Source organism: Luteimonas changyuni (genome assembly GCF_039548395.1).
Taxonomy (GTDB): domain Bacteria; phylum Pseudomonadota; class Gammaproteobacteria; order Xanthomonadales; family Xanthomonadaceae; genus Luteimonas.
On the sequence record NZ_JBCLUZ010000015.1, the window covers coordinates 1 to 57,671 of the forward strand.

General features: G+C 69.0%; 45 protein-coding genes and 2 pseudogenes (1 of these 47 running past the window's edge). 34 read left to right on the forward strand and 13 right to left on the reverse strand.

What is annotated here, in order from left to right:
* The 8 genes from WCD84_RS07515 to WCD84_RS07550 form a co-directional block, all read left to right on the forward strand.
* Positions 1-599: GmrSD restriction endonuclease domain-containing protein (locus tag WCD84_RS07515; RefSeq protein ID WP_343280946.1), on the forward strand; the 599-nt coding region annotated here is incomplete at its 5' end.
* A 341-nt stretch (positions 600-940) separates the two neighbouring features.
* The gene (locus tag WCD84_RS07520) at positions 941-1,897 is read left to right on the forward strand and encodes a DUF932 domain-containing protein (protein ID WP_343280947.1); all 957 of its coding nucleotides are present in this window, start codon (positions 941-943) and stop codon (positions 1,895-1,897) included.
* A gap of 3 nt (positions 1,898-1,900) precedes the next feature.
* Positions 1,901-2,218, forward strand: coding sequence for a hypothetical protein (locus WCD84_RS07525; protein ID WP_343280948.1), 318 nt, complete (start codon positions 1,901-1,903; stop codon positions 2,216-2,218).
* A gap of 76 nt (positions 2,219-2,294) precedes the next feature.
* Positions 2,295-3,281 (forward strand): YqaJ viral recombinase family nuclease, encoded by a 987-nt coding sequence (locus tag WCD84_RS07530; RefSeq protein WP_343280949.1) that lies wholly within the window; start codon positions 2,295-2,297, stop codon positions 3,279-3,281.
* Positions 3,275-4,168 (forward strand): recombination directionality factor, encoded by an 894-nt coding sequence (locus WCD84_RS07535; protein WP_343280950.1) that lies wholly within the window; start codon positions 3,275-3,277, stop codon positions 4,166-4,168. Before WCD84_RS07530 ends, WCD84_RS07535 begins: the two co-directional genes overlap by 7 nt.
* Positions 4,169-4,457: 289 nt before the next feature.
* Positions 4,458-4,958, forward strand: a complete 501-nt coding sequence (gene radC / locus WCD84_RS07540) for a RadC family protein (protein ID WP_343280951.1) — start codon at positions 4,458-4,460, stop codon at positions 4,956-4,958.
* A gap of 303 nt (positions 4,959-5,261) precedes the next feature.
* A complete protein-coding gene (locus WCD84_RS07545) occupies positions 5,262-5,504 on the forward strand; it encodes a helix-turn-helix transcriptional regulator (RefSeq protein WP_343280952.1) in 243 nt (80 codons plus the stop codon).
* A gap of 353 nt (positions 5,505-5,857) precedes the next feature.
* Positions 5,858-6,928 (forward strand): YagK/YfjJ domain-containing protein, encoded by a 1,071-nt coding sequence (locus WCD84_RS07550; RefSeq protein WP_343280953.1) that lies wholly within the window; start codon positions 5,858-5,860, stop codon positions 6,926-6,928.
* Here WCD84_RS07550 and WCD84_RS07555 read toward each other — a convergent pair.
* Together WCD84_RS07555 and arsH are read right to left on the reverse strand one after the other, a co-directional pair.
* The gene (locus WCD84_RS07555) at positions 6,866-7,447 is read right to left on the reverse strand and encodes a hypothetical protein (RefSeq protein WP_343280954.1); all 582 of its coding nucleotides are present in this window, start codon (positions 7,445-7,447) and stop codon (positions 6,866-6,868) included. The two genes, WCD84_RS07550 and WCD84_RS07555, sit on opposite strands and share 63 nt — an antisense overlap.
* 303 nt (positions 7,448-7,750) lie before the next feature.
* Positions 7,751-8,587 carry an arsenical resistance protein ArsH gene (gene arsH / locus WCD84_RS07560; protein WP_343280955.1) on the reverse strand — a complete coding sequence of 279 codons (837 nt, stop codon included), beginning with the start codon at positions 8,585-8,587 and terminating at the stop codon, positions 7,751-7,753.
* Between the two features lie 17 nt (positions 8,588-8,604).
* Here arsH and WCD84_RS07565 point away from each other — a divergent pair, with 17 nt between their 5' ends.
* From WCD84_RS07565 to WCD84_RS07590, 6 genes are read left to right on the forward strand one after another with little or no spacing between them, the layout of a single operon-like run.
* The gene (locus tag WCD84_RS07565; RefSeq protein ID WP_343280956.1) at positions 8,605-8,955 is read left to right on the forward strand and encodes an ArsR/SmtB family transcription factor; all 351 of its coding nucleotides are present in this window, start codon (positions 8,605-8,607) and stop codon (positions 8,953-8,955) included.
* A 3-nt stretch (positions 8,956-8,958) separates the two neighbouring features.
* Positions 8,959-10,245, forward strand: coding sequence for an arsenic transporter (locus WCD84_RS07570; RefSeq protein WP_343280957.1), 1,287 nt, complete (start codon positions 8,959-8,961; stop codon positions 10,243-10,245).
* 59 nt (positions 10,246-10,304) lie between these two features.
* Entirely contained in the window at positions 10,305-10,796 is a 492-nt protein-coding gene (locus WCD84_RS07575; protein ID WP_343280958.1) for an arsenate reductase ArsC, read from the forward strand.
* Positions 10,793-11,800: an ArsJ-associated glyceraldehyde-3-phosphate dehydrogenase gene (locus tag WCD84_RS07580; protein WP_343280959.1), complete on the forward strand. Its 1,008-nt coding sequence runs from the start codon at positions 10,793-10,795 to the stop codon at positions 11,798-11,800. The genes WCD84_RS07575 and WCD84_RS07580 overlap by 4 nt, the downstream gene beginning before the upstream one ends.
* A 3-nt stretch (positions 11,801-11,803) precedes the next feature.
* Entirely contained in the window at positions 11,804-13,030 is a 1,227-nt protein-coding gene (gene arsJ / locus WCD84_RS07585) for an organoarsenical effux MFS transporter ArsJ (RefSeq protein WP_343280960.1), read from the forward strand.
* Positions 13,027-14,124: an ArsO family NAD(P)H-dependent flavin-containing monooxygenase gene (locus WCD84_RS07590; protein ID WP_343280961.1), complete on the forward strand. Its 1,098-nt coding sequence runs from the start codon at positions 13,027-13,029 to the stop codon at positions 14,122-14,124. The genes arsJ and WCD84_RS07590 overlap by 4 nt, the downstream gene beginning before the upstream one ends.
* On the opposite strand, the gene WCD84_RS07595 is transcribed toward WCD84_RS07590, so the two are convergent.
* Positions 14,116-15,000, reverse strand: coding sequence for a universal stress protein (locus WCD84_RS07595; RefSeq protein WP_343280962.1), 885 nt, complete (start codon positions 14,998-15,000; stop codon positions 14,116-14,118). The two genes, WCD84_RS07590 and WCD84_RS07595, sit on opposite strands and share 9 nt — an antisense overlap.
* Before the next feature lie 9 nt (positions 15,001-15,009).
* Positions 15,010-16,491, reverse strand: a complete 1,482-nt coding sequence (locus WCD84_RS07600; protein ID WP_343281001.1) for a SulP family inorganic anion transporter — start codon at positions 16,489-16,491, stop codon at positions 15,010-15,012.
* A 795-nt stretch (positions 16,492-17,286) separates the two neighbouring features.
* On the opposite strand from WCD84_RS07600, the gene WCD84_RS07605 reads away from it, so the two are divergent.
* Positions 17,287-18,443, forward strand: a protein-coding gene (locus WCD84_RS07605) for an IS3 family transposase (RefSeq protein ID WP_343280963.1) whose coding sequence is annotated in 2 segments (ribosomal slippage) — positions 17,287-17,527 and positions 17,527-18,443 — 1,158 coding nt in all. Because the reading frame shifts where the segments join, the coding sequence is not laid out codon by codon here.
* Positions 18,444-18,469: 26 nt separating this feature from the next.
* Positions 18,470-19,897 (forward strand): hypothetical protein, encoded by a 1,428-nt coding sequence (locus tag WCD84_RS07610; RefSeq protein WP_343280964.1) that lies wholly within the window; start codon positions 18,470-18,472, stop codon positions 19,895-19,897.
* A 127-nt stretch (positions 19,898-20,024) separates the two neighbouring features.
* On the opposite strand, the gene recQ is transcribed toward WCD84_RS07610, so the two are convergent.
* A complete protein-coding gene (gene recQ / locus WCD84_RS07615; protein ID WP_343280965.1) occupies positions 20,025-21,860 on the reverse strand; it encodes a DNA helicase RecQ in 1,836 nt (611 codons plus the stop codon).
* Positions 21,861-21,966: 106 nt separating this feature from the next.
* Positions 21,967-22,536, reverse strand: coding sequence for a Dps family protein (locus tag WCD84_RS07620; protein ID WP_343279854.1), 570 nt, complete (start codon positions 22,534-22,536; stop codon positions 21,967-21,969).
* 90 nt (positions 22,537-22,626) lie between these two features.
* Here WCD84_RS07620 and hrpA point away from each other — a divergent pair, with 90 nt between their 5' ends.
* The gene (gene hrpA, locus WCD84_RS07625) at positions 22,627-26,901 is read left to right on the forward strand and encodes an ATP-dependent RNA helicase HrpA (protein ID WP_343280966.1); all 4,275 of its coding nucleotides are present in this window, start codon (positions 22,627-22,629) and stop codon (positions 26,899-26,901) included.
* Here hrpA and WCD84_RS07630 read toward each other — a convergent pair.
* A complete protein-coding gene (locus WCD84_RS07630) occupies positions 26,894-27,373 on the reverse strand; it encodes a hypothetical protein (RefSeq protein WP_343255452.1) in 480 nt (159 codons plus the stop codon). The genes hrpA and WCD84_RS07630 overlap by 8 nt on opposite strands.
* A 119-nt stretch (positions 27,374-27,492) precedes the next feature.
* On the opposite strand from WCD84_RS07630, the gene WCD84_RS07635 reads away from it, so the two are divergent.
* Positions 27,493-29,610, forward strand: a complete 2,118-nt coding sequence (locus tag WCD84_RS07635; RefSeq protein ID WP_343281002.1) for a RelA/SpoT family protein — start codon at positions 27,493-27,495, stop codon at positions 29,608-29,610.
* A gap of 39 nt (positions 29,611-29,649) precedes the next feature.
* Positions 29,650-30,906 (forward strand): hypothetical protein, encoded by a 1,257-nt coding sequence (locus WCD84_RS07640; protein ID WP_343280967.1) that lies wholly within the window; start codon positions 29,650-29,652, stop codon positions 30,904-30,906.
* A 9-nt stretch (positions 30,907-30,915) separates the two neighbouring features.
* On the opposite strand, the gene WCD84_RS07645 is transcribed toward WCD84_RS07640, so the two are convergent.
* Positions 30,916-33,009 (reverse strand): glycosyltransferase, encoded by a 2,094-nt coding sequence (locus tag WCD84_RS07645; RefSeq protein ID WP_343280968.1) that lies wholly within the window; start codon positions 33,007-33,009, stop codon positions 30,916-30,918.
* Between the two features lie 144 nt (positions 33,010-33,153).
* Between WCD84_RS07645 and mrcB the strand changes: the two genes are divergently transcribed.
* From mrcB to tsaB, 4 genes are all read left to right on the forward strand, one after another.
* Positions 33,154-35,535: a penicillin-binding protein 1B gene (gene mrcB / locus WCD84_RS07650; protein ID WP_343280969.1), complete on the forward strand. Its 2,382-nt coding sequence runs from the start codon at positions 33,154-33,156 to the stop codon at positions 35,533-35,535.
* Positions 35,536-35,597: 62 nt separating this feature from the next.
* Positions 35,598-36,146: a hypothetical protein gene (locus WCD84_RS07655; RefSeq protein ID WP_343280970.1), complete on the forward strand. Its 549-nt coding sequence runs from the start codon at positions 35,598-35,600 to the stop codon at positions 36,144-36,146.
* Positions 36,147-36,236: 90 nt separating this feature from the next.
* On the forward strand, positions 36,237-38,432 hold the full coding sequence (locus WCD84_RS07660) for an ATP-dependent DNA helicase (RefSeq protein ID WP_343280971.1): 2,196 nt from the start codon (positions 36,237-36,239) through the stop codon (positions 38,430-38,432).
* A gap of 214 nt (positions 38,433-38,646) precedes the next feature.
* A complete protein-coding gene (gene tsaB, locus WCD84_RS07665) occupies positions 38,647-39,438 on the forward strand; it encodes a tRNA (adenosine(37)-N6)-threonylcarbamoyltransferase complex dimerization subunit type 1 TsaB (RefSeq protein ID WP_343280972.1) in 792 nt (263 codons plus the stop codon).
* 4 nt (positions 39,439-39,442) lie between these two features.
* On the opposite strand, the gene WCD84_RS07670 is transcribed toward tsaB, so the two are convergent.
* Both WCD84_RS07670 and gshB read right to left on the reverse strand, forming a co-directional pair.
* Positions 39,443-40,315 carry an energy transducer TonB gene (locus tag WCD84_RS07670; protein ID WP_343280973.1) on the reverse strand — a complete coding sequence of 291 codons (873 nt, stop codon included), beginning with the start codon at positions 40,313-40,315 and terminating at the stop codon, positions 39,443-39,445.
* Positions 40,316-40,340: 25 nt separating this feature from the next.
* On the reverse strand, positions 40,341-41,300 hold the full coding sequence (gene gshB, locus WCD84_RS07675; protein ID WP_343255460.1) for a glutathione synthase: 960 nt from the start codon (positions 41,298-41,300) through the stop codon (positions 40,341-40,343).
* A gap of 179 nt (positions 41,301-41,479) precedes the next feature.
* Between gshB and pilG the strand changes: the two genes are divergently transcribed.
* The 5 genes and pseudogenes from pilG to WCD84_RS14350 all read left to right on the forward strand — a co-directional run.
* Positions 41,480-41,881 (forward strand): twitching motility response regulator PilG, encoded by a 402-nt coding sequence (pilG, locus tag WCD84_RS07680; protein WP_343255461.1) that lies wholly within the window; start codon positions 41,480-41,482, stop codon positions 41,879-41,881.
* Between the two features lie 19 nt (positions 41,882-41,900).
* Positions 41,901-42,266 carry a response regulator transcription factor gene (locus WCD84_RS07685; RefSeq protein WP_343255462.1) on the forward strand — a complete coding sequence of 122 codons (366 nt, stop codon included), beginning with the start codon at positions 41,901-41,903 and terminating at the stop codon, positions 42,264-42,266.
* A gap of 1 nt (position 42,267) precedes the next feature.
* The gene (locus WCD84_RS07690; RefSeq protein ID WP_343280974.1) at positions 42,268-42,855 is read left to right on the forward strand and encodes a chemotaxis protein CheW; all 588 of its coding nucleotides are present in this window, start codon (positions 42,268-42,270) and stop codon (positions 42,853-42,855) included.
* A gap of 29 nt (positions 42,856-42,884) precedes the next feature.
* Positions 42,885-44,906 (forward strand): methyl-accepting chemotaxis protein, encoded by a 2,022-nt coding sequence (locus WCD84_RS07695; protein WP_343280975.1) that lies wholly within the window; start codon positions 42,885-42,887, stop codon positions 44,904-44,906.
* 11 nt (positions 44,907-44,917) lie between these two features.
* A pseudogene (locus WCD84_RS14350) lies at positions 44,918-47,110 on the forward strand (Hpt domain-containing protein); the annotation flags it as partial.
* A gap of 832 nt (positions 47,111-47,942) precedes the next feature.
* On the opposite strand, the gene WCD84_RS14355 reads toward WCD84_RS14350, so the two are convergent.
* Positions 47,943-48,836 (reverse strand): pentapeptide repeat-containing protein, encoded by an 894-nt coding sequence (locus WCD84_RS14355; RefSeq protein ID WP_449280084.1) that lies wholly within the window; start codon positions 48,834-48,836, stop codon positions 47,943-47,945.
* 155 nt (positions 48,837-48,991) lie between these two features.
* Here WCD84_RS14355 and WCD84_RS14360 point away from each other — a divergent pair.
* The 3 genes and pseudogenes from WCD84_RS14360 to WCD84_RS07710 form a co-directional block, all read left to right on the forward strand.
* Positions 48,992-51,274, forward strand: a pseudogene (locus WCD84_RS14360) (response regulator); the annotation flags it as partial.
* Positions 51,267-52,724, forward strand: a complete 1,458-nt coding sequence (locus tag WCD84_RS07705; protein ID WP_343280977.1) for a chemotaxis protein CheB — start codon at positions 51,267-51,269, stop codon at positions 52,722-52,724. The pseudogene WCD84_RS14360 and the gene WCD84_RS07705, both read left to right, overlap by 8 nt.
* 13 nt (positions 52,725-52,737) lie before the next feature.
* Positions 52,738-53,226, forward strand: coding sequence for a chemotaxis protein CheW (locus WCD84_RS07710; RefSeq protein WP_343280978.1), 489 nt, complete (start codon positions 52,738-52,740; stop codon positions 53,224-53,226).
* A gap of 20 nt (positions 53,227-53,246) precedes the next feature.
* On the opposite strand, the gene WCD84_RS07715 is transcribed toward WCD84_RS07710, so the two are convergent.
* Complete coding sequence (locus WCD84_RS07715) at positions 53,247-53,984, reverse strand: 16S rRNA (uracil(1498)-N(3))-methyltransferase (RefSeq protein WP_343280979.1); 738 nt, start codon at positions 53,982-53,984, stop codon at positions 53,247-53,249.
* A gap of 85 nt (positions 53,985-54,069) precedes the next feature.
* Positions 54,070-55,476, reverse strand: a complete 1,407-nt coding sequence (bioA, locus tag WCD84_RS07720; protein WP_343280980.1) for an adenosylmethionine--8-amino-7-oxononanoate transaminase — start codon at positions 55,474-55,476, stop codon at positions 54,070-54,072.
* 38 nt (positions 55,477-55,514) lie between these two features.
* Here bioA and nudE point away from each other — a divergent pair, with 38 nt between their 5' ends.
* The 3 genes in view from nudE to mazG are tightly spaced (at most 41 nt apart) and all read left to right on the forward strand, a layout consistent with a single transcriptional unit that may run on beyond the window.
* Entirely contained in the window at positions 55,515-56,069 is a 555-nt protein-coding gene (nudE, locus tag WCD84_RS07725) for an ADP compounds hydrolase NudE (protein WP_343280981.1), read from the forward strand.
* Positions 56,056-56,892, forward strand: a complete 837-nt coding sequence (gene cysQ, locus WCD84_RS07730) for a 3'(2'),5'-bisphosphate nucleotidase CysQ (RefSeq protein ID WP_343280982.1) — start codon at positions 56,056-56,058, stop codon at positions 56,890-56,892. The genes nudE and cysQ overlap by 14 nt, the downstream gene beginning before the upstream one ends.
* Before the next feature lie 41 nt (positions 56,893-56,933).
* Positions 56,934-57,671, forward strand: partial view of a nucleoside triphosphate pyrophosphohydrolase gene (gene mazG, locus WCD84_RS07735; RefSeq protein ID WP_343255472.1) — the 5' portion only. 93 nt of this gene lie beyond the right edge of the window; the window shows 738 of its 831 coding nt (coding positions 1-738); it begins with the start codon at positions 56,934-56,936; the stop codon falls past the right edge of the window.

Consider the following 57,671-nt stretch of genomic DNA (forward strand, 5'->3'; position numbering starts at 1 on the left):
ATATCCGCGGTAAGAGTTTGGCCGGACTTGAGAGCTACGTTCGCACGGCGTGGCCGACGTATGTGGCCGTGATTCCAAACCTCGAGGCCATGAGCTATCAAAAGAGCGATAGATCGAACTTGCTCTACATCCTTGCAAGGATCAGTTGTTTTCTAGAGGACTCCTTCGCAGCGACGAGTAGGGTTGGATTCGAAACCTACTGGCGCAGAGACAAGGGTGGAAAGACATTTGATATTGAGCATTTGTTGATGAAGAAGTTTGAGATTACGAAGTTGCCAGCAACTCACGGATTCGTCGACGAGCGTGAATACCTGGAAATGAGGAACAAGATCGGCGCGCTGGCGCTGCTTCCCCGTTCTAGGAACCGGTCTCTTCAAGACACCTCATACCGAGAAAAGTTGTCTTCGTATGCCACGGAAGGTGCGATTACGCAGACACTCGATAGCGGGATTTATAAGAGCAACCCGAATGTTGCCTCTTTCTTGGCGAGCGCCCCCACCGTTAAATTGGCACCCGTTCCGGATTTCGCGAAGGCTGATATTGCGGCAAGAGCAGCGGTTTACGTAGAGCTGAGCAAGCTGATTTGGCAATCACCCTGATGCACATCCGGCTGACATTGCCGCCGGGGTGACCCAGGAGCAGCCTGGATGCGATACAAGCAGGTTTCAAACACATATCACCTGAGTGAGGCAGGCAGGATGTTTGCCTCACGGATGGGTGCGCCGGGTCGTCGTGCCATTGAAATGGGCAAATCATGTTCCCTCAGAAGGTGGAAATCCTGACCTGCGTACTGATGGTCACCGCTGCGCTGCTGGTGAGCTTCGCGAAATGCGCTGGTTGCGTTTCCAAGCCCCTCTAGCTTTCCAATCATGGCCATCACACAAGGCCCGGCAACCGCCGGGCCTTGTGCTTTTGTGCCGGTAGTCAAGGAGAAATCACGATGCATCTGGTCGAAACCATGGCTTATGCCGGCGAGCGCCCGTGGCATGGCCTCGGCAATAAGCTGGCGACGCAACAGCCGATCGAAGTCTGGAGGCGACAGGCCGGGATGGACTGGTCTATCGAGGAGTCCGAAGTTCGGTTCCTGGTCGGAAAGAACGGCATCGGAGCCATCAACGCCTTCCCCGAACAGAAGGTGCTGTACCGCTCTGACACGCACGCCCCGCTTTCGGTTGTGTCCAAGCGATACCAGGTGGTGCAGCCAGGCGAGATCCTCGAGTTTTACCGCGACCTGACCGAGGTCGGCGGATTTGAACTTGAGACGGCCGGCGTGCTGCGCGAGGGACGGAAGTTTTGGGCCTTGGCCAAGACGGGCCAGAGCGCCGTGCTGAAGCGCAAGGACCGTGTTGAGGGTTACCTGCTGCTGGCGAACGCCTGCGACGGCACCTTGGCGACGACGGCGCAGTTCACGTCTGTGCGGGTGGTTTGCAACAACACCCTGTCCATCGCCCTTGGAAGCAATGCGGGCGCGATCAAGGTGCCCCACCGGAGCCGATTCGATGCTGACGCAGTCAAGCGGCAGCTGGGGCTTACAGTGTCCACTTGGGATCCCTTTGTCGCCCGGATGAGGGCTTTGGTGGAGTGCCCCGTAGATCCGGACTCGGTGGATGGGCTCCTGCGCCGGGTGCTGACCTATCCGAACTCGGACGGGGAGGGCGTGGCGGTCAATGAACAGGCCTACAAGGTCGCGCGAGCCCTGTACGACGGCGCGGGCAAGGGCTCGGAGCTGGCAAGTGCCCGCGGTACCGCGTGGGGCGTCCTGAGCAGCGTCACCGAGTTCGTCGACCACCATCGGCGTGCGCGCAGCGACGACCACCGCAGGAATGCGGCGTGGTTCGGTGCCGGCGCTCAGCTGAAGCAGCGGGCCTGGGACGAAGCCATGAAGCTGGTGGCATGAGACATGGCAATCGACTGTCTCGATGCCGCCTACATCGCCATTGGAGCCAAGCACGCGCTGGACAGGAGTGTGCGTGGCTACTCGGACATGCCGTTCGAGGGCGAGTGTTCCTACGTCCGGGCGTGCATCGACCAGGCCCCCTTGCTGGCACGAGCCTGGGAGGGCTGCAACGGGGCATTTCCCGGTGTCTGGTGCTACGAAGTGGCTGAGCCATTCGGGCGGGCCTTCGGTAAGCACCTTCTGGCAGGTGGGGCCGTGGACCGAGCCGGATCGATCCTGGAGGGGATCGTAGCGTCGGCGCTGAAAGAGTCGCCGGCGTAGCTGCCGCGTCCCAACAAGCCACCTACAAGGCCCGGTCTCCGCGAGGAGACCGGGCCTTATCACTTGGAGAATCGAAATGAGCAGATCGGCAGCCGTACGCCTGGTCGACACGCGCTCGATGGAGCGTGAGCAGTGGTTGGAAGTCCGCAAGCGGGGCATCGGAAGCTCCGATGCAGCCGCGGCCGTGGGGCTGTGCCCGTACAAGAGCCAGCTCGAGCTCTGGATGGAAAAGACCGGGCGGAGCACCCGGGGGGAAGAGCCCGGGCAGGACGACCCGATGTACTGGGGCACTCTTCTGGAGCCGTTCGTCGCTTCGGCGTATGCCGAGCGGACCGAGCGCAAGGTGCGGCGGCTCAATGCCGTGCTGCAGCACCCGACCTACAGCTTCATGCTGGCCAACATCGATCGCGAAGTGGTTGGTGCCGAGGACGTCCAGATCCTCGAGTGCAAGACAGCTGGCGAGTTCGGCTCCCGCCTGTGGTGCGACGGGGTGCCGGAATACGTCCAGATCCAGGTCCAGCACCAGCTGGCGGTGACGGGCAAGCAGGCAGCGGACGTGGCCGTGCTGCTATGCGGCCAGAAGCTGGAGGTCCATCGGATTGAGCGGGATGAGGAGGTGATCTCGCGCCTGATCGTGCTGGAGGCCCGGTTCTGGGAGCACGTGGATCAGGACACGCCTCCACCGGCGGACGGCAGCGAATCGGCGGCGAAGGCCCTGCGCAGTCTCTACGTGGGGAACGACACAAGCGTCGATTTCACGGGAGACGCAGAGCTCTCCGCAGCCTTCGCCCGGCTCGTCGCGTTACGGGACGAGATTGGTCAGCTGGATACGCAGGCTGAGCAGCTGCGCCAGCGACTGGAGCAATCAATGGGGGATGCGTCCAAGGCACTCTTTCCCAGCGGGGAGATCACCTACCGGCGTTCCAAGGACAGCAACAGCGTTGATCTCAGGCGACTCGCGCATGCCCACCCGGGCCTGGTGGCCGAGTTCACCGTCGGGCGACCCGGATCCCGACGATTCCGGATCGTTCCCTATGCCCTAGAAGGAGCAGCACCATGCTGAAAGGCTTGGCTATCACCCCGCCCGTGATCGGGCGAATCTCAATCGGCCGCGTGGTCGAGCGCAACGGCAAGCGCCTGCCGGAGAAGGATGACCAGTTCACCCTGACCAGCCAGGTCCAGAACCGGGAAGGCTGGGTGCTTCACCCGCTGGACGAGGCTCTGCGCAAGGGAGCAGGAGGGAAGCTCCGCTCGATCCCGGTCAGGTTGCTGTTCAACGACCCCGGCCTGAACCTGCGCGCGGACTATTCACTTTTCGAGCGGTCCACGGGCCGGCCTGTATGCGTTGGCAACGGTGAGACGAGCAGACGCGTGGGCAAGGAGGGCATGACCCAAGAGCTGTGTCCTGGCCCGGATGCCTGTCCTTTCGCCATGGGGGAGTGCAAGGCGTATGCCCGACTAAACGTCAGGGTCGGGGATGACGACGAGCTGGGTAGCTTTGTGCTGCGGACAACGTCCTACAACACCATCCGGACCTTGGCAGCCCGGTTGGCGTATTTCGACGCGGTGTCGGGTGGTCGGCTCTCCTGCCTGCCCTTGGAGCTCAAGCTTCGAGGCAAGTCCACGACGATGAGTTTCAGGTCGGCCATCTACTACGTCGATCTGGTGGTCCGAACCGGGGTGACGCTGGAGCAGACCATCATGGAGGCGAGAGATCTCGACCAGACACGCCGGGAAGGTGGCTTTGACCAGGTCGCATTGGATGAGGCCGCCAGGCGGGGATTCGCCAATGGAGCGTTCGAAGACCTCGCCGAGGATGTTTCGGCAGTCGTCGAGGAGTTTTACCCCGACGGCGAGTCGGTGGAACAGACGTCTCCGGCGTCTCGTAGAAACGGTAACTCCCTGCACGAACGTCTCGAAACCCAGGTGGCCCGCGTGGGCGCCGCATAACTGATTGAAGGAGAACACGATGTTGAAGGTTGTGGGTGCAGCAGTGGTGTACGGGTTCGCCCTGTACGGACTGGGTAAGTTCCTGAAAGAGATCGAAATAGCTTTGCCTTTGCCAGAAGCGTCCTGAGCCAGTCGGCGACCCGACGTAAGCATGCCCGGCCCGGGCTAGCGCACCCGAGGGCTGTGGCCGGGCACGTGTCCGCGTGTAGCGAAACCGAAGGGGCGCATTGCGCCCCTTCTTCATTATCAGCTCGGGCCTCGTGGGGCTCAGAAAAAGATGAGGTGACTGATGGATAGTAATGCGACACAGCGGCTTCTGTATGTCCGCACCCCTTCCCGGTTGTACAAGGTGGCCGGCGCTGACGAGATCCTGGAGGCGGCACGAGTCGTCGTCGGGAACCGGATGCAGCGGGGAACATCGTTCTCGGACCCTCAGACCGCCAAGGACTTCTTCCAAGGCAAGCTGGCAGGGCTACAAAAGGAAGTCTTCGCCGCGGCGTTTCTCGATGCGCGGCACCGCCTCATCGAGTACGTCGAGCTATTTCAGGGGACGATCGATGGGGCAGAGGTCCACCCCAGGGAGGTGGTGCGACACGCCATCCGGACAAACTCAGCCGCAATCATCGTTGCGCACAACCACCCCTCCGGTTCCGCCGACCCGTCTGCTGCAGATCGCACCGTTACTGCCCGGCTCAAGCAGGCGCTTTCCCTGGTGGACGTAAGGCTGATCGATCACGTCGTCGTGGGAGGGGAGCAGGCCGTGGCAATGGCCGAACGCGGCTGGATCTGATCAGAAGGCGAAAGATCGAGCTGCCGGCACGGCAGCTCGGTCGCTAAGGAGGTGGTGAAGGGACCGCCGATCGCCCGGCAGCCGTCGCTCTACACCCTCGTCAAACAGGGTTCCTAGAGCGTGACGGAAATGCAGTTCCTAGCAGTCCGTAAGGGATTGATCAGGCTGCGAAATTTCTTCGATAAGGCATCACCACCCCAGGCGCAGCGTGGGCGGCGTTCCGCTGGGACAAGGTGACGTGTTTTTTTTCACTGTTTAGCAGGAGGCTGGCTCCTGACTCGCCGAGCGCCCGAAACTGGGCGCATGGACAGAAGCAGCACAGGCGCAGAAGCAGAGGAGGACATCGGCACTCGCCTGCTGTGCGTCAGCGACCTGATCAAGAAGCTCCAGATGTCTAAGGCGACCATCTACGCGTACGAGGACGATGAATCCGACCAGTTCCTTCCAGATTTCCCCAAACATATCAAGCTCGGCCGAGCGCGCAGGTACTACCTGCACGAGATCGATGCGTACCTGGAAAGCTTGGGCAACAAGCGCAAAGCGTAAGTGCCTCTATTTTCCGGCGCAGATCGCACTCGAGTGGTCCGGAACCCGCGACACGCCTGAGTTTCAGGCGCCGGGATAAACACATTACGAAAGGAATTAGCACTGTTACTACTTTTGTGGAGTTATGAGTGTGGGCAAGTGTTGAACAAATCACTATCAATATGGAAATGGAGAAGTATTAGATGGGCAGGAGTACGTTCAAATCCAGGCGTGGATACAAGTGCAAGCGCACTGGGTTGAAGCGCTCCGTCGTGGACGCCGTCGAATCGCGCGCGCCCACTCGAATGCCGATGGAATGGCACACGGTTCAATGTTGGCATAAGCCCTTTGGTGCTCGCTCAGTCTGCAACGACATGGACTTCACCAATACGCTACGCGACACGGTCGACGATGTGGGCGAGCTCCTGCGATCCACGGGCAAGCTTTTCGATTATCGCTGGCGAACGCCGTTTGGAAAGGTGTTCGTGCCAACCAAGCGCGGGAAGCGTGTCCAGAACGTCCTGAAGCGGGATCTGGCCGGAGTCTCACGCGTTTTGGAGGGTCGAGATGTGCACCCGTACTTCAGCGAGGCGGCGCGCTTGGCACAGAACCTCCATTGGGAAGGGCTGGAACCAGCGGATAAGAGCGACCTGCTCGAGAAATTTATGATAGATCTGAGGGCAGGCTGCAGCACCCCATCGGTGAAGCGCAGGATCGACAACGCGAAAACGGCAGAGCGAAAGAATATGCGTTCAGCCTACCGTTTGCTGGATCAGTCACGGCTGTATTACTCAAAGCTGCTGGTGATTCGCCTGGATCTGGAGTTTGCAACAGACCCATTTCTGCGACCAGCTCCCATCTCCTACGCCACCGCTCGTGAAGCTCGCAACAGGTTTTTCCACGTGCTGCGGACGAGCGGTTATGCCGCGCACTTGGTTGGCTATATTTGGAAAACGGAATGGGGATTCTCCCGTGGCTTCCACCATCATGTCGTGGTGGTGCTGTACGGACAGGCGGTTCGCAACGAGTTCGCTATCGCCGAGGACCTCGGCAATACTTGGCGAATGATCGCAGGGCGGCTGGGTTCGTTCCACAGCTGCAACCACTGGGCGACAGAGAGTTACGACAAGGTCGGCGTGGGGATGATTCATCGCTCCAACGACGCGAAGTGGGAGACGTTGGCTGATACCGTCAGGTACACGACGAAGGCTGAGGTCTACGCTCGAAGCCTTGCCGGGTCCTCGGAGCTCTTCGGTACCGGCGGGCCTTACAACTGCTTCAAAGGGGCCGGCCCCAAGCGCAAGCTGCTGCCCCCGTGGAGTGGCGAGCACAAAGCGTTCTCCGACCTGATGGACAGGCTGGGCATGGTGCCCGAGGGTGGATCAAGGCTTGGAGGTGTCTTTGAACGTTTGGGCAAGAGCCTTCCTCCTCAGCCAGTTCGTTAGTGTTTGCTCGAGGTTTTCGGAAGAAAGATGCTCGTCGACATCGAGTTTCTGCATTTCTTCCAATAATGCGCGCACGGCCGCAGCCTTGCTGGGCCAGCCACCTTCAGGCCGTCGCTCGATCAGCAGCTCTTCAAATGCCCCGATGAGCGGCGCGAACGTTTTCTGCCGTCCATGACCTCCGGCGCTCGCGCGCTTCTTCTTGCCCGCATAGATCGGGACGTAATCGGGGCCTTCATCGAGGGCTTCGCTGAGGGCCTTACAGTTCCAGTGGCAATGTTGCAGTGCTACGCGTGCCGCCTGGTCATCCCCGCCCTTATATGCTTCCGCTGCTTGGTCCAGGCAGATTAGACTCGCGATCAAGGCACTTGCTCTCGCTTCATAGCCCTCCGAGTGGAACTTCAACATAGCTGTGATAGCAGCCGCTTCCCGGTCGTCTCGGGTGGATTCTGCTTTGGCAAGGTAGTAACTCCAGCCTTCGGGCAACTGGGACCGGCTGAATAGAGCCTCGACCATTTTCACGTCTTCGGAGACTGCTAAATCGAATCTTGACGCTTCCATCTTCGTGGCCTTCCGTCATCCTCGAGCCAGTCGGCACCGAACGCGATCATAACGAGTGAGGCCCCGAGCTGCTCTGGAGCGGGCGAAATGCAGTTTTCTGCAGCAGGGTTCGCCCCCGTTTTCACGGACAGCTACAAGAAGGCCGAAAGGGGCCGCCTCCCGCTTTCGATGACCTCGGCTCTAACCCGGCATGGCGAATAAGTTTGAGCGAACAGCGCGAACTGTTGCAGATCGTCGCCTTTATGAGTGCAGTCCTCGATAGCGTCAGGTGGTGCCGCAACATGCAGACGGGGTCAGTGCATCGGTCTTTGAGTCTGCTAGAGCGGGATAGGTAGCCGCTCCTACAACCGCGACAGTGGGCGTGCTCACGGCTCCGGAGGCTTCCGCCAACGCCGTCGCGGCAACGTCGCCCTTGCGTTCGCTGTAGCGACTGGTCAGGTAGTCGCTGCGGTCGCGCACCAGCAGGGTGAACTTGACGAGTTCCTCCATGACGTCCACGACTCGGTCGTAATACGGCGAGGGCTTCATCCGGCCCTCGTCGTCGAACTCCTGCCATGCCTTGGGCACGGAAGACTGGTTCGGGATGGTCACCATGCGCATCCATCGGCCGAGCACCCGCAGGGCATTGACGACGTTGAACGACTGCGAGCCGCCGCAGACCTGCATGACCGCCAGGGTGCGGCCCTGGGTCGGGCGCAGGCTGCCGATTTCCAGCGGCAGCCAGTCGATCTGGTTCTTGAACACGGCGGTGACGGTGCCGTGGCGTTCCGGGCTGACCCAGACCTGCCCCTCGGACCACTGCGACAGCGCGCGCAGCTCCTGCACCTTCGGGTGGTCCGCGTCGACGGTGTCGAGCAGAGGCAGGTCGCGCGGATCGAAGACCCGGACGTCGGCCCCGAAGTGGCGCAGCAGGGCCCCAGCTTCGAGGGCGAGCTTGCGGCTGTAGGACTGGGGTCGGAGCGAACCGTAGAGGATCAGGATCCGTGGCGGATGGCTGGCGCCATCCACACCCAGCTTGAGGGCTGTTGGAACATCGGCCACCGCGGAGACCAGGTTGGGGAGGTCGCCATGCACGCCGGAGGTTGCTGGATCGGATTTCATTCCAGTATTCTAGAAACATGGAACTCACCAAAGCAAGCACCGCGTTGGCTGCGCTCGGGCATCCCACCCGCCTGTCCGTCTTCCGCCTGCTCGTGGAGGCAGGGTTTGAGGGGACCACGCCCGGCCAGATCGCCGATGCCCTGGCGCTGCCCGGCGCCACGCTGTCGTTCCACCTCAAGGAACTCACCTTGGCCGGGCTGATCGGCGGCGAGGCGCAGGGACGGAGCATCATCTACCGCGCCGACTTCGACGCCATGAATGGCCTCATCGGCTTCCTGACCCGCAACTGCTGTGGCGGCGATGCGGGCCGGTGCCTGCCTGCCGCCTCACCGTCGCGCAAGCGGACCCGCAAAGTGCGCGAGGCCTGAGCCGTGCTCCTCGCGCTGCTGATCTTCGTCGCCACCATTGTCCTCGTCATCTGGCAGCCGAAGGGCCTTGGGGTCGGTTGGAGTGCCTCATTCGGTGCGGCGCTCGCGCTGCTGACCGGCGTGGTCGGCGTGTCCGACATCCCCACGGTCTGGGGCTTTGTCTGGAACGCCACCTTCACCTTCGTGGCCGTGATCCTGATCAGCCTGGTGCTCGACGAAGCGGGCTTCTTCGAGTGGGCGGCGCTGCACGTGGCGCGCTGGGGTGGGGGCAGCAGACGCAGGCTGTTCGTGTACCTCGTGCTGCTCGGGGCGGCCGTCGCCGCCCTGTTTGCCAACGACGGCGCGGCCCTGATCCTGACGCCGATCGTGATCGCGATGCTGCTCGCACTGAAGTTCAGCCCGGCCGCGACCCTGGCCTTCGTGATGGGCGCTGGGTTCATCGCGGACACAGCGAGCTTGCCGCTGATCGTCTCCAACCTGGTCAACATCGTTTCGGCGGACTACTTCGACATTGGGTTCGCCGAGTACGCCTCGGTGATGTTCCCGGTCAACCTGGTGTCGGTGGGCGCGACGCTGGCCGTCCTGCTTTGGTTCTTCCGGCGTGACATTCCCGGCAACTACGACGTGGTCCTGCTGAAGGATCCGCGCTCGGCGATCGTCGATCGCGCCACCTTCAATGCCGGCTGGGTGGTGCTGGCGCTGCTGCTGGCGGGCTTCTTCGTGCTCGAGGGACTCGGCGTGCCGATCAGCGCGGTGGCCGGTGCCGGCGCGCTGGCGCTGCTGGGCGTGGCGGCCAAGGGGCACAGGATCTCGACCCGCAAGGTGGTGCGCGAAGCACCCTGGCAGATCGTGGTGTTCTCGCTGGGCATGTACCTGGTGGTCTATGGCCTTCGCAACAATGGCCTGACCGACGATCTGTCGCGCCTGCTGGACTGGTTCGCCGGCCACGGCCTGTGGGCTGCGACCTTCGGTACCGGCCTGCTGACGGCGTTCCTGTCGTCGGTGATGAACAACATGCCGACGGTGCTGGTCGGCGCCCTGTCGATCGACGCCAGCCAGGCCGATGGCGCAGTGCGCGAGGCGATGATCTACGCCAACGTCATCGGCAGCGACCTGGGTCCGAAGTTCACGCCGATCGGGAGCCTCGCCACGCTGCTGTGGCTGCACGTGCTGGCCCGCAAGGGCATCCGGATCACCTGGGGCTACTACTTCAGGGTAGGCGTCATCCTGACGTTGCCCGTGCTGTTTGTGACGCTGGCTGCGCTCGTGGTGCGGCTGAGCATTGCGTGATCGCCGTGGCCTGAAGCGATAACCGGGAATTCCTTCGCACAACTCCTGAGGTGGCCGACATGAAGAACCGATACAACGTCTTGTTCGTATGCACTGGGAATTCTGCGCGAAGCATCATTGCGGAGGCAGTGGCGAACCGCTTGGGTAGTGGCCGTCTGCATGCGTTCAGCGCGGGAAGCCACCCAGAGGGGCATGTACATCCGGGAGCACTCCATGCGCTGGATACCGCTGGCCTTCCGACCTCCGGCCTGCGCAGCAAGAGCTGGGAAGAATTCACGGCGGCGGATGCGCCAGAAATGGACCTGATCATCACCGTCTGCGACCGCGCCGCGGGCGAAGCCTGTCCGCACTGGCCCGGGCATCCAGTCACCGCACATTGGAGTGTCCCGGACCCTGCCGCAGTGCACGGGAGCCAAGAACAGGTCCAGCGAGCTTTCAGTCTTGCATTGCAGATGCTGCAGCAGCGGATCTCACTCTTGCTCTCCTTGCGCCCCGAAGCCTGGGATCGCCTTTCCATCGAATCCCACTCAAATCCGGAAGTGAACGCATGACCATCCGCGTCGGTATCAATGGTTTTGGCCGCATGGGCCGTCTCGCTCTGCGCGCAGCTTGGGGACAGACGGACATCGCGTTCGTCCACATCAACGACCCCGCGGGCGACCCGCTGACGTTGGCGCACCTGCTGAATTTCGATTCGGTCCACGGGTGCTGGGACCGCGAGATTGCGGCAGAGGGCGACGCGCTGGTCATCGACGGCACGCGAATCCCGATCACGCGCAACAAGGAGCTCGCGGCCACCGACTGGTCCGGCTGCGACGTCGTGATCGAGGCCTCCGGCAAGTTCCGCAAGCCCGATGTGCTGCAGCCCTATCTGGACCAGGGCGTGAAGCGCGTGGTGGTGACGGCCCCGATCAAGGCGGCGGGAACACTGGATATCGTCATGGGGGTCAACCATGGGCGATTCGATCCGGCCAGCCATCGGATCGTGTCGGCCGCATCGTGCACCACCAACTGCTTCGCCCCCGTGGTCAAGGTCATCCACGAGGGCCTGGGCATTCGCCATGGCAGCCTGACCACGATCCACAGCCTGACCAATACCCAGACGATCGTGGATGCGCCGCACAAGGACCTGCGCCGTGCCCGCTCCTGCGGGAGCAGCCTGATCCCGACGTCCACCGGTTCGGCTACGGCCATTGCCGAGATCTTCCCCGAGCTACGCGGCCGCCTTGACGGGCACGCCGTCCGGGTTCCGCTGACCAATGCCTCGCTGACGGACTGCGTGTTCGAGGTCGAGCGGCCGACCACGGTCGAGGAGGTCAACGGCATGCTGCGCGCGGCCGCGGAGGGCGAGCTGTCCGGGATCCTCGGCTTTGAGACCCGCCCGCTGGTCTCGATCGACTACCAGACCGATCCGCGCTCGGGCATCGTGGATGCGCTGTCGACGCTGGTGATCAACGGGACCCAGGTCAAGATCTATGCCTGGTACGACAACGAGTGGGGTTACGTGAACCGCACCGTAGAGCTCGTGCGGCTGGTCGGCGGCGCGGACCGCTAGCCCATGACGGCCCGGCTCACCCCGGAGGTGCGCCAGTACCTGCTGATCACCGGCAACTACTGGGCGTTCACCCTCACCGATGGCGCGCTGCGCATGCTGGTGGTGCTGCAGTTCCACCAGCTCGGCTACAGCCCGCTGCAGATCGCGATGCTGTTCCTGTTCTACGAGGTCTTTGGCGTCGTCACCAACCTCGTCGGTGGTTGGCTGGGTGCGCGAATCGGGCTCAATCGCACGATGAATATCGGGTTGGGCCTGCAGGTGATCGCGCTGGCGATGCTGCTAGTCCCGAGCACTTGGCTGGTGGTGCCGTGGGTGATGGCTGCGCAGGCGTTATCGGGCGTTGCCAAGGATCTCAACAAGATGAGCGCGAAGAGCAGCATCAAGCTGCTGGTTCCCGCTGATCAACAGGGAGCACTGTTCAGGTGGGTCGCCGCGCTGACCGGTTCCAAGAACGCGCTCAAGGGCGTCGGCTTCTTCTTGGGTGGTGCGCTGCTGACAGCCATCGGCTTCAGGCCGGCGATCTTGCTCATGGTGGTGGGCCTGGCCCTGGTCTGGCTCCTGAGCCTGGCGACGCTGAAACGCGATCTCGGCAAGGCTAGCGGCAAGCCAAAGTTCCGCGACATCTTCTCCAAGAGTCGGGCCATCAACCTGCTGTCGGCCGCACGCATGTTCCTGTTCGGGGCGCGCGACGTGTGGTTCGTTGTCGCGTTGCCGGTGTTCCTGGCCGAAGTGCTGGGCTGGGATTTCTGGCAGGTCGGGGGTTTCATGGCGGCATGGGTGATCGGCTACGGAATCGTGCAGGCGCTGGCGCCGTACTTCACCGGGCGTCGCCGTGGCCATGTCCCGGGCGGCCGTGCCGCAACTGCCTGGGCGGCAGTGCTGGCCGTGGTGCCCGCGGCGATGGCGATGCTTATGCTCCAGGGTGTGTCCCCGCAGGGTGTCCTGTTGGCGGGGCTGGCCGTGTTCGGGGTCCTGTTCGCGGTCAACTCGTCGCTGCACAGCTATCTGATCATCAGCTATGCCGACGCCGACGGCGTTTCGCTGGACGTGGGCTTCTACTACATGGCCAACGCCATGGGTCGGCTGCTCGGCACGGTGCTGTCCGGCTGGGTGTACCAGGCCGCGGGGCTCGAGGCCTGCCTGGGGATCTCCGCCGTGCTCGTCGCGCTTGCCGCGATCATCTCGGCTTGGCTGCCCGGGCACCGGACTTCCGGCGAGTCGGCCGCATGAGCACCACGCGCGCGCAAGACGTGGATGTGCTGGTGATCGGAGGCGGGCAGGCCGCACTTGCCACCGCGTACTTCCTGCGGCGCACCGGGCTGTCCTTCCTGGTCGTCGATGCCGAGGATGGGCCCGGTGGGGCGTGGCGCCACGCATGGCGTTCGTTGACCCTGTTCTCTCCGGCGGCATCGAGCTCGATCGCGGGCCGGCAAATGGTGTCGCAACAGGAGGGCTATCCGGCTCGCGACGACGTGCTCGCCTACCTGTCCGACTACGAGGCGCGCTACGCGATCCCGGTCGAGCGGCCCGCGCTGGTGCAGTCCGTGCACCGCGCGGACGGACGTCTCGTCGCGTCCGGCGCGGGCAGGCGCTGGTCGGCCCGGGCGATCGTCAGTGCGACGGGCACCTGGCGCAATCCATTTGTTCCGGAGTACCCCGGGGCTGACTCGTTCGCCGGCGAGCAGCTCCACTCCTCGCACTACGTCGAGCCGGCCCGCTTTGCGGGAAAGAAGGTGCTGGTCGTGGGAGGTGGCAACTCGGGTGCGCAGATCCTGGCGGAAGTATCGCGGGTGGCCGACGCGCGCTGGGTCACGCAGCAACCACCGTCCTTCCTGCCCGACGACGTCGACGGCCGCGTGCTGTTCGCGCGTGCCACGGAACGCTGGAGGGCACAGCAGGAGGGCCGGGTCCCGGACGTGCCCGTCGGAGGGCTCGCTGACATCGTCATGGTGCCGCCGGTGCGGGACGCCCGCGAGCGGGGCGTGCTCCACGCCGTTGCGCCGTTCGAGCGATTCACCACGAGCGGCGTCGTGTGGGCCAACGGCCGGGTGGAGCGGGTGGATGCCGTGATCTGGTGCACCGGATTCAGGCCTGCACTTGGCCACCTGCAGCCTCTGGACGTGCTTGAAGCCGACGGCCGCGTTCTCGTCGATGGCACGCGCTCGGTGAAATGCCCGCAGCTGTGGCTGGTCGGCTATGGCGACTGGACAGGTCCGGCCTCGGCCACGCTGGCCGGGGTCACCCGTTACGCCAGGGACACCGTGGCCGGGATCCGGGCCGCATTCGAGCCCGACCCCGAAAGCACGCCGACAGCATTACCGTAGCAGCAGCACCGGCACGTGGCTGGTGCGCAGGACGTGGGTGGTGGTGCTGCCCACGATCATGTTGCGGATCCTCGAGTGCCCGTAGGCGCCCATGACCAGCACGTCGACGTGTTCCTGCTCGACGGCCGCGCTGATGGTTTCGTTGACCGCGCCACTCCGGTGTCGGCACGCGACCTGGTGGCCGTGACCGCGCAAGGTTTCTTCGGCCCAGCGCAAGGCGGCGTTTTGCTCGCTGTTCGCATCGCCCGCCATCAGCACGACGACGTCGAGGCCGCGGAACAGCGGGCTCGCGGCGACCATCTCGACGCCCTTGCGCGTGGTGGCGCTACCGTCGAAGGCCACCAGGACGCGACGGGGCTCCTTGAACTCGCGCGACGCGACCAGCAGCGGGCGGTGCACCGAGCGCACCACGCGCTCCAGCTGGCTGCCGAGGTGGCCCGAGTCGAAGTCCGCGTGTTCGCCCCGCTTGCCGATCACGAACATGCGGACGTCGGGTTCGAGTTCCACCAGTGCTTCGGAGAGCGAGCCATGGCGCATGCGTGATTCCGCAGGGATCCCATGGCTCTCCTGCGCGATCGTCCGCACCTGCCGCAGTAGCAGCCGGCCGGACTCCTGCGCCAGCTTTCCGCGCTGCTCGTCCAGTTGCACCAGTTGCGCAAGCAGCTGTTCGCGCGTATCCAGCGCCAGGTTCCCGCTCAGGTCCGGCCTGCCGGGCTGCGTCGGCTGGCGGTCCAGCACGTGCAGGAACTCGAGCGCTGCGTCCAGGCGCAACGCCGACCAGGCGGCATACCTGGCGACGCTGGTGCTGTAGACCGATTCATCAACGGCGGCCAGCACGCGGCCGCCGATGTTCAACAGTGACGTGGTCGTGTTCATGGCAATTCCTCAGTGGCCGCCCATCAGGCGCTCGGCGTCGGGCTTGTCGTGCACCGCCAGGGTGTGGACCAGGGTGGCGCTGGCCTCGTTCATCCCGACGATCTCGACTTCGGTGCCCTCCCGGCGGAGCTTCAGCACCACTTCGTCCAGCGCGCCGACAGCGCTCAGGTCCCAGAAGTGGGCGTCGGTGACATCGATCACCACTTTCTCCACCGCGTCCTTGAAATCGAAGCGCGAGATGAAGCTGTCGGCCGACGCGAAGAAGACCTGGCCGGTGACCCGGTAGCGGCGCTCGCGGCCGCCGTTGGCCGGCTGCGAATCCACGTGCAGCACCTGGCTGACCTTGCGCGCGAAGAACAGTGCCGACAGCAACACGCCGGTGAGGACGCCCTTGGCCAGGTCATGGGTGAACACGGTCACCAGCACCGTGGCGATCATGACGATGCTCGACGTGCGCGGATGGGTGCGGAGGTCCCGCAGCGAGGACCAGCTGAAGGTGCCGATCGACACCATGATCATGACCGCGACCAGCGCGCCCATGGGGATCAGCTTCACCCAGGGTCCGGCGAACACCACCATCAGCAGCAGGAAGACGCCGGCCGCGAAGGAGGAAAGGCGGCCACGCCCGCCGGATTTCACGTTGATGACCGACTGGCCGATCATCGCGCAGCCCGCCATGCCGCCGATCATGCCGGACGCAATGTTCGCGACGCCCTGGCCGACGCATTCCCGGTTCTTGTCGCTGGGCGTATCGGTGAGCTTGTCGACGATCTGCGCCGTCAACAACGATTCGAGCAGGCCGACCACGGTCAGCGTCGCGGCGACCGGGAAGATGATGCGCAGGGTCTCGAACGTCAGCGGAACGTCGGGGAACAAAAACACCGGGAGGCTGTCCGGCAGCTCACCCATGTCCCCGACCGTGCGCACATCCAGCCCCATCGTGACGGCGGCGATGGTCAGCACGACGATCGCGACCAGTGGGGACGGAATCGCCGTGGTCACGCGTGGAAGGAGGTAAATGATCCCGAGCCCTGCCGCCGTCACCACGTACACCGCCCACGGCACATTGGTCAGTTCCGGCAGTTGCGCCATGAAGATCAGGATCGCGAGCGCGTTCACAAAGCCGGTGATCACCGACCGCGAGATGAAACGCATCAGGAACCCGAGCTTGAACATGCCCGCGACGATCTGCAGCAATCCGGTCAGCAGCGTCGCTGCCAGGAGGTATTCGAGTCCGTGCTCTCTGACCAGGCCAATCATCAACAGAGCCATGGCGCCGGTGGCGGCCGAGATCATGCCGGGCCGACCACCGGTGAAGGAAATCACGACCGCGATGCAGAACGAGGCATACAGGCCGACTTTCGGGTCGACGCCCGCGATGATGGAAAAGGCGATGGCTTCCGGGATGAGGGCCAACGCCACGACGAGGCCGGCGAGAAGGTCGCCGCGCACGTTGCCGAGCCATTGCTGGCGCAGCGTAGAAAAATTCATTGGGATTTCCTGCCTGTGACTAAGCAACGATGGAACCGCGCCGCGTTGCGCGGGCGCGTGCTAGCCAGTCAACTACTAGGGCGGCAGGATTGCAGGCATGTTCTCGAGTGAGACGTAAGTACTGCGCAATCGTAACATCGGCGGGAAAGCCGCGCTGGGGGGGCGGGCGCGTCGGGTGCGTGCCCTTATCGGACGAGGGGCAAATCTCGCTTGCTCGCTTCTGGGGACCCGGACACCGCCCACAGGGACACGACTAGCCGAGTCTTACTGGAGCAGGCGCGGGACGGTTAGCAACCCACGGTAGGCGGGCTGGCCGGACTTGGCGGCGCTGCAGTACGCCTGGTGTTGGTCGCGGGCGCGCGAGGTGCGTCAGATCAGCACGTCGAGTTCGATGGCAGTACACGACCAGCCCGTGCGCTACGCGGTTGGAGAGATTAATGCTGCTGCCGACTTTCCGCCCTGAGATCAGTTGGGATTGAACGGCTACAATTCCGCTACGAGAGGAGCGGCTTTAGGCCAAGCTCCGAAAGTGAGTCGGTTAGTGAGTCTGAATTCGGTAGCGTTTCCTTAAAGTGCTGTTAAATCAGTTATTTGCAGCCCGTGTTCGATTGAATCACGGCCACCAGCTTCACGTCCAGCCTGGTCCAGTGAAGTCCAGAAGACGGCATAGAACCCCGCCGACAGCGGGGTTTCTTGTCCGTCATGGTCCAGCATGGTGCACTTGAACCCCCAGGGGTTCACCCCCGTTTTCACGGACACTTACAAGAAGGCCGATAGGGGCCGACAGGAGTGTTCATGTCGAAGCGAAGGAAGTTCAGTGCGGAGGTCAAGCGCGGTGCGGTTGAGCAGGCGAGGCAGCCGGGCGTCAGTTGCGCCCAGGTGGCACGGGAGCTGGGGATCCGGGACACGCTGCTGACCCGCTGGAAGCGAGAGGCCCAGAGCCAGGGCAAGGTGGCCTTCGGCGGCACCGGCACACCCCGGGATGAGGAACTGGTCCGCCTCAAGCGCGAGCTGGCCCGGGTGAAGAAGGAGCGGGATTTTTCAAGAGAAGCGGCGACGTTCTTTGCCAAGGGATCGTCCTGAGGTATCAGGTGATCGAACGTTGCCGCGAAGAGTTCCCGGTTCGGCTGATGTGCCGCTGTCTACGCGTGTCCGCCAGCGGCTATTACGACTGGAGCAAGCGCCTGCCAAGCACCCGCCAAGTCGATAACGAGCGCTTGCTCGGCCGCATCCGTGAGCTGCACGAAGACAGCCGGGGCACGCTGGGCGCAGGCCGGATGCAAGAGGACCTGACCGACGAAGGCGAGACGGCGAGCCTGAACCGGGTCGCCCGGCTGATGTCGGCGGATGGCCTGCAGGGCTGGCCGCGACCGAAGCGGCGTGGCCAGCGCGGTCGGCCTGCGCTGACGCCACCGGGTGTGCGTAACTGGCTGGAACGGGACTTTGCCGCGCTGGAGCCGGAGACCAAGTGGGTCACCGATATCACCGAGATCAAGACCGGCAAGGGCAAGCTGTATTTGTGCATCGTGCTGGACTTGTTCAGCCAGCTGGTTCTTGGCTGGTCGATGCACGACCGGCAGGATCGGCAGATGGTGATTCGGGCCGTGCAGATGGCGGTTTGGCAGCGCCAAGGCAGTGACCAGGTGATCCTGCACTCGGACCGCGGCAGTCAGTTCCGAAGCGGCGACTACCAACGTTACTTGGCAGCCAACGGGCTGTTGTGCTCGATGAGCGCGGTCGGCCATTGCGGCGACAACGCGGCATGCGAAGGGTTCTTCGGCTTGCTCAAGCGCGAGCGGGTCTATCGAATGGGGTACGCGACACTCGATGCCGCAAGAGCCGATGTGTTCGAATACATCGAGCGATTCCACAACCCGAGGATGCGGCGAAGATTCGCCAGGCAGGATCAGAAGTTCTCAACCCTTTCACAACCGTCCGTGATTTCGGGGTAGAACCCATCTCGCGCTTCGATACCGGCATGGACATCGAGGAACACGGCGCCGAGGTGCTGGGCCAGTTCTCGCCGGACCTGAGCGTGTTCGCCCGCTACAGCAATGCCGAACGCGGTGGCGACGTGCTGCGCCAGGCGCAGGCCAGCCTGGAATGGCGCCCGGGCGAGTACAACGCCCTGACGGCCGAGGTGCGCCGCATCGAGGAGCGCCGGCAGGCGCAGGCGACGGCGGCGGGGATGCTGGGCGCAGTGAAGTACACCCACCGCTTCGGCACCGCGCTGGACCTGTACGGCATCGGCCAGGTGACCCTCGACGACGACGGCGGCCAGTACGAGGACAACGATGCGCTGACCCTGGGTGGCCGCTACAACTTCGCCAACCTGTCCACGGTCGGCGCCGAGGCCACCACCGGCGACCGTGGCGAAGGCGCCAGCGTCGAGGCGGAGTACAAGGTGTCGCCGCTGCAGAGCTTCTACGGCAGCTACACCTATTCCACCGACCGCAGCGACTACGACCCGCTGTTCAATCCTGCCGCGCGCAACGGCTGGACGCTGGGGCAGCGCTGGAGGATCTCCAGCCAGGCCAACATGTTCAACGAGAGCCAGTTCCTCAAGTCGCGCGGCGAATCCGGCCTGGCCCACACCTTCGGCATGGATTTCTATCCGGTCAAGGGCTGGAACCTCGGCTTCACCCTGACCGACGGCGAGCTGACCAACAGCGAGGGCGGCAACATCGACCGGCGCGCGGTCAGCGTCTTCGGCGGCCACACCTCGCAGCGCACCGACTGGCAGAGCAAGCTGGAATGGCGCGAGGACACCGGCGTGGAGCAGCGCACGCAGTGGGTGAGCACCAACCGCCTGGCGCACCGGATCAACGAGAGCTGGCGGATCGCGGCGCGCTTCAACTACGCCGATACCGACGACGCCATCAACCCGGCCGCCGGCGCGAAGTTCATCGAGGGCAGCTTCGGCTTCGCCTACCGGCCGTGGAACGAGAGCCGCTGGGGACTGTTCGGTCGCTATTCCTACCTGTACGACCTGGCCACGCTGGGCCAGTCGGGCGGGGCGGACTACGACCAGAGGACCCAGGTCCTGTCGCTGGAGGGCGTGTACCGCCTCGGGCACCGCTGGGAAGCGGCGGCCAAGCTGGCGCGTCGCGAAGGCGAAGTGCGCTACGGGCGTGGCACGGGTGACTGGTTCGATTCGGCGACCACCTTTGCGGCCGGCCAGCTGCGCTACGAGCTGACGTACAAGTGGCACGGCCTGGTCGAGTACCGCTGGCTCGACGTGGACGACGGCGGCACCCGCAAGGGCTGGATGGCGGGCGTGGACCGCGACATCGGCAGGAACTTCCGCATCGGTGCCGGCTACAACTTCACCGACTTCAGCGATGACCTGACCGACTTCGACTACGACCACAAGGGCTGGTACATCAACTTCGTCGGCAGTTACTGAGGCCTTCCACCGCCGTCCCCGGCGGCGGTCCCGACCGCGATATCCGAGCCCGCCCGCATGCGAATGCAGGCGGGTTTCGTTTTTCAGCTTGCCGGGTTGCCGCGTTGCGGTGCGGAGGCAGCGGCCTTCAGGCCACCTCGGCCTCGGACACCACGTCCAGCACTTCGTCGCCGTAGCGTTCGATCTTGCCGGCGCCGATGCCGCCGATGAGCGCCAGGTCGCCCGGCGTACGCGGGCGCAGGCGGGCGATCTCGCGCAGCGTCGCGTCGTGGAAGATCACGTAGGGCGGCACGGCCTGCTCCTGGGCCAGGCGTGTGCGCATGGCGCGCAGGGACTCGAACAGCGGCTGGTCGGCGCGCGCCACCTCCACCACCGGCCGGGCCGCGCGGGCCTCGCCGTCGCGGCCGCGGCCGCGCGCCGGGCGCGGCGCCTCCTTGCGCAGCAGCACCTCGCGGCGGCCCTGCAGCACCTCGCGGCTGTCCGCGGTCAGGCGCAGGCCGCCGTAGCCCTCGGTGTCGACCTCGAGCAGGCCCGCGGCCACCAGCTGGCGGAAGACCCCGCGCCAGGCGCGGGCGTCGAGGTCGGTGCCGATGCCGTAGGTGCTCAGCGCGTCGTGGCCGAACTGCCGCACGCGCTCGGACTCCGAGCCTCTGAGCACGTCGATCAGATGCGCGGCGCCGAAGCGCTGCCCGGTGCGGTAGACGCAGGACAGCGCCTTCTGCGCCGCCACCGTCGCGTCCCAGGTTTCCGGCGGCGACAGGCAGTTGTCACAGTTGCCGCAGGGCTCGCCGGGCCCCTTCGCCGCGTAGTCCTCGCCGAAGCAGGCCAGCAGCACCTGGCGGCGGCAGCGGGTGGATTCGCAGTAGCCGACGAGGGCGTCGAGCTTGCGGTGCTCCAGGCGCTTGCGGTCCTCTCCGGACTCGGACTGGTCGATCATCTGCCGCAGCAGCACCACGTCGCCCAGGCCGTGGCACATCCAGGCCTCCGCCGGGTCGCCGTCGCGGCCGGCGCGGCCGGTTTCCTGGTAGTAGCCCTCGATCGACTTCGGCAGGTCCATGTGCGCGACGAAGCGCACGTCGGGCTTGTCGATGCCCATGCCGAAGGCGATGGTCGCCACCACCACCACGCCGTCCTCGAGCAGGAAGCGGCGCTGGTTGGCGGCGCGCACCGAGGCGTCCAGGCCGGCGTGGTAGGGCAGGGCGTCGACGCCGTCCTCGACCAGCATGGCCGCGGTCTTCTCGACCTTGTTGCGCGACAGGCAGTAGACGATGCCGGCCTCGCCGCGGTGGCCGCCAATGAAGTCCTGCAGCTGCCGGTTGGCGTTGTCCTTGTTGACGACGGTGTAGCGGATGTTGGGGCGGTCGAAGGAGCTGGTGAAGCGGCGCGCGCCTTCGAGCTGCAGGCGTTCGGCGATCTCGCGCTGGGTCGGCGGATCGGCGGTGGCGGTGAGGGCGATGCGCGGCACCTGCGGCCAGCGTTCGTGAAGCACGGTCAGCTCGCGGTACTCGCGGCGGAAGTCGTGGCCCCACTGCGAGACGCAGTGCGCCTCGTCGATGGCGAACAGGCCGATCCGGCTGGCGTCGAGCAGGGACATGAAGCGCGGCGTGAGCAGCCGCTCCGGAGCGACGTACAGCAGGTCAAGCGTGCCTTCGCGCAGCTGCCGCTCGATGGCGGCGGCTTCGGCGGCGTCAAGCGTGGAGTTGAGGAAGGCGGCGTTGACGCCGAGCTGGCGCAGCGCCTCCACCTGGTCCTGCATCAGCGCGATCAGCGGCGAGACCACGATCGCGGTGCCCTCGCGCAGCAGCGCCGGCACCTGGTAGCACAGCGACTTGCCGCCGCCGGTGGGCATCAGCACCAGCGCGTCGCCGCCGCCGGCCACGTGCTCGATGATGGCGGCCTGCTCGCCACGGAAGGCCTCGTGGCCGAAGGTTTCGCGCAGGATCCGGTGTGCAGGGTCGCTCATGCGCCAAGGATACCGGGCCGGCGTCTCAGGGCCGGCAACGCGAACGCCCGACGCGGGGTCGGGCGTTGCGGGGCGGGCCTGACGGGAAAACCCGCCGGCGTACGCGCTACTGGAGCAGCGAACGCAGCATCCAGGCGTTCTTTTCGTGCACCTGCAGGCGCTGAGTGAGCAGGTCGACGGTGGGGTCGTCGCCGGCATCGTCGGCGTGGGCCAGGGCACGGCGCGCGGTGCGGCAGACCGATTCGTTGCCGTCGACCAGCTGGCGCACCATTTCCCGCCAGTCGGGCGCCTTGGTCAGGCCGGGCTCTTCGGCAATGGTCGAGAGCTTGATGAATTCGGCATATGACCCCGGGGCGTTGAAGCCCAGGGCGCGGATGCGCTCGGCGGTCTCGTCCAGCGCGTTCCACTGCTCGGTGTACTGGTCCATGAACATCGCGTGCAGCGAGTTGAACATCGGGCCGGTCACGTTCCAGTGGAAGTTGTGGGTCTTCAGGTACAGCGTGAAGCTGTCGGACAGGAACTGGGCAAGATCCTGCGAGATCGTCTTGCGATCCTTGTCCGCGATCCCGATATCAACGCCTGGTGCCACCGAGCCCGCGGCCGGCGACGCAGCAGGCGATGCCTTGCGCGTGGCGCTGCGCTTGGCGGTTTTGGTTTTTTCCTTGGTCTTGGCCATCACTGTGTCCTTTGTTGGTAGCGCGCGACAATGTGCGCGATAGGGAGAGGGAATGAAGCGGCCCGGAACTGCGAATCGTGCATGAATGAAATGGAGTCTAGCCCCCAGGATGCAAGCCCGGCGTCAACGCGCGCGGGGCGAAAGGCCGTGGATGGCGCACTGACGCGCGACCGCGGCCGCCTGCTGGGTTTGTGGCGGCGATGGGAGCAGGCGCGCGGTGACGAAGCCCGTCGAAAGGCGTTCCAGGATGCGCTTGCACGCTCACTGGCGCAGCGCGAGGCGCGGGCCGCGAACCTGCCGCGTGCCGAGGTCGAGCCGTCGCTGCCGATCGCCGGTGAAGCCGATCGCATCGTCGAGCTGCTGCGCAAGCACCAAGTGCTGGTGGTGGCCGGTGAGACCGGCTCCGGCAAGACCACGCAGCTGCCCAAGCTGTGCCTGGCGGCTGGCCGCGGCGCCGCGGGAATGATCGGCTGCACCCAGCCGCGGCGCATCGCGGCGCGCGCGGTCGCGCGCCGGGTGGCCGAAGAGCTGCAGGTGCCGCTGGGCGGCGCGGTTGGCTACCAGGTCCGCTTCACCGAGAACGTCGGCGAGCAGACCGCGATCAAGTTCATGACCGACGGCATCCTGCTGGCCGAGATCCAGTCCGACCGCTGGCTGTCGCGCTACGACACCCTGATCATCGACGAGGCGCACGAGCGCAGCCTCAACATCGACTTCCTGCTCGGCTACCTGAAGCAGCTGCTGGCCAAGCGGCCCGACCTGAAGCTGGTGGTGACCTCGGCGACCATCGACACGGCGCGATTCGCCGCGCACTTCGGCAATGCACCCGTGGTCGACGTGGAAGGCCGCGGCTATCCGGTGGACATGCGCTACCTGCCGCTGGAAGCGGGGTTGCTGCCACCGGTGGCCACCGGAACCACGAAGCCGCGCGGCGGCGAGCGCGACGCTGACACCGGGTCGCGTGACATGTCGGTCACCGACGGCATCGTCGCCGCCTGCGACGAGATCTTCCGCGGCGGGCAGGGCATCGGCGGTGACGTGCTGGTGTTCCTGCCCGGCGAGCGCGAGATCCGCGATGCGCACCGCGCGCTCGAGGGCCGCAAGTACCGCCACACCGAAGTGCTGCCGCTGTACGCGCGCCTGTCGGTGCGCGACCAGGACCGGGTGTTCAATCCCGGCCCGCAGCGGCGCATCGTGCTCGCGACCAACGTCGCCGAGACCTCGCTGACGGTGCCGCGCATCCACTACGTGGTCGATCCGGGCCTGGCCCGCGTCAAACGCTACAGCCCTCGGCAGAAGCTGGACCGCCTGCACATCGAACCCATCAGCCAGGCCAGCGCCAACCAGCGCGCCGGCCGCTGTGGCCGCATCGCGCCCGGTACCTGTTACCGGCTGTATGACGAGGCCGATTTTGCCGCGCGGCAGCCATTCACCGATCCCGAGATCCATCGCGCCGCGCTGGCCGGCGTGATCCTGCGCATGCTGTCGCTGGGCCTGGGTGCGATCGAAGGCCGTGCCCCGGCTTCGCCGGGACGCGCATCCACGCGACCCCGGGACGGGGACGCCCGGATCATCGAAGACTTCCCGTTCCTCGAGCCGCCCGACGCGCGCGCGATCGCCGATGGCTGGCAGCAGCTGTCCGAACTCGGCGCGGTGGATGCTGCGCGCGGCCTGACCGCCCAGGGCAAGGTGATGGCCAGGCTGCCGGTGGACGTGAAGCTGGGGCGCATGCTGGTGGCCGCCAATGAGCACCGCTGCCTGCGCGAGATGCTGGTGATCGCTGCCTTCCTCGGCATCCAGGACCCGCGCGAACGTCCCTCCGACCAGCGCGCCGCGGCCGACGCCGCGCACGCCGCCTTCCAGGACCCGAAGTCGGAGTTCGTCGCCATCCTGCGCCTGTGGGAGGCGTATCGCGTGGCGCACGAGGACCTGACCCAATCGCAGCTGCGCAAGTGGTGCGAGCGCAACTTCCTCGGCTTCCTGCGCATGCGCGAGTGGCGCGAGCTGCATCGGCAGCTGAAGCTGCAGTGCGCGGACCTGGGCTGGCAGGAAGAGGAGCGCGCGGGCGATGCGCTGTTCGCCGCCACGGCCGATGGAGCGCCTGCGGGCGGGAGCGATGCCGTCGCCGGCCAGCCCGGCCAGCCCGGCCGTCGCCGGCGTCGCCGCGGCAAGCACCCGGGCGCAGCGCCCGGTTCACCGCCGGCGCCTGCGGAGGCACCGGCGCAACGCAGGACACAGGAGGCCGATCCCGCGCTTTCCGAAGAGGCCGCCGCGCGCGACCTGTACGTCCGCCTGCACCGCGCGCTGCTGGCAGGGCTGCCGACCCAGGTCGGGCATGCACCCCCGGCAACCGACAAGCGGCGGCAGGTCGCCTACGAAGGCCCGCGCGGGCGTCGTTTCCAGCTCTTCCCGGGCTCGACCCTGGCCTCGCGCCCGCCGCCGTGGTTGCTCACCGCCACCCTGCTCGACACCGAGAAGGTGTGGGCGCTGACCAATGCCGCCATCGAGCCCGAATGGGTCGAGGCCGAGCTCACGCACCTGCTCTCGCGCCGCCACTTCGATCCGCGCTGGTCGCGCAAGCAGGGGCGCGTGATCGGCAGCGAACAGGTCGGCCTGTTCGGGCTGGTGCTGGCGGCTGCACGCGCGTTCCACTACGGCGGTCAGTATCCGGAGGAGTCGCGCGAGCTGTTCCTGCGCGATGGCCTGGTCGCCGGCGAGATCAACCTGCGCGCCGATTTCCTCGCCCGCAACCGCCGCACGCTTGCACAGGCCGAGGAGGAAGAGGCCAAGCAGCGCCGCACCGGCCTGGTCGTGGACGATGAGTGGATGCTGCGCTGGTACCGCGACCGGATCCCGGGCGAAGTCATCAGCGCGCAGGCGCTCGACGCCTGGTTCGCGAAGCTGCCGAAAGAGCAGCGCCGCGCCCTGCAGTGGACCCGCGACGACCTGCTGGTCGCCGACGGCAGCGACGCCGACCGCTTCCCGGCGTACTTCGCGATCGGCGACGCGCGCCTGGCCGTGCACTACCGCTTCGAACCCGGGGCGGTCGACGACGGCATGACCGTGGTCGTGCCGCTGCACCTGCTCAACGCGCTGGATGCGCCGCGGCTGGGCTGGCTGGCCCCCGGCTTCGTGCAGGAAAAGGCCACGGCCCTGCTGCGCGGCCTGCCCAAGGCGCTGCGCCGCAACTTCGTGCCGGCGCCCGACTTCGCGCGTGCATTTGCCGAGGCGCACGGAACGGCCGATGCCGCCACCGACAGCATCACCGGCGCCCTGGCGCGCTTCCTCAGGCGGCTGACGGGTACCGAGATCGCCGCCACCGATTTCGACCACGAGGCGCTGGAGCCTTACCTGCGCGCCAACCTGCGGCTGCTCGATGCCGACGGCCATCGCGTGCTGGCGGAGTCCCGCGACCCGGACGAGCTGCGCGCGCGCTTCGGCGCGCATGCGGCTGACGCATTCGCCGCGCATGCCTCGGAAGGGCTGGCGCGCGAGACCCTGAGCACGTTCCCGGACACCGCGATTCCGGTCTCGGTCCCCGGCGTCGGCGGCGTGCCTGCCTATCCGGCGCTGCACGATGCCGGCGACAGCGCCTCGCTTGAAGTCCACGCCGACCGAGCCGAGGCCGAACGCCGGCATCCCGAGGGCGTGCGCCGGCTGCTTGCGATCGCCATGGCCGACCGCATCAGGCAGGCGCGCAAGCAGCTGCCGGCCCAGCCCAAGACCGGCCTGCTGTACGCCGCGATCGAATCCGTCGCGCCGCGCGCGTCAGGCGACGGCCGCCCGGCGGACACGCTGCGTACGGACCTGGTCGACGGCGCATTTGCCGCGCTGACCGCGGACGGCCTCGGCGACATCCGCGATCCTGCGGCGTTCGAAGCCCGCAGCGCCGAACTCGGCAGGGCCCTGTTCCCGGAGGCCACGCGCCGCCTGCAGCAGGCCGAGAAGATCCTCGCGCTGGTGGCCGATGTGCGCGCCGCGCTGGACGGCAAGCTCATGGGCTGGGCGCGCGCCAATCTCGACGACATGCAGGCGCAGCTGGCGGCGCTGGTGCCGCCTGGCTTCCTGCGCGACGTGCCGGCGGCAGCGCTGGCCGAGTACCCGCGCTATCTCAAGGCGCTGGCAACGCGCGCCGGCCGCGCGCTGAACGACCCCGTGCGCGACCAGCAGCGCATGCTCGAGCTCAAGCCCTTCGCCGATGCGCTGGACCGCGCGCGTGCGACCGGGCAGGCGGACGAGGCCGGCTGGCAGGCGCTGCGCTGGGACCTGGAAGAGCTTCGCGTCCAGCTCTTCGCGCAGGAGCTGGGCGCCAAGGGCGGGGTTTCGCCGAAGAAGCTGGCCGCGCGCGTGGCGGCGCTTACTTGACCCGCTCGACCTTGGTGCGGGTGTTGTAGCCGTCGACCGCCAGGTACCAGGCGTTGCCGACCAAGCTCGGCGTGATCCGCACCTTCGGGCTGTCGCGACGGGCGCCGGGCAGCGTGGCGGTGTCGACCTGGCGCCAGACCTGGCCATTGTCGAGCGTGTACTCGCGGCCGCGGCCGAAGCCGCGGAACTCGCCGCTGATCTGGCCGACCACCGGTTCGGCGGACCCGAAGCTGAGGAATCCGCGATGCTCATCCTCGACCCGCTTCTTGGCCGTGGCCGCCGCCTTCTCCGTCTCACCGTCGATGGTGCGGTCCAGCCATGCGTTGAGGCGCGTGAGCTCCTCGGCGCTGAGCTTGTCGAGGCCGGCGGCCGCGAACTCTTCGGGCGTCATCTGCGTTTCGATGCCCTGCTGGGCCAGTGCCGGAGCGGCGACGAAGAGCAGGGCGGCGAGGACGAAGCTGCGTACCGGCATGGCGTCTGTTCCCAAGGGCGAGGTCGGGCTAGTGTAGACCCTCGCCTTTCCGTGGACTCCGGTTTGCCGTGGCCGATCTCGTGGACATCGATGCCCTGCTGGCGCTGCCGGCACTGGTGATGCTGCCCGACGCGGTCTCGGCGCGGCTGCGCGCGGCGGCGGCCGATGGCCCCGCGCCGTGCATCGACCCGCCGGGCGTGCTCGAGGACACGCTGCAGGCGCTGGCCCTGCTCGACGCCGACGACGAGGTGATGGCCGCGGCCATCCTGCACGTGGTGCCCGACTGGGCCGCGCGCCACGAGGCGGCGTCGGTCGGAGGGCGTTCGGCGATCCCCGCGCTGCTGGACGGCCAGGCCGCGGCCGGCCAGGTCTGGACCCTGCACGCCGAGCAGGGCGCCGGCCGCAGCCACGAGGGCCTGCGCCGGCTGCTGCTGGCGATCGTCCGCGACCTGCGCGTGGTGCCGATCCTCCTGGCAAGGCAGCTGGCGCGGATGCGCGCCGCCTCCGCGCTGCCCGACGAGGCGCGCCTGGCGCTGGCGCGGCTGACGCGCGACATCCATGCCCCGCTCGCCAACCGCCTGGGCATCTGGCAGCTGAAGTGGGAGCTGGAGGATCTCGCCTTCCGCCACCTGGAGCCCGATACCTACCGCCGCATCGCCAAGCTGCTCGACGACACCCGCGCCGGGCGCGAACGCTACATCGCCGATGTCACGCGCGTCCTCGGCGAGGCCCTGGCCGATGGCGGCATCCGCGGCGACATCGCCGGCCGGCCCAAGCACATCTACAGCATCTGGAAGAAGATGCAGAAGAAGGACGTGCCCATCGGCGAGCTCTACGACCTGCGCGCGGTGCGCGTGCTGGTTGACGACGTCCAGGCCTGCTACGCCGCGCTGGGCGCGGTGCACGCGCTGTGGTCGCCGGTGCCGGGCGAGTTCGACGACTACATCGCGCGCCCCAAGAACAACGACTACCGCTCGCTGCACACCGCCGTGGTCGGCCCCGGCGGCAAGACCCTGGAAGTACAGATCCGCACCCGCGAGATGCACGAACAGGCCGAACGCGGCGTGGCCGCGCACTGGCGCTACAAGGAGTCCGGGGGCTCGCAGCGCTCGGCCGCGGGCGAGGCCGCGGTCAACCGCAAGATCGAGTGGATGCGCAACCTGCTCGATGCGCCGGCCGAGACGGGCGACGGTGCGCTCGCAGGCGCTTTCGACACCGAACTGGTCGAAGACAGGATCTACGCGCTGACCCCCAAGGGCGAGGTCATCGACCTGCCGCGCGGTGCGACGCCGCTGGACTTCGCCTACCGCGTGCACACCGAGGTCGGCCACCGCTGCCGCGGTGCCAAGGTCGACGGCCGCATCGTGCCGCTCGACCATGTGCTGCACTCCGGCGATCGCGTCGAGATCCTCACCGGCAAGGTGTCCGAGCCACGCCGCGACTGGCTGATGATCACCAACGGCTACCTTGCCAGCGCGCGATCGCGGGAGAAGGTGCGGTCCTGGTTCCACCGGCTTGACCGTGCGCGCAACCTGGAGGACGGCCGCGAACTGCTGGAGCGCGAACTCAAGCGCGTGGGCCTGGCACAGGCCGACCTGGGCCCGGTGCTGAAGCGCTTCAACGTCGACAGCGTCGACGAGCTTCACGTCCATATCGCGCTGGGCGATGTCGGCCCGCACCAGGTCGCGCGTGCGGTGGCCGAGCATGAGCGCAGCCGCAACGAAGACGCCGGGGCCGAGGGCAATGGCGTGATCGCGCTGCGCGCACCCAGGCGCGTGCGCCGCGGCGGCAGCCAGGATTTCACCGTGGTCGGCGTCGACAACCTGCTGGCCCAGGTCGCGCGCTGCTGCCAGCCGCTGCCCGGCGAAGCGGTGGCCGGCTATCTCACCCGGGCACGCGGCGTGAGCGTGCACCGCGCGGACTGCGCGGCGTTCGCGAGGCTGGCGGCGAAGGAGCCGCAGCGCGTGCTGCCGGTGGAGTGGGGCGGCAGCGGCGGCGGCCACGAGGCCGCGGTCACCCTGGATGCCGTGGACCGCAAGCACCTGCTCAAGGACGTTACCAACCTGATCGCGCAGGAAGACGCGCACGTGCTGTCCATCGACGGCGGCGGCGCCGCGCGCGGGCAGGGCCGCGTGCAGCTGCGGCTGGCGCTGCGGGTGGCCGACTTCGGCCAGCTCTCGCGCCTGCTCGGCCGGCTGGAGGCGCTGCCGGGCGTGGAGCGCGCGCATCGCGCCTGAGCGCAACGCGTTCATGCCCGGCCGTCTATGCTTCGGCGCGTGAACCCGCACCGGCAGGCCGACCCGTTTCCAGAACCGCCCGATGCCGGCACCATCGCGCGCTGGCTGGCCGCGCTTCCGGAACGCCTGGGCATGTGGCGCCACTGGCGCTGGTGGCTGATCGGTTCGATGCTCGCGGTGGTCGCCTTGGCGGTGCTGCAGGCACCGATCGGCGCCCTGCTGTGGCCGCAGACGCGCGCGCAGGCCCTCCACGACGAAGCCGAGCAGGCCCTGGCCAGGGGCCTGCTGACCGCCGACGACGGCCGTGGCGCGCGCGAACTGTTCGAAGCCGCACTGGCGATGGATCCCGACCGCGGCGCGGCGCGCCAGGGCCTGGCGCGGGTGGCGATGGCGGCGCTCGCGCAGGCCCGGGCAGCGCTCGCCGAAGACCGCTTCGACGACGCCCATCGGCAGTTGGCCCTGGCGCGCGCGCTGTCGGTGCCGCGCGCCGAAGCCGACGCATTGGCCGAGGCGCTGCGCCTGCGCGAGGCCGAGCATGCCGGCGTCGACGGCCTGTTCGCGCATGCCGCGCAGGTGCATGCGCAGGGCCGCCTGGACGATGCCGGCGGCAGTGCCCTGCCGCTGTACGCGCGCGTGCTGGCGCTGCAGCCGGGGCACGCCGGCGCGCTGCGCGGGCGCGAGGACGCCCTGGCCGAACTGCTCGCACAGGCGCGCGAATCGCTGCGCGCCGGCGACGTCGACGAGGCCGTGCGCCTGGTGGCGACCGTGCGCGAATACGATCCGGTCCACGTCGACCTGGCCGACACCCAGGCGCGCCTGATGGAAGAGACGGGGCTGGACGGCGAGGGCATCGCGCGCGTGCTCGCCGGCGAAGCGCGGCTACCGCGTCGCACCGACCTGGCGGCCGCGGATGGCGCCCTGCAGGCAGCGGCAATCGATGGCCACGCAGCCACGCTGGATCCCACCGCGCCCGGGGCGGCTGCCGCGGCCGCACAGCTGCTTCCCGGGCTGCGTGAGTGCCATGCGCGCGCGCTGCGCGGCAATGCGCTCCGCCGCGCCGGTGAATGCCTGGATGCGCGCGCGGCGCTCGGCGACGACCCCGGAGACGTGGCCGAAGCGCAGCGGCAGCTTGCCGAGCGCTGGCTGGCCGTCGGCGACGAGCGCCTCGGTGCCGGCGAGATCGCGCTTGCGCGCAGCGCGCTGGCCGCCGCGCGCAAGGCCGACCCGGCGGTGCCGGGCCTGGCCGACTTCGAACTGCGGGTGCGCGCTGCCGCGGCCGCGCTCAGGTTCGACTGATCGGGCGCGTCAGCCGAAGAACACGCGGCGCACCACCTCGCGCGCCGCGTCCGCGGAGAAGTGCCGCGCGACGTTGTCCAGGCCGTTGCCGGCGAGTCGCTCCCAGAGGTCCCGGTCGCAGTACGCGCGGACCACGGCATCGGCGAAGGCATCGGCGTCATCGGCCACCAGCACGTCGCGGCCGTCGGCCAGGTGCATGCCCTCGATCGCGCAGGTGGTCGCCACCACCGGCTGGCCGTGGGCCATGCTCAGGTTGACCTTGCCCTTGACCCCCGCGCCATAGCGCAGCGGCGCCAGCGCCAGCCGGCAGCCGTCCATGTACGGGGTGATGTCGGGCACGTGGCCGTGCACGGTGACCCCCGGCGCGTCGGCCAGTGCGGCGATCTCCGGCGGCACGTCGCCGCCGATGCAGTGGAAGCGGACGTCGGGCAGCCGCTCGCGCACCCGCGGCAGGGCCTCGCCCACGAACCAGCGCACCGCATCGACATTGGGCGGATGCCGGAAGCCGCCCACGAACACCAGGTCGCGGCGCTGGTCGAAGGGCAGGCCGCGGCCGGCCACGCTGTGCAGGTTGGACAGCACCTCCACGCGCGCGTCGGGCGCATCGACCGCCAGCACCTCGCGCTCGGCGGCGCTGACCACCAGCGTGGTGTCCGCTGCGGCGATCACCGCCAGCTCCTGGCGGCGGGTGCGCCCGGCGGCCTGGGCCAGGCGCGCGTCGCCGGTGACCTCGGCGCTGCGCGCTTCGCGCAGGTAATGCAGGTCGATGCTGTCGAACACCACGCGCGCGCCCGGGGCATGGCGGCGCAGCAGCGGCAGGAATTCGCTGGCGACGTAGTGGCGGCAGACCACCACCACGTCGAAGCGCGGCCCGTGTTCGGCCAGCCAGGCGGGTGCGCGGGCGGCATGCGGCGCGCACCAGGCCTCGACGCCGAGCTCGCGCAGGGCATCGGTATAGGCGCCGTCGTAGCGGCGGTTGGCGGGCAGGAACACCACATGCGCGCCTTCCGCGCGCAGCAGCCGCATCAGGTTGACCAGGCGCAGCGAGCCGGAATCGCGATCGGGCTGCGGCGTCAGCGCGTCGATCACCAGGACCTGGCGCTGGCCGCGGTGGAGGACTGTCGGGGTCGGCTCCTGGCGCGCGCCGAAACCGGCCAGTGCCTGCCGCCGGTGGGCCAGGAACACGGCCTGGTTCCGCACCTGCCCGGCCTTGGCGCCGGCCGAGGTGTCGGTGCCCGAGCTCGCACCTTCGTCGTGCACCACGCGCGCGGCCGGCTGGTACAGCACGCGGCGGCCGGCGGCACGCACCGCGAAGGCAAGATCGGTGTCTTCGTAGTACGCCGGCGCGTAGCGGGTATCGAAGCCGCCAAGGTCGAGGAACAGCTGCCGCGGGATGGCGATCGCGGCGCCGCTGGCGTAATCGACGTCGCGGACGTAGGCATGGCGCGGATCGACCGGGTCGCCGAAGCGGCCGTAATTCCAGGCGCTGCCGTCGGCGAAGACCACGCCGCCGGCCTCCTGCAGGCGGCCGTCCGGGTACAGCAGCTGGGCGCCGACGAGGCCGGTGCCCGGGTGGGTGTCGAAGGTTGCCAGCAGCGCGTCCAGCCAACCCGGCTGCGGCACGGTGTCGTTGTTGAGCAGCACCAGCACGTCGCCGCGGGCGAGCGCGGCGCCGTCGTTGCAGGCCGCGATGAAGCCGCCGTTGCCGGCGCGGCGGTGATAGCGCAGGCCGTCGATGCGCGGCAGCAGGTCCGGGGTTTCGTCGCCGGAGCCGTCATCAACCACGATCACTTCGAACGCGGCCGCGGGCGGGTGCGCGGCGAGCGCGCGCAGGCAGGCCAGGGTGTGCGCGAACTGGCCGTAGACCGGGATCACGATGCTCGCCACGGGCTGCTCGCTGGTGGCCAGCGCGAAGGGCGCGAACGGCGTCGCCGCCGGCAGGTACAGGCTGTCGCGCAGCGCCCGGGGCGGCGGCAGCAACTGCGCCCGCAGCCGCTCCCAGCTGGAGCGCAGGCCGCGGGTGCGCAGGCTCAACAGGCCGCGATGGGCGAGGCCGGCGGCACGGGCGAGCAGGAAGCGCGCGTCGGCGATCGTGTAGGGCATCCAGCGACAACTCCGGCTGAAGGGGGACGGTTGGCGGCCGCGGGCCGCAGCAGGCGCTGGGCTAGACTCGGCACGAATCCGTGCATTCTCGCACTCCGCACCGCGCCGCAGCCCGGCGTTCCCACCCACGACCGCCGGGTCCACATGGCACGCATCGATTACGACGAAGACGATCACGACGATGGCGGCCCGCGCCGCGACTGGCGCCGCACGCTGCTGACCTGGGCACTGGCCGCCGTCGGCCTCGGCCTGGGCTTCCTGGTGCCCTACATGCTGTACCTGAACAGCCAGGTCGGCGAGCGCTTCGGCCAGCTGCAGTGGCAGGAGCCGACGCGGGTCTACGGGCGGCCGCTCGCGCTGGCCAAGGGGACGGCGATGGACGCCGACACCCTGAAGCTCGAGCTTGATGCCGCCGGCTACCGCGAAGGCGACGGTGCGCGCTCGGGCACCTATGCCGATGACGAGGGCCGCTGGACCATCGCCAGCCGCGGCTTCACCGACGTCGACCGCGCGGTGGCGCCGAGCCGCGTCGAAGTGCGCCTGGCCAAGGGCGAGGTGGCCGCGATCCGCGACCTGGTCGGCGAGCGCGAGGCCGAGGCCGTGCGCCTGGACCCCGCGCGCATCGCCACTCTCTACGGAAAGCAGCAGGCCGAGCGCCGGCTGATCCGGGTGGAGGACGTTCCGCAGGAACTCACCGATGCGCTGCAGGCGGTGGAGGATCGCGACTTCGCCCACCACCACGGCATCGACATCCGCGGCATCGCGCGCGCGGCCTGGGTCAACCTGAAGGCCGGCGAGGCGCGGCAGGGCGCGAGCACGCTGACCCAGCAGCTGGCGCGCAGCGGCCTGCTCGGCATCGGCCGCGAGCAGACCTGGAGCCGCAAGTTCAACGAGGTCCTGTACGCGCTGATCATCGAGGCGCGCTACGACAAGGGCCGGATCCTCGAGGCCTACCTCAACCAGGTCTACCTCGGGCAGCGCGGCAACCAGGCCATCCGCGGCGTGGCCGCCGGCGCCGAGTACTGGTTCGGGCGCCGGCTCGACGACCTCTCGACCGAGCACATCGCGCTGATGGTCGGGATCATCCGCGGCCCCTCGCACTACGACCCGCGCCGGCAGCCCGAGCGCGCCAGGGTGCGCCGCGACTTCGTGCTTGGCGAGATGCTCGAGACCGGGCTCATCGACCAGGCCGAGCACGACCGCGCCGTGGCCGCGCCGCTGGGCGTGACCACGGCCCCGGGCAGCATCGCCGCCAACCGTTTTCCGCCCTATGTCGACCTGGTGCGGCGCCACCTGGCCAGCGACTACTCCGCCGACGAGCTGCAGGGCGCCGGACTGACGGTGATGACCAGCATGTCGCCCTCGGCGCAGGCCTATGCCGAAGGCGCGGTGGTCGGCACGCTGAAGGCGCTCGCGGGCAAGGGCCGGCCGGCGCTGGAAGCGGGCGTGGTGGTCACCGACGTGCACAGCGGCGAGGTGGTGGCGGTGGTCGGCAGCCGCGACGTCGAGACCCCCGGCTTCAACCGCGCGGTCGAGGCGCAGCGGCCGGTGGGCTCGCTGCTCAAGCCCTTCGTTTACCTGCTGGCCCTGGCGCTGCCCGACCGCTGGTCGCTGGCGACCTGGGTCGACGATTCCCCGGTCACCGTCACCCTGCAGAACGGCAAGCGCTGGACCCCGGGCAATTCCGACGGCAAGAGCCACGGCAGCGTGCGCCTGATCGACGCCCTCGGGCGCTCGTACAACCAGGCCACGGTGCGCGTCGGCATGGCCGTGCGCCCCGAACGCCTGGCGCACATCATCAAGCAGCTGGCCGGCATCGACGCGGTCGCGAACCCGGCGCTGATCCTGGGTTCGGTGGACCAGAGTCCGTACGCGATGGCTCAGCTGTACCAGTTCCTCGCCTCCGACGGCGAGATCCAGCCGCTGTACACCGTGCGCGGCGTGCTCGACCCGGACGGCCGCGTGCTCAAGCGCTACGACAAGGCGCCGCCGCAGCCCGATGACGGCGACCGCACTGCCGCGCGCCTGGTCACCCTGGCGCTGCAGCACGCCGTGGCATCGGGCACCGGTCGCCGGCTGGTCAACGACGGCCTGGGGCACCTGGACATCGCCGGCAAGACCGGGACCAGCAATGACGGCCGCGACAGCTGGTTCGCCGGCTGGACCGGCGACCATCTGGGCGTGGTCTGGGTCGGCAACGACCAGAACGAACAGACCGGTCTGTACGGCGCCACCGGCGCGATGCGGGTGTGGTCGGCGATGTTCAAGCAGCTCCCCACCGCGCCGCTGCGCGTCGGCGGGAAGGGCCTGGAATGGAGCTGGGTCGTGGCCGGCAACAGCACCGACGCCGGCTGCCCCGGCGCCCGCCGCTACGCCTTCGCGGAAGGTTTCGCGCCGCCCTGGCAGCCCTGCGTGCGCGAGCCGCCGCCCGAGGAACAGTCCAGCGGCGGCTGGCGCGACTGGTTCGGCATCGGCCGCGGCGACGAGCCCGCGACCGCACCGCAGCCCGCCGAACAGCCCCGATGACCGCGTCCGGCAGGCAGCCTGCCGGGGCAACCCGCCATGAAGACCCGACAGAAACGCATCCCATGATTCCCGACCGCAGTCCCCGCACACTTCGCCACGCGCTGCGCGCGCTTCCGCCGATCGCGCTGCTGGCGCTTGCCGCCTGCGCATCCGCGCCGCCGCCGCTGCCCGTGCAGTCGCTCACCGCGGCCACGCCGGAGCAGATGGTCGCCGGCATCCGTGCGGTCGCGGGCGACGGCGAGGGCGAGCTCAACGTGCAGCCCTTGCGCGATCCGGGCGTCGAGGACCTGCGGCTGGACGCGGAGCGCCTGCAGCAGCAGGGCTACCACGCCGATGCGGCGGCCGCGCTGGACCGGGCGATCGCGCTGGTGGCCGCCGACCCGGCGCTGCTCCAGGAGCGCGCGGAGGCGGCCCTGCTGATGTCCGATTTCACCCGTGCCGGCGAACTGGCCGCGCAGGCGCAGGCCCTGGGCTCCGGCGTCGGGCCGCTCTGCCGCCGCCACTGGGCCACCCTGGAGCAGGTGCGGCTGGTGCAGGGCGATGCCGGGGGCGCGGCCGCGGCCAAGGCTGCGATCGAGGCCTGCCGGGTGGCGCCACCCCAGCGCTGGTGAGCTCCAGCGGCAGCCGGCAGCATCCCCGACGCCCGCGTCGGCCATTGGACGAACCCGCTGGCCGGTGTTTGCGGCGATCATGACGTCCTGATGAGCCTCCCCGACGACTCCAACCAAGCCACGCTTGCCGCTGTCGCCGGCGCTGCGGCCGACCCGGCCGCGGCCTTGGCGGCTGGCGCGTCTGCTGGCGCACGGAGCGAACCCGCGCTCGCCCGCGACAGCCGCGAGGCCCTGTCCCCCGGCGGGCCGCTGGCCGCGGTGATCCCGGGCTTCCGCCCGCGCCAGGCGCAGCAGGATTTCTCGGCGGCGGTGGCCTCGGCTTTCAACGACCGCGCCGTGCTGCTGGCCGAGGCCGGCACCGGGACCGGCAAGACCTTCGCCTACCTGGTGCCGGCGCTGCTGTCGCGGCGCAAGACCATCATCTCCACCGGCACCCGCGCGCTGCAGGACCAGCTCTACCACCGCGACCTGCCGCGGGTGCGCGACGCGCTCGGTACCGGGCTGCGGACCTCGCTCCTGAAGGGCCGTGCCAACTACCTCTGCCGCCACCGGCTGGAGCGCGCGCGCGGCGAGAACCGCTTCCAGACCCCGGCGCAGGCCGACCATTTCCAGCGCATCCTGGCCTGGAGTGGACGCACGCGGATGGGTGACATGGCCGAGCTCGAGTCGCTGCCCGACGACTCGCCGCTGCTGCCGCTGGTGACCTCCACGGCCGACAACTGCCTGGGCACCGAATGCCCGTTCTGGGGCGACTGCTTCGTGGTCCAGGCCCGGCAGCGCGCGCAGGAGGCCGACGTGGTGGTGGTCAACCACCACCTGCTGCTGGCCGACCTCGCGCTCAAGCAGGAGGGCTTCGGCGAAATCCTGCCGGGTGCCGAAGCCTTCGTGGTCGACGAAGCCCACCAGCTCCCCGAGCTCGCCGCACAGTTCTTCGGCGAGGGCCTGTCAGCACGCCCGCTGGTCGAACTGGCGCGCGATGCGATCGCCGAGTCTCGCGACGTCGCCGGTGCGCTGGCGACGCTGCAGGAGCCCGCGCGGGCGCTGGAGCAGGCCACCCGCCTGCTGCGCGCCGCCATGGACGTCCTCCCTGCGCGCGGCACGCGGCCGCAGCTGCTGGCTGTACCCGAGGTGGCGGATGCGCTGGACGCGCTCGACGCCGCGCTGCTGGCGCTGTCGGATGCGCTGGCGCCCCTGTGCGCCGCCGCGCCTGGCCTGGAGGCTTGCCAGCTGCGCGCGCGCGACCACCGCGGGCGGCTGGGGCGCTGGCGCGATATCGACGGGCCGGCGGAAGATGTCGACCTGGATCCCGGCACCGGCGAGGTCGTCGATCCGGTTTCGGGGCGCAGGCTCGGGGTCGAGACGCCGCTGGCCGCGGCCATTGCGGATGCGGTCGCCGAGTCCGGTCCGGAGTCAGCCAAGGCAGGCGTGGCGCCGCAGCCGGTGGTTCGCGACGACGACGTGCGCTGGTACGAGCTTTCGCCGCGCGGCTTCCGCCTGCAGCGCACGCCGCTTGATGTCTCCGGGCCGCTGCGCGCGCATCGCGAACAGTCACGCGCAGCGTGGGTGTTCACCTCGGCGACGCTGACCGTGGAAGAACGCTTCGAGCACGTGTCACGGCGGCTGGGTCTCTACGAGCCGCGCACCCTGCTGGTGCCCAGCCCCTTCGACTGGGCCAGCCAGGCGCTGGCCTACCTGCCGCCGGGCCTGCCGGAGCCTTCGGCGCGCGATTACACCACCGCGATCGTCGCCGCGGTCCGCCCGGTCCTGGAGGCGTCCGCCGGGCGCGCGTTCCTGCTGTTCGCCTCCCATCGCGCGCTGCGCGAAGCGGCCGAGGCGCTGCGCGGCGCGCCTTGGCCGCTGTTCGTGCAGGGTGAAGCGCCGCGGCACGTGCTGCTGCAGCGCTTCCGCGAATCCGGCAACGGCGTGCTGCTCGGCTCCGCCAGCTTCCGCGAAGGGGTCGATGTCGCGGGCGGCGCACTGAGCGTGGTGGTGATCGACAAGCTGCCCTTCGCGTCGCCCGACGATCCGGTGTTCGAGGCGCGGCTGGAGGCGATCCGCCGCGCCGGCGGCAACCCCTTCCGCGACGAGCAGGTGCCGCAGGCGGTGATCGCGCTCAAGCAGGGCGTGGGCCGCCTGATCCGCACCGAGACCGACCGCGGCGTGCTGGTGCTCTGCGACCCGCGCCTGCTGGGCAAGGGCTACGGGCGCCGCTTCCTGGACTCGCTGCCGCCGTTCCCCCGCACCCGCGACGTCGCCGACGCGGTGGCGTTCTTCAACGAAGGCTGAGATCACCGCAGCCACGTTGGCCCGATGGGCTCTTGTGGGAGCGGCCACGGCCGCGATCGCCGCTATAGCGGCTCCCACAACAGCCCGGGGCCCGGCAGTTGCGATGGGCTCTTGTGGGAGCGGCCATGGCCGCGATCGGTGCTTTAGCGAGTCCCAAGCCGGCGGCGATTTGCCGACGCGGTAACCTGTTGCCCCCGTCGCCTGCCACACGCACATGCACCTGCTCGCCATCGAGACCTCCACCGAAGCCTGCTCCGTCGCCGTGATGGTCGACGGCGCGGTCAGCGAGCGCTTCGAGATCGCGCCGCGGCGGCATGCGGAGCTGGTGCTGCCCTGGGCCGAAACCTTGCTGGCGGAAGCCGGGCTGCGGCGCGTGGACCTGGATGCCATTGCCGTCAGCCGCGGTCCGGGCGCGTTCACCGGCGTGCGCCTGGGCATCTCGATCGCCCAGGGCATCGCACTGGCGCTCGACCTCCCGCTGGTCCCGGTGTCGACGCTGTCGGTGCTGGCGCTGGGTGGGCTGCGGACGCGGCGGGAAGCCTGCCGGGATGCGCCCGATCACGCGGCAATTGTCGATGCAGATACCGATGTCGATGTCGCCGACGTCGAAGCCTTGCCGGGTGGCTTCATCCTCGCCGCGATCGATGCGCGCATGGGCGAGGTCTATGCCGGTTCTTTCGTGCGCGACGGCGACGGCCTGCGCGCGCTGGATCGCGAGGTGGTGGCCGCGCCCGATGCCGTCGAGCTGCCGCCCGGTGGATCCTGGCACGGCGTCGGCACCGGCTTCGCGGCGGCAGACGGCGCGCTGGCGCGCCGGCTTGGCGATCGCCTCGCGTCGATCGACGCAACGGCCCTTCCGCGCGCCGCCGACCTCGCAAGCCTCGCCGCGCTGGCGCTTGCCGAAGGCGGCGGAATCGCGCCGGAGCTGGTCGAGCCCGCGTATCTGCGCAACAACGTCGCGCTCACCCTGGCCGAGCAGGTCGCCGCGCGCGAACGTCGCGGCTGAGGCCTCAGTCGTCCACCAGTTCGCCGCCGGGCAGGAAGTTCCAGGTGCGGGTGACGTGCAGGACGTCGATCGCCTCGTCGGTCTGCGGCAGCGGCGGGTAGGGTTCTGCCAGGCGCGCGATGCGCAGCGCGGCGTCGTCGAGCAGGCGGACGCCGCTTGACTGGATCACCTCGGCGCGCTCCACCGAGCCGTCGCGACGGATCGCCACGCTGATCACCAGCGTCCCGGACAGCTGCCGGCGCCGCGCTTCGTCGGGATAGTTGAGGTTGCCGACGCGCTCCACGCGGTCGACCCAGGCGCGCAGGTAGGTGGCGTACACCCACTCCTGCGTGCTGGCCGAGACGAACTTGCGCTTGGGGCGCTTGGCGTAGCGCTCGGACTGGAGGTGGATCTCGGCGGCCAGGCGGGCCATCGCCAGGTCGTGGTCGATTTTCTCCGGGCCGCGCGGCAGCGGTTGTTCGTCGCTGCGCGGGGTGGCCAGGGGCGTGGGCGTCGCGTCCTCGCCGTGGCGGCTGGCAATGACCCGCGCTTCGGGCGGCGGCGCGACGTCGGGCGACTGCGCACGCACGGCACGCTGGGCGATCCCGGCCTCTTCGTTCGGCAACTGGCCTGCCTGTGGATCGCGCGGCCGCAGGCTGGCGTCGTCCTCGCCACCGCCCTGGTTGCTGGCCTGGGCCAGGAAGTCGGCCTGGGCTTGGGTCAGCGGGCTGGTGGTGCGGGTCAGGATGACGTCGAGGGTGGGCAACACCGGCGCCGCGTCCTCAAGCGCGAAGCCGATCCCGAGCACGAGCATCCCGTGCACCAGCAGCGACAGCACCAGGGTCGCGCCCAGGCGCTCGCGCTCGCCGACGCCGCCAGGCGCCGCCATCGTACTCACCGCAGCGCGCCGGCCCCGGCCGGCATCAGGCGTCGGCGCGCGGCGCGCCGCGCTCGATGGCGTCGAACAGCAGGCCGGCGATGTTGAGGCCGTACTCCGCGTCGAGCTCGCGGATGCAGGTCGGGCTGGTGACGTTGACCTCGGTCAGCCAGTCGCCGATCACGTCCAGGCCGACGAAGCGCATGCCGCGCCTGACCATCTCCGGACCCACCTGCGCCGCGATCCAGCGGTCGCGCTCGCTCAGCGGGCGGCCTTCGCCGCGGCCGCCGGCAGCGAGGTTGCCGCGGAACTCGTCGCCCTGCGGGATGCGCGCCAGGCAATAGTCCACCGGTACGCCGTCGATCAGCAGGATGCGCTTGTCGCCCTCGGTGATTTCCGGCAGGTAGCGCTGGGCCATCGCCAGCTGGCGGCCGCCGTCGGTGAGGGTCTCGAGGATGACGTTGAGATTGGATTCGCCGGCGGCGGCGCGGAAGATCGAGCGCCCGCCCATGCCGTCCAGCGGCTTCAGCACGGCCTGGCCGTGTTCGGTGACGAAGGCCTTGAGCGCGGCCGCCTCGCGGCTGACCAGGGTCGGCGGACAGCACTGCGGGAACAGCAGTGCGGCGAGCTTCTCGTTGAGGTCGCGCAGCCCGCGGGGGTCGTTGACCACGTTGGCGCCGGCCAGGCGCGCGATGTCCAGGATCTGGGTGTCGTGGATGTAGTTGGCGTCGACCGGCGGGTCGGTGCGCACCAGCACCACGTCGCCGTCGCCAAAGTCCCGCTGTGACGCAGTTCCCAGTTCGAACCAGTCCGAAGGGTCATCGCGCACCCTCAGCGGTGCCGCGCGCGCCCGCGCCCGCCCGCCATCCATCGACAGTCCGCCCGGGAGCACGTAGTGCAGCCGATGGCCGCGCCGCTGGGCCTCGAGGAGCATGGCGAAGGTGGAATCCTTGGCGACCCGGATCGATCCGATCGGGTCCATCACAACAACGACATCTAAAGGCATGGTGGCCATCCGCGGCAGATACTGACAAATGTTATCAGCTGCGCGCGCGCTGCCACGGGCATAAGCTGGATGCCGGCCGCAGTCCGTGGATTTCGCGCTTGACACTGCTGCGGTGTGCTGGAAGATTGGCTGTTCGCAGCGGCGCCTGACAATCGGCCGCCATGCACCGGGGAGACACGATGACGCAGGACCAAAACCGCGCCGGCAGCCTCGACGGCCTGCGCGTGATGGTGATCGATGACTCGAAGACCATCCGTCGCACCGCGGAGACACTGCTGCGCCGGGAGGGCGCCGACGTCGTGACCGCGACCGACGGCTTCGAAGCGCTGGCCAAGATCGCCGACCAGCGGCCACAGATCATCTTCGTCGACATCATGATGCCGCGCCTGGATGGCTACCAGACCTGCGCGCTGATCAAGAACAACCAGCTGTTCAAGCAGACGCCGGTGATCATGCTGTCCTCCAAGGACGGCCTGTTCGACAAGGCGCGCGGCCGCATCGTCGGCTCCGAGCAGTACGTCACCAAACCTTTCACGCGCGAGGAACTCCTCGACGCGATCCGAACGCACGTCAACACCTGACCGGGGGGACAGGTACACCATGGCAAAGATCCTGTTGATCGAGGACTCGCCGACAGACACCGCGGTCCTGACCCAGCTCCTCGAGCGCAACGGGCACGAGGTGCTTGCCTGCGGCAATGCCGAAGACGGCATCGAGGTCGCGCGGCGCGAGCTGCCGGCGCTGGTGCTGATGGACGTCGTGCTGCCGGGCATGAACGGCTTCCAGGCGACCCGGGCGCTGTCGCGCGACGCCGCCACGGCCGCCATCCCGGTGCTGATCGTCAGCACCAAGGGCATGGAGACCGACAAGGCCTGGGGCATGCGCCAGGGGGCCAGGGGCTACATCGTCAAGCCGCCGGTTGAGAGCGAGCTGGTCGAGCGCATCAACGCGCTGCTGGGCGGCTGACATGGCGCGACGCGACGCGCGCCCACGTCCGGCCGAGCCGCGGTCCACCGAGCCACGGTCGGCCGAGCCCTTCGAGGTCCTCGCGGGCTTTGAACGGCGCAGCCTGGCGCACGTGGTCGGCCTGCCCGAGCAGCTCGATGCGCCGGGCCTCTGGCGCGGCGTCGGCTACCGCGTCGGTCCACGGCTGCTGGCCTCGGGCTTCGACGAAGTGGTCGAAATCCTGCCGCTGCCGCAGCTCACGCCGGTGCCGGGCGCGCAGCCCTGGATGCTCGGCGTGGCCAACATCCGCGGCAACCTGCTGCCGGTGGTCGACCTGCGCCTGTTCCTCGAGGGCGAGCGCACGGTGCTGCACGAGGGCCAGCGCGTGCTGGTGGTGCGCCAGCCCGGCGGCAACGTCGCGGTGACCATCGACGAACTGTTCGGCCAGCGCAGCTTCCTGGAAGAGCAGCAGTCGAACCACGAGGTCCTTGCCGAGGGCCGCTATTCCGGTTTCATCGATCGCGCCTACAAAGTAGGCGGCCACGCGTGGGGAGTGTTCAGCCTCGACAGGCTGTCCCGCACGCCCGAATTCAGACAAGCAGCGGCGTGATGCCGCATCAGACAGGCCAGGGGTAGACCATGAGCAACGTGATCGACAACGAGACCGGCAAGGGTCGCAGCATCGGTGCCAGGGTCTGGATCTGGCTCCTGGTGGCCGCACTGCTGGTATTCGCAGGCAACACCATCTATGCCATGACCAAGGCTTCGCGCCTGGGTGGTGCCAGCACCGCAGCGTCCAGCCTGCAGGTGAACTCGCAGCGCCTGGCCAACCAGGGCCGGGAAGCGGTCGACGGCAGCAGCGCCTCGTACACCGCGTTCAAGGGCACCAAGGCCGCGATCGACGGGGACATCCAGCAGCTGATCGGCAACTTCGGCGACACGCCCGACGTCGCCGGCGAAATCCGTGCCGTGGCCGCCACCTGGGAGCCGCTGGCCGCCAACGCCGAACAGGTGATCGCAAGCGAGGCCGCCGTGGTGGCCTTCGCCGGCAACGCCCAGCGCTTCACCCAGGCCGTGCCGCAGCTGCAGGCGCAGCTCGACGAAGTGGTGCGCGCGATGTCCGCCAGCGGCTCGCCGTCCTCGCAGATCTACATCGCGCTGCGCGAAGTGGTGCTGGCCTCGACCATGGCCCGCCGCGTGACCGAGATCCAGGCGGGTGGCCCGGGCGCATCGCTGGCCGGCGACGCCCTGGCGCGCGATGCCGGCGTGTTCGAGCAGGTGTTGGCCGGCCTGCGGTCGAGCGACGAGGCGATGAACGTGCAGGCGCTGTCGAACGCCGCCGCCCTGGCCGCGCTCGACCAGGCGGCGTCGCAGTGGGAAGAGATGAAGAAGGACCTGGACGCGATCCTGTCCAGCTCGCAGAACCTGTTCAGCGCCCAGAACGCGGCGGCCTCGCTGACCACCGGCTCGGACAAGCTGCTCGGCGACAGCGAGACCCTGTTCCAGTCGCTGACCACCTTCGGCTCGCTCAGCGACACCTCGATCCTCGGCAACATCTGGATCTCGATCGCCTTCCTCGCCCTGGCCGCGCTGGCCCTGGTCGGCCTGATGCGCGAGCTCAGCCGCGACCGCCGCGAGCGCTACGAAACCACGATGGAGCTCAACAACCGCAACCAGGAGGCGATCATGCGCCTGCTGGACGAAATGGGTTCGCTCGCGGAAGGCGACCTGACGGTGAAGGCCACCGTGACCGAGGACATGACCGGCGCCATCGCCGACTCGATCAACTTCGCCGTCGAACAGCTGCGCAGCCTGGTGCAGACGATCACCGACACCTCGGTGCAGGTGGCGTCCAGCGCGCAGGAAACGCAGGCCACCGCCATGCACCTGGCCGAGGCCGCCGAACACCAGGCGCAGGAGATCAACTCCGCGTCGGACCGCATCAACGAGATGGCGCAGTCCATCAACCAGGTGTCGCGCAACTCCGCCGAATCGGCCGACGTGGCGCAGCGCTCGGTGCAGATCGCGACCAAGGGCGCGGGCGTGGTGCGCGAGACGATCGCCGGCATGGACTCGATCCGCGACCAGATCCAGGAAACCTCCAAGCGCATCAAGCGCCTGGGCGAGAGCTCGCAGGAAATCGGCTCGATCGTCGAGCTCATCAACGACATCTCCGAGCAGACCAACATCCTGGCGCTGAACGCGGCGATCCAGGCGGCGTCCGCCGGTGAAGCGGGCCGCGGCTTCGCGGTCGTGGCCGACGAAGTGCAGCGACTCGCCGAACGCGCTTCCAACGCCACCAAGCGCATCGAGACCCTGGTCGAGACCATCCAGTCCGACACCAACGAAGCTGTCAGCTCGATGGAGCAGACGACGTCCGAGGTGGTCGCCGGCGCGCGCCTGGCCGAGGACGCCGGTACCGCGCTGGGCGAGATCGAAAGCGTCTCGACCAGCCTGGCGGCGCTGATCGAAGGCATCTCCGGCGCATCGCAGCAGCAGTCCGCGGCGGCGTCGAACATCACCGAGACGATGAACACCATCCAGTCGATCACCGCGCAGACCTCGCAGGGCGCCAACCAGACCGCCGAGTCGATCGGCAACCTCGCCCAGCTCGCGGCCGACCTGCGCCGCTCGGTCGCCGACTTCAAGCTGCCGGCCTGAAGCACAGACCGATGACCGCACTGCGCGACGCGATCGACTACACCACGCTCGGCTGGGTCAAGCCGGAGCTCGACGAGACCCTGCGCCAGGCGCGGATCGAAATCGAGGACTTCGCCGCCGACCCCGCCGACACCAGCCGCATGCGCTTCTGCGCCGGGTACCTGCACCAGGTGCAGGGCACGCTGCGCATGGTCGAGCTGTATGCGCCGGCGATGGTGGCCGAGGAAATGGAGCGCCTGGCGCAGGCGCTGCAGGACGGCGCCGTGGCCGACCGCGACGCCGCCTGCGCGATGCTGATGCGCGGCGTCGTGCTGCTGCCCGACTACCTCGAGCGCCTGCAGAGCGGCCACAAGGACATCCCGATCGTCCTGCTGCCGCTGCTCAACGACCTGCGCGCAGCGCGCGGCGAGACCGGGCTGTCGGAAAGCGTGCTGTTCGCACCGGACCTGCAGCGCCCGCTCCCGGGCGACCTGGCGCCGGTGGACGTCGCCAACGATCCGATGCCCGTGCGCAACGCACGCGCCCAGCCGCTGCTGGCCGACCTGCGCGCGGCGATGGCGGCGTGGCCGGAGGATGGCGGTGGCGCCGGCGGCGTGGCGCTGGCAGCGGCGCTTGACGCCCTGCTTGGCCATGTCCAGGCCGAGCCTGCGCGACGCATGCTCTGGGTGGCCGGCTCCGTGGCCAGGGCCACCGCCGATGGCGCCATCGAGGCGACCCCGGCGCTGCGCCAGGCCTTCGCCAGCGTCGAGCGCGAGTCCCGGCGCCTGTTCGAGGACGACGGCTTCGGCATCCCGCGCGCGGAAGCGTCGCTCGAGCCGACCCGCCAGCTGCTGTACCACGCCGCCCACGCCAGCGCGGACCACGCCGACCTGCGCGCGCTGCACGACACCTTCGAGCTGCAGGCGCAGCTCCCGACCGACTCCGAGATCAGCCACGCCCAGGGCAGCATGACCGGCCGCAACCGGGCCCTGCTCGACACCGTGGCCGCGGCGGTCAAGGAAGACCTGCTCCGGGTCAAGGACGCGCTCGACCTCCACCTGCGCACCGGCGAGACCGACCTCGGCCGCCTGCTGCCGCAGGTCGAAGCCCTCGGCCGCGTCGGCGACACGCTGGGCATGCTTGGCCTGGGCATCGCCCGCGGCGTGGTCGAACAGCAGCGCGAGGCGATGGCCGAGATCGCCGAAGGCCGGCGCCCGGCCGACGAGGGCGCGCTGCTCGACGTCGCCGGCGCACTGCTCTACGTCGATGCCACCCTCGACGACCAGGTCGCGCGCCTCGGCGCCGGCGACCAGGACGCGCCGGTGCAGGGCGACCTTGCCGCAGGCGAAGCCGACAAGGTGCTCGACGTGCTTGCCCGCGAGGCGATCGCCAACTTCGCCGACGCGCGCCAGGCCTTTGTCGCCTTCATCGAGACCGGCTGGGACCACGGCGAGCTGGCGGAAGTGCCGCGCCTGCTGCGCGAGGTCGCCGGCGCCCTCGAGATGCTGGAACTGCCGCAGCCGGCTGCCTACCTGGCCGGCGTGCGCCGCTACATCGAAGACGAACTGATCGACAGCCGGCGCGTGCCCAACGGCCGCCAGCTCGACACCTTCGCCGACGCGCTGGCCAGCCTCGAGTACTACCTCGAGGCCCTGCGCGAGAACCGCTTCAACCGCGAGGAAATCCTCGACGTCAGTCGCCACAGCCTGGAGGCGCTCGGCTACTGGCCGCTGCCTGCCGAGAGGCTGCCGGAGCAGGCGATGCCGGCGCAGGCGGCGGCCGATGGGCCGCGGCTGAGCGAGGCCGACATCGAACGCACGGTGGCGGCGCTGATCGATCGCGCCCCGGCGCCGGCGCCGGCCGATGCCTCGGCCGCGCCGGACCAGGCCTCCCGGCCGTCCGCCGCCGCGCCTGCGGCCGCGGGCAGCGGCGGCTTCGAAGCCACCGGCGACGAAATCGACGACGAGATCCGCGAAGTCTTCCTCGAGGAATTCGCCGAAGAAATCGACAACCTCGACCAGCTGCTGCCGATGTGGCGGGCGCAGCCCGACGACCTCGAGCGCCTGCGCCCGATCCGCCGCGTCTTCCACACGCTCAAGGGCAGCGGCCGGCTGGTCGGCGCGCGCACGCTGGGCGAGTTCAGCTGGAAGGTCGAGAACATGCTCAACCGCGTGCTCGACGGCACGCGGGCGGCCAGCCCGGCCGTGGTGGCCATGGTCGACCAGGCGTTCTACACCCTTCCCGAACTGCAGGCGGCGCTGCGCGGTGACGGGGTCGTCCAGTCCGACCTCGCGCGCATGCAGGCCTCGGCCGAACGCATCGCCGCGGGCGACGAGGGCATGCCGGAAGAGACGACGGCCGCGGAGCAGTACAGGGTTGCCGCGCCCGTGGCGGACGCGGCTGCCGGAGCCGGCGTTCCGGACGCGGTGGCTGACACCGATGCCGATGCCGGTGCCGGCGCGGAGGCCGATGCCGGTGAAGCCGTGGATGCCGACGCTGCAGCAGTCGGCGCGGGTGAAGGCGAAGCGCCGGTCGCGGACGGGTTCGACATGGTTCCGGCGTCCGTCGATGCCCTCTTGCTCGAAATCCTCGATGCGGAGGTCGCCGGCCACCTGGTCACTGTCGATGCCTGGGTGGCACGGGCATCGACGGATGCCATCCCGGCGTCCGAGGGTCTGTTGCGCGCGCTGCACACGATGAACGGCGCATTCGCGATGACCGAGTTGCCGACGGTGGCCCAGGCGCTGACACCGGGCGAAGCCTATGTGCGCCGCCTGCTCGCCAGCGCTGATCCGGCCCCTGCCGAAGGCGTCGCCGCGATCGGCGAACTCGCCAACGTCGCCCGTGCGGCCATCGTCGGCCTGCAGTCGGCGCGCCCGGAAGTGCCGGTGGTCGTGGCGCTGGCCGCGCGCCTCGCGGCGCTGCGCGATGGTTTGCCGGCGCCGGCACCCATGGAGGCGGAGGTCGGTGCGCTGGATGCCGTCGTGGACGCCGATGGCGACGCGCATGAGCTCGCGCCGACGCTGGTGGATGTCGACCTCAGCGCCTATGCCGGCTTCACCGACGCGGCTGCGGAGAATGCGGAGCGGCTTGAAGCGGAGCAGCTTGAGGCAGAACGTCTCGAAGCAGAGCGGCTTGAAGCGGAGCGTCTCGAAGCGGAGCGTCTCGAAGCGGAGCGTCTCGAAGCGGAGCGGCTTGAAGCAGAGCGCCTTGAGGCCGAACGTCTTGAAGCAGAGCGCCTTGAGGCGGAACGTCTTGAAGCCGAACGCCTTGACGCGGAGCGGCTTGAGGCGGAGCGGCTTGAGGTAGAACGTCTTCAGTCAGAGCGTCTTGAGGCAGAGCGTCTTGAGGCAGAGCGTCTCGAAGCGGAGCGCCTTGAGGCGGAAAGGCTTGAAGCGGAGCGCGTTGAGGCAGAACGTCTTGAAGCGGAGCGCCTTGAAGCGGAGCGCACGGACGTCGAGCGCGCCGAGTCGGCACGTGTCGAAGCCGAACGCATCGAGATGGCGCGGCTGGAAGCCGAGCTCGCCGAAGCCGAACGTGCCGAAGCCGAGCGAATCGAACTGGCAGAGCTGGAAGCGCAGATCCTCGAGCTGGAGCGCATCGACGCCGAGCGCGAGGAGGCCGAACGCCTTGCCGCGGAACAGGCCGAAGCCGAACGCCTGGAAGCCGAGCGAGTCGAGACCGCGCGTCTCGAGGCGGAGCGTGCCGAGGCCGAGCGCCTCGAAGCAGACCGCCTCGAAGCCGAGCGCCTGGAGGCCGAACGCGTCGAGGCCGAGCGGCTCGAGGCGGAGCGCCTTGAAGCAGAACGCCTCGAAGCAGAACGCCTCGAAGCGAAGCGCCTTGAAACAGAACGCCTTGAAGCCGAGCGCCTCGAAGCCGAACGCCTCGAAACAGAACGCCTCGAAGCCGAGCGCGTCGAAGAAGAACGTCTTGAAGCCGAGCGCCTCGCAGCCGAGCGTGTCGAAGCGGAGCGTCGTGATGCCGAGCGCCTCGAGGCCGACCGTGTCGGCGCGGCCGCGAGCACGGCGATGCTTGCCGCGATCCCGGACGAAGAGGATCCGGACGTCGAGTTCGACTTCAGTGGCCTGGATTCCGAGCTGGTCGACATCTTTGTCGAAGAGGGCCGCGACCTTCTCGACCACTCCGACGGCCTGCTGGCACGACTGCGCGAATCCGCCGACGATCGTGAATCGCTGGTCGGCCTGCAGCGCGACCTGCACACGCTCAAGGGCGGTGCGCGGATGGCCGGCGTGTTCGCGATCGGCGAGCTCGGCCACTCGATGGAGTCGCTGCTGGAGGCGGTGTCGGAGCAGCGCTTCGACCTTGCACGCGGCGACGTGCCGCTGCTCGAGCGCGGCTTCGACCGCCTGCATGCCATGGTCACCCGCGTTGGCGAGCGGCTCGCGATCAGTCCTTCGCAGGGCCTGATCGACGCGTTCGACGCCCGCGCCCGCGGCGAGGACCTGGTGGGTGCGTTGCCTGGCGAACGCGCCGCCGCGCCGGTCGTCGTGCTGCCGCCGCTCACCGCGCCGGTCGTGGACACGCTCCACGCCGACGACGAAGACATCACCGTCCGCGCTCCGCAGGAGCAGGTGCGCATCCGCGCCGACCTGCTTGATCGCCTGGTAAACTACGCCGGCGAGGTGGCGATCTATCGCGCCCGCCTCGAACAGCAGCTGGGTGCCTTCCGCGGTGCGATGGGCGAGATGGAGCAGACGAACATGCGTCTGCGCGACCAGCTCCGCCGCCTCGACATCGAGACCGAAGCGCAGATCATCGCCCGCTACCAGCGCGAGCAGGATTCGGCGGATCCGACCTTCGACCCGCTGGAGCTCGATCGCTTCTCCACCCTGCAGCAGCTGTCGCGTGCGCTGGGCGAGTCCGCGGCCGACCTGTCGAGCCTGCAGGGCACGCTCGACGACCTGACGCGCCAGTACGAAACCCTGCTGCTGCAGCAGTCGCGCGTCAGCTCCGACCTGCAGGAAGGCCTCATGCGCACGCGCATGGTGCCCTTCGATTCGCTGGTGCCGCGCCTGCGCCGCGTCGTCCGCCAGGCCGCGACCGAGACCGGGAAGCATGCCCAGCTCAAGCTGGACGGTGCCCAGGGCGAACTCGATCGCAACGTCCTCGAGCGCATGACCGCGCCGCTGGAACACATGCTGCGCAACGCCGTTGCACACGGTCTCGAGAAGCCGCGCAAGCGTCGTGACGACGGCAAGCCCGACGAGGGCTCGGTGCGCATTTCGGTGCGCCGCGAGGGCTCTGAAGTCGTACTGGTCGTCGCCGACGACGGCGCGGGCCTCGACCGCGCCGCGATCCGCCGCCGCGGCATCGAGCGCGGACTGGTCCGCGACGACGTCGCCCTGGCCGATGGCGACCTCGATGCGCTGATCTTCGAACCCGGCTTCTCCACCGTCGACGAGGTCAGTCGCCTGTCGGGTCGCGGCGTCGGCATGGACGTGGTCGCGAGCGAGGTCCGCCAGCTCGGCGGCGCCCTCGACATCGCCAGCGTGCCCGGCAAGGGCACCACGTTCACGATGCGCCTGCCGCAGACGCTGGCGGTGACCCAGGCGGTGTTCGTGAAGATCGGCGAGACCAGCTTCGCCGTGCCCATCGCCTCCGTCCGCGGCGTCGGCCGTATTTCGCGCGACGAGTTCGAGCAGCCGGGGGCGAGCTATGCCTACGGCGGCGAGGACTACACGGTGCACGATCTCGGCGGCCTGGTCGGCCACGCCGCGGCGCGCGCCGAAGGCCAGCTGCAGATGCCGCTGCTGCTGATCCGCTCCGGTGAGCTGCGCGTGGCGGTGGCCATCGACCAGATCCTCGGCAACCGCGAGATCGTGGTGAAGCCGGTTGGCCCGCAGGTGGCGTCGGTGCCGGGCATCTTCGGCGCCACGATCATGGGCGACGGCAGCGTGGTGGTGATCCTCGACATCGCGCCGCTGGTGCGTCGACAGCAGGTGGCGCAGCCTCGCGACGTCGCGCCGGTGGCTGCGAGCGAGCAGCGCCGCGTGCCCCTGGTCATGGTGGTCGACGACTCGATCACGATGCGCAAGGTCACCGGCCGCGTGCTCGAGCGCAACAACTACGAAGTCGCGACGGCGAGGGACGGCATCGATGCGCTCGAGCGGATGGTCGAGCGCGTGCCCGACCTGATGCTGCTCGATATCGAGATGCCGCGCATGGACGGCTACGAGCTTGCGACGGCGATGAAGGCCGACCCGAGGCTGCGCAACGTGCCGATCATCATGATCACCTCGCGGACCGGCGAGAAGCATCGCCAGCGCGCATTCGAGCTTGGCGTCGAACGCTACCTCGGCAAGCCGTACCAGGAGAACGAATTGCTGCGCAATGTCCATGACCTGCTGAAGCTGCAGCGCGATGGCTGAGCAGGGCACGACCCCCGTGCGGGTACTGCTGCTCGCGCGCCCCGGCGAAGCCCGGCAGCGCCTGGAGGCCGCGATCGGCGAAGCCGGCGCGGCGCTGGTCGCGGTCGTGGATCCGACCGATGGCGACCACGCCGCGACCCTCGCCCTGGCACCGGCGGCCGTACTCGTGGCCCTGGAACCCGCGATCGAGGATTCGCTCGAGCACTTCGACGCGCTGCTGTCGGATCCCGCCGTACTGGTGATGTTCGACGAGGCCGAAGTGGCCGCGCAGCGCGACGGCTGGGATGCCGCGCGCTGGGTGCGGCACCTCGCCGCCAAGCTCAACGGGCACGAAGACGTCCTGCCTCCGGGTGCGGGATCCGACGACGCCGTGCATCCCGCGCCGGGCCGGCTTCCGGAACAGGCCTTCGATCCCGCCAGCGTGGACATCGACGCCCTCGCCGACACCGCCCTGGACCTCGCCGCGGACGTGCCGCGTGCCGAGGGTTTTGAAGCGCCCCAGCCGGAAGCCGATGCGGGCGAGTCGAACGTTGCCGGCCTGGTATCCGCCGAAGACATGGACTGGTCCTCGTCCTCCGACGGGTACGATGTATCCTTGGCCGACGATCCCGACCTGGCCCGGCTGCTGGCCGGTACGGCCGCGACCGCTGCGGATCCCGAAGCCGGCGTCGACCCCGTTGCGGTTGATCCGCTCACGCTCGGCGACGGCCTCTCGCTGGCCGACGACGACGCGCCGATCGCGACGCGCGAAGAGGGCGAGCCGGCGGTCGACCCGCTCACGCTCGGCGACGGCCTGTCGCTGGCCGAGGACGATGCGCCGATCGCGACGCGCGAACGTGGCGGCGACGCCGTCGACATCGACGCGCTTTCCCTGCGCCTCGACGGCCTGTCGCTCGCCGACCCGGAGAGCTACGGGCACGGTGTGCTGCGCGGCGCGGTCATGGTCGAAGCCGGCCTCGGCGGCCCCGACGCCGTTCGCCAGCTGCTGGGTGGTCTGGGCAAGGACTTCCCGCGCACGGTGCTGATCCGGCTGCAGCTCGACGGAGGCCGCTACGAGCGCCTGGTGCAGCAGATGCAGCGCGCCACCGCGCTCCCGGTCGCGCTTGCCGAAGCCGGTGGCCCGGCCGAGCCCGGCACGGTGTACTTCCTGGCGCCGGACATGGCCGTTGCCAGCGATCGTGCGCGCCTGGTTTTCGCGATCGCCGAAGGCGGCGCGCTGGACCACTACGCTTCGCTCGCGGCTGGCGACAGCGCGCTCGTCTTCCTCAGCGGTGCCAGCGTGGACCGCGTCGATGCAGCGATGGCCCTGGCCGGCGAGGGCGCCATGGTGCTCGCACAGGCGCCAGCCAGCTGCTACGACGGCACCGCGGTCGAAACCCTGGTCGCCCGTGGCGCGCAGGCCGCCGAACCCGGCGAGCTCGCGCAGCTCCTGCTTGATCGTTGGCCATGATGAGGATCGACCCATGACTTCTCCCGCCATCCAGGACATCCGCGGCGTGCTGATGCAGGTGGAGGGCGCGCGCCTGCTGATGCCCAACGCCATGATCGCCGAGGTGCTGTCCTACGCCCCGCCGGAACCGTTGGCCGACGCGCCGGATTGGCTGCTGGGCCGCATCCGCTGGCGCGGCTGGCAGCTGCCGCTGGCCTCGTTTTCGCGCCTGGCCGGGATCGCCGATGATGCCGGCGGCCTGGGCAGCAAGGTCGTCGTGCTGAAGGCGCTTGGCGGCGACAGCCACCTGCCTTACGTGGCCCTGCTGACCAAGGGCTTCCCGCGCCTGGTGACGGTGTCGCGCGATGCGCTGGTGGCTGACGCCGGGGAGGGCGACGCCGACGGCGACGCACCGCAGCTGCCGCTGGGCGTCCTGATGCGCGTTCTGCTCAACGACGAGCCGACCCTGCTGCCCGACGTCGATGCCATCGAAGGTGCCATCCGCGAGGCGCTGGCGGCCTGAGCCCCGGCGGGGCCCAGGCCTCAGCAAAGGTCGCCAAATGCCGCCTGCAGGGCGCTGATCGCGGCGATGCCCGCGGTTTCGGTGCGCAGGATCCTGGGTCCCAGGCGCAGTCCCTGGAATCCGGCCGCGGCCAGAATGGCTCGGTCACGCGGTGACCAACCGCCCTCGGGCCCGATGGCAACCACCACGGACGCCGTGCCGGGAGCGGCGAGGCCGCGCACCGAGTCCGCGGCCACGGGATCCAGCGTGAGCCTGAGCGCCTCGCCCGGCAGTGTGTCGAGCGCCCGTGCCAGCATCAGCGGCGGTTCCACCGCTGGAACAGACGCGCGCCCGCTCTGGCCGCAGGCCGCGGCAACCACAGCGCGCCAGTGGGCCAGGCGCTTCGCCACGCGCGCATCGTCCAGCCGCACCTCGGTGCGATCGCTGTTGACCGGAACGAAGGCGGCGACGCCGAGCTCGGTCGCCTTCTGCAGGATCCAATCCATTTTCTCGCCGCGCGCCACGCCCTGCAGCAGCGTGATCCGCAGTGGCGACTCCTTGTCCACGATCCGCTTCGACAGCACCTCCACCTCTCCGCCGCGCTTGCCGGCGGCGGTGATGCGGCAGTCGTAGTCGAAGCCGTCGCCGTTGAACAGCACGCACTCGTCGCCGACGCCGAGGCGCAGCACCCTGAGCAGATGCGCCGCCGCGGCTTCCGGCAGCGCAAGCCTGGCGCCGACCGCCAGGGTTCCGTCCACATATTCGCGGTTCTGGCGCATCGGGATCCTCTATTGCAAGGGGCCTGGTGTTGCAACAACTGCTGAAAAAACGTCCGCCCGATCCGCGCTGTCCGCGAATAGACGGCTATGCGCTCCGCGTCGCCTCGATGATCACAGCCTCGGTGGTCTCCGCCAACAGCGCAAGCTGGGCATCGTCGATGCAGTACGGCGGCATCCAGTAGAGGATGTCGCCCAGCGGGCGCAGCATGACGCCGCGCTCGAGCGCTGCGCGATAGGCGTGCAGGCCGATCCGCGCGGCGGGATCGAACGGCGTCGTGCGCTCGCCATCGCGGGTCAGCTCGAAGGCGACCACCATCCCCGCCTGACGGACCTGGGCCACGTGCGGCAGCGCGGCCATCGATGCGGCGGCGTCGGCCATCTTCGCCGCAGTCACGCGGTTGCGGGCGATGACGTCGTCGGATTCGAAGATATCGAGCGTCGCCAGGGCCGCGGCGCAGGCCAGCGGGTTGCCGGTGTAGCTGTGCGAATGCAGGAAGGCGCGCTCGCGCGAATCGTCGAGGAAGCCGTCGTAGATCGACTGCGTGGCCAGCACCGCGGCCAGCGGCAGGAAGCCGCCGGTGAGCCCCTTGGAGACGCACATCAGGTCCGGCATCACGCCGGCCTGCTCGAAGGCGAACATGGTGCCGGTACGACCGAAGCCGGTGGCGATCTCGTCGGCGATCAGGAACACGCCGTGCACGTCGCAGAGCTCGCGCGCGCGCTTCAGGTACACCGGGTGGTGCATGCGCATGCCGCCGGCGCACTGCAGCCGCGGTTCCAGGATCAGGGCGCAGACCTCGCCGGGATGCTCGTCGAGAAGGCGCGCCAGGGCGTCGGCGGCCTCTTCGGCGCAGTCCTCGTCCGACTGGCCGGGGCGCGCGTTCCAGGCGTCGGGCGAGGGGGTGAACATCGCTTCGACCAGCAGCGGCGCGTAGACCCGGCGGTACAGCGGGATGTCGCCGACCGAGAGCGCGCCGATGGTCTCGCCGTGGTAGCCGTTGGCCAGCGCCACGAACTTCGTGCGCCGGGGTTCGTCGCCGCGGTTGCGGTACCACTGGAAGGCCATCTTCAGCGCCACCTCGACCCCGGCCGAGCCGTTGTCGGCGTAGAACACCCTGGCCAGCGGGTCGCGGCCGGGCTGGCGCGGGGCGATCGCGAGCAGGCGCTCGGCGAGTTCGACCGCGCCTTCGTGGGTGGCGCCGGCAAGGATCACGTGCTCCAGCCTGCGCGCCTGGCGCGCGATGGCCTCGGCGATGCGCGGCTCGGCATGGCCGTGGATGTTGGTCCACCAGCTGCTGACTGCGTCCAGCGTGCGGCGGCCGTCATGGCCGACCAGCCAGGCGCCGTCGCCGCGGGCGACGCTCAGCAGGGGCATCGTGTCGGGGTGTTCCCGCATCTGCGTGCAGGGGTGCCAGACGACGGCGAGGTCGCGGGATCGCCAGTGGTCGCCCTCGGCTAGAATGGCGGGATCGTGCAAAGACTTGTCGGACATCGCTGCATTATCGCCCCTCGGCCCGCACGAGGGCGCCGATGACCCGCCGGCTGCCGATCATCCACGACATCACCGAGTCCGATGCCGGTCCGTACCGGCTGGAGCGGATGGACCTGGAGTTCTCCAACGGCGAGCGCCGGCGCTACGAGCGCCTGCACGGCCGCGGCCACGGCGCGGTGGTCGTGGTGCCGCTGTTCGACGACGACACCGTGCTGCTGGTGCGCGAGTACGCCGCCGGCGTGCACCGCTACGAGCTGGGCCTGGTGAAGGGCCGCATCGATGCCGGTGAAACGCCCGCCGAGGCCGCCGACCGCGAGCTGAAGGAAGAGGCCGGCTACGGCGCCCGCCGCATCGACGTGCTGCGCAGCCTGACCCTGGCGCCGACGTACATGAGCCACGCCACGCACCTGGTGGTTGCGCGCGATCTTTACCCCGAGCGCCTGCCCGGCGACGAGCCCGAAGAACTCGAGGTGGTGCCGTGGAAGCTGGAGCGCCTGCACGAGCTGATCCTGCGCGAGGATTTTTCGGAAGGCCGTTCGATTGCGGCGCTGTTCATCGCCCGCGACTGGCTGCGGCACCATGTCGGCGGCTGAGGGCGTGCGCGATGCCCTGCGCGAAGGCGTGATCGCGATCGCCCGCGAGGCGGGGGCGGCGATCATGGCCGTGTACGGCGGCGACGTCGCGGTGCGCGCCAAGGCCGACGACAGCCCGGTGACCGCGGCCGACCTGGCCGCGCACCGCTGCATCCTGGACGGGCTGTCGCGGCTGACGCCGGACATCCCGGTGCTGTCCGAGGAGTCGGCGCATACGGTGCCGCTGCAGCTGCGTCGCAGCTGGTCGCGCTTCTGGCTGGTCGATCCACTCGATGGCACCCGCGAGTTCCTCAAGGGCAACGGCGAGTTCACCGTCAACATCGCCCTGGTCGATGACGGCGTGCCGGTGTTCGGGGTGATCCAGGCGCCGGTCACGGGCGCGGTCTGGCACGGCGCGCCGGGGCAGGGTGCCTGCCGTCGCGACGGTGGCGTGGAACGTGCCATCGCCACCCGCCGCCCGGCTACTGCGCCGCTGCGCGTGGCCGCCAGCCGTTCGCACCTGGACGCCCGCACCGCGGCCATGCTCGGTCGCATCGGCAGGCACGAATCGATCGGCCTGGGCTCATCGCTCAAGTTCTGCCTGCTCGCCGAGGGCGGCATGGACGCCTACCCGCGCCTGGGCCCGACCAGCGAGTGGGACACCGCCGCCGGCCAGGCCATCCTCGAGGCCGCGGGCGGCTGCGTGCTTGACCTGCGCGGCCGCCCCTTCCGCTACAACCAGCGCGACACCGTGCTCAACGGCGACTTCGTGGCGCTCGGCGATCCCGGGTTGCCGTGGCGGGAGTGGGTTCAAGAGCCTTTTGCCATGGATTTTCGCGGCTGACGCCGCGCAAATCCGCTGCAGAGCTTTCCAGGAGTTCCACAATGTCAGACCAGCTCCAGCGACTGTTGGAAATCATGGCGAAGCTGCGCGATCCCGACGGCGGCTGCCCCTGGGACCTGGCGCAGGATTTTTCGACGATTGCGCCGTATACGGTCGAGGAGGCCTACGAGGTCGCCGATGCGATCGACCGTGGCGACATGGATGGCCTGCGCGAGGAGCTGGGCGACCTGCTGCTGCAGGTGGTGTTCCACGCGCAGATGGCCAGCGAGGCCGGCCACTTCGGCTTTGAAGACGTCGCACGGGCGATCTCCGACAAGATGGAGCGCCGCCATCCGCATGTGTTCGGCGATGCCGATGCGGCGGATGCCGATGCCGATGCCGCGCTTGCAAGCTGGGAAGCGATCAAGCGCGCCGAGCGCGCCGCCGCGGGCGCGGCCGACGCCTCGGCGCTCGCGGGCATCACCCGCGGCCTGCCGGAATGGCAGCGCGCGGTGAAGCTGCAGGATCGCGCCGCGCGCACCGGCTTCGACTGGCCCGGCCCGGCGCCGGTGATGGCGAAGCTGGAGGAAGAGCTGGACGAAGTCCGCGCGGAATTCGAAGCGGTCGCCGCCGCGCCCCGCGATGCCGCTGCGCAGGAGCGCCTGGAAGCCGAGCTCGGCGACCTGCTGTTCGTGGCGGCCAACCTCGCGCGCCACGCCAGGGTGGATGTCGGCACCGCGCTGCGCCGCGCCAACCACAAGTTCGAACGCCGCTTCCGCGCCATGGAAGCCTTCGCCGCC

Excerpts from the sequence above, each read along its gene's own strand:
- WCD84_RS07575 (WP_343280958.1), top strand. The coding sequence starts at position 10,305 with ATGAAGAACCGATACAACGTCTTGTTCGTATGCACTGGGAATTCTGCG.
- WCD84_RS07630 (WP_343255452.1), bottom strand. The coding sequence starts at position 27,373 with ATGCCGGTACGCAGCTTCGTCCTCGCCGCCCTGCTCTTCGTCGCCGCT.
- WCD84_RS07695 (WP_343280975.1), top strand. The coding sequence starts at position 42,885 with ATGAGCAACGTGATCGACAACGAGACCGGCAAGGGTCGCAGCATCGGT.
- WCD84_RS07595 (WP_343280962.1), bottom strand. The coding sequence starts at position 15,000 with ATGAACACGACCACGTCACTGTTGAACATCGGCGGCCGCGTGCTGGCC.
- WCD84_RS07690 (WP_343280974.1), top strand. The coding sequence starts at position 42,268 with ATGGCGCGACGCGACGCGCGCCCACGTCCGGCCGAGCCGCGGTCCACC.
- WCD84_RS07590 (WP_343280961.1), top strand. The coding sequence starts at position 13,027 with ATGAGCACCACGCGCGCGCAAGACGTGGATGTGCTGGTGATCGGAGGC.
- radC (WP_343280951.1), top strand. The coding sequence starts at position 4,458 with ATGGATAGTAATGCGACACAGCGGCTTCTGTATGTCCGCACCCCTTCC.
- hrpA (WP_343280966.1), top strand. The coding sequence starts at position 22,627 with ATGGAGTCTAGCCCCCAGGATGCAAGCCCGGCGTCAACGCGCGCGGGG.
- WCD84_RS07620 (WP_343279854.1), bottom strand. The coding sequence starts at position 22,536 with ATGGCCAAGACCAAGGAAAAAACCAAAACCGCCAAGCGCAGCGCCACG.
- WCD84_RS07535 (WP_343280950.1), top strand. The coding sequence starts at position 3,275 with ATGCTGAAAGGCTTGGCTATCACCCCGCCCGTGATCGGGCGAATCTCA.
- tsaB (WP_343280972.1), top strand. The coding sequence starts at position 38,647 with ATGCACCTGCTCGCCATCGAGACCTCCACCGAAGCCTGCTCCGTCGCC.
- WCD84_RS07705 (WP_343280977.1), top strand. The coding sequence starts at position 51,267 with ATGGCTGAGCAGGGCACGACCCCCGTGCGGGTACTGCTGCTCGCGCGC.
- WCD84_RS07710 (WP_343280978.1), top strand. The coding sequence starts at position 52,738 with ATGACTTCTCCCGCCATCCAGGACATCCGCGGCGTGCTGATGCAGGTG.
- WCD84_RS07685 (WP_343255462.1), top strand. The coding sequence starts at position 41,901 with ATGGCAAAGATCCTGTTGATCGAGGACTCGCCGACAGACACCGCGGTC.
- WCD84_RS07660 (WP_343280971.1), top strand. The coding sequence starts at position 36,237 with ATGAGCCTCCCCGACGACTCCAACCAAGCCACGCTTGCCGCTGTCGCC.
- WCD84_RS07525 (WP_343280948.1), top strand. The coding sequence starts at position 1,901 with ATGGCAATCGACTGTCTCGATGCCGCCTACATCGCCATTGGAGCCAAG.
- WCD84_RS07550 (WP_343280953.1), top strand. The coding sequence starts at position 5,858 with ATGGACTTCACCAATACGCTACGCGACACGGTCGACGATGTGGGCGAG.
- recQ (WP_343280965.1), bottom strand. The coding sequence starts at position 21,860 with ATGAGCGACCCTGCACACCGGATCCTGCGCGAAACCTTCGGCCACGAG.
- pilG (WP_343255461.1), top strand. The coding sequence starts at position 41,480 with ATGACGCAGGACCAAAACCGCGCCGGCAGCCTCGACGGCCTGCGCGTG.
- WCD84_RS07610 (WP_343280964.1), top strand. The coding sequence starts at position 18,470 with ATGGACATCGAGGAACACGGCGCCGAGGTGCTGGGCCAGTTCTCGCCG.
- WCD84_RS07530 (WP_343280949.1), top strand. The coding sequence starts at position 2,295 with ATGAGCAGATCGGCAGCCGTACGCCTGGTCGACACGCGCTCGATGGAG.
- WCD84_RS07520 (WP_343280947.1), top strand. The coding sequence starts at position 941 with ATGCATCTGGTCGAAACCATGGCTTATGCCGGCGAGCGCCCGTGGCAT.
- arsJ (WP_343280960.1), top strand. The coding sequence starts at position 11,804 with ATGACGGCCCGGCTCACCCCGGAGGTGCGCCAGTACCTGCTGATCACC.
- WCD84_RS07715 (WP_343280979.1), bottom strand. The coding sequence starts at position 53,984 with ATGCGCCAGAACCGCGAATATGTGGACGGAACCCTGGCGGTCGGCGCC.
- cysQ (WP_343280982.1), top strand. The coding sequence starts at position 56,056 with ATGTCGGCGGCTGAGGGCGTGCGCGATGCCCTGCGCGAAGGCGTGATC.
- gshB (WP_343255460.1), bottom strand. The coding sequence starts at position 41,300 with ATGCCTTTAGATGTCGTTGTTGTGATGGACCCGATCGGATCGATCCGG.
- mrcB (WP_343280969.1), top strand. The coding sequence starts at position 33,154 with ATGGCACGCATCGATTACGACGAAGACGATCACGACGATGGCGGCCCG.
- WCD84_RS07635 (WP_343281002.1), top strand. The coding sequence starts at position 27,493 with ATGCTGCCCGACGCGGTCTCGGCGCGGCTGCGCGCGGCGGCGGCCGAT.
- bioA (WP_343280980.1), bottom strand. The coding sequence starts at position 55,476 with ATGTCCGACAAGTCTTTGCACGATCCCGCCATTCTAGCCGAGGGCGAC.
- arsH (WP_343280955.1), bottom strand. The coding sequence starts at position 8,587 with ATGAAATCCGATCCAGCAACCTCCGGCGTGCATGGCGACCTCCCCAAC.
- nudE (WP_343280981.1), top strand. The coding sequence starts at position 55,515 with ATGACCCGCCGGCTGCCGATCATCCACGACATCACCGAGTCCGATGCC.
- WCD84_RS07600 (WP_343281001.1), bottom strand. The coding sequence starts at position 16,491 with ATGAATTTTTCTACGCTGCGCCAGCAATGGCTCGGCAACGTGCGCGGC.
- WCD84_RS07580 (WP_343280959.1), top strand. The coding sequence starts at position 10,793 with ATGACCATCCGCGTCGGTATCAATGGTTTTGGCCGCATGGGCCGTCTC.
- WCD84_RS07545 (WP_343280952.1), top strand. The coding sequence starts at position 5,262 with ATGGACAGAAGCAGCACAGGCGCAGAAGCAGAGGAGGACATCGGCACT.
- WCD84_RS07645 (WP_343280968.1), bottom strand. The coding sequence starts at position 33,009 with ATGCCCTACACGATCGCCGACGCGCGCTTCCTGCTCGCCCGTGCCGCC.
- WCD84_RS07565 (WP_343280956.1), top strand. The coding sequence starts at position 8,605 with ATGGAACTCACCAAAGCAAGCACCGCGTTGGCTGCGCTCGGGCATCCC.
- WCD84_RS07655 (WP_343280970.1), top strand. The coding sequence starts at position 35,598 with ATGATTCCCGACCGCAGTCCCCGCACACTTCGCCACGCGCTGCGCGCG.